Origin of the sequence: Pseudomonas sp. SC11, assembly GCF_047039205.1 — a bacterium.
Lineage (GTDB): Bacteria > Pseudomonadota > Gammaproteobacteria > Pseudomonadales > Pseudomonadaceae > Aquipseudomonas > Aquipseudomonas boreofloridensis.
In genome coordinates, this window is sequence record NZ_CP178183.1 from 5,011,473 (window position 1) to 5,068,008 (window position 56,536).

The window sequence follows — 56,536 nt, forward strand, 5'->3', positions numbered from 1 at the left end:
GGCGGCGCATTCTCCGGCAAGGACCCGTCCAAGGTCGACCGCTCCGCCGCCTACGCCGGCCGCTACGTGGCCAAGAACATCGTCGCCGCGGGCCTGGCCGAGCGTTGCGAGATCCAGGTGTCCTACGCCATCGGCGTGGCCCAGCCGACCTCCATTTCGATCAACACCTTCGGCACCGGCAAGGTCTCCGACGAGAAGATCGTGCAACTGGTGCGTGAGTGCTTCGACCTGCGTCCGTACGCCATCACCAAGATGCTCGACCTGCTCCACCCGATGTACCAGGAAACCGCCGCCTACGGTCACTTCGGCCGTGAGCCGCAGCAAAAGACCGTCGGCGACGACACCTTCACCACCTTCACCTGGGAACGCACCGACCGCGCTGCCGCCCTGCGCGACGCGGCCGGCCTGTAAGGCCATCTGGCGTCGAACCCGCAAGCCCCTGCCGAGCGATTGGCAGGGGCTTTTTCATACCTGATCGCACAAAACCGTAGGGACTTTCTCCCTCTTGAGGTCAATCAGGTCACCACGGTTTCCAAATGGGCAAAATCCGGGCAGGATTTCGTCTTTGTCGTCCCGCCCTGTAAAGAGGCCCTCGTTCATGAAATCAGTTTCCACGCTCGCCCTGCTGGCAGTCGTCGGCCTGGCCGCCGGCCCGCTGCAGGCGGCTCAACCCGATGCCGGCCTGACCGGCTGCGCCGCCAAACGCAGCGCCATCGAGCAGCAACTCAGCGAAGCCCGCGCGCACAACAACAGCGACCAGGCCGCCGGCCTGGAGAAAGCGCTGAGCGAAGTCACTGCCAACTGCACCGACAGCAGCCTGCGCAAGGAGCGTGAGCAGAAGGTGCTCGACGCTCGCCACGAGGTCAGCCAGCGCACCAAGGACCTGGACAAGGCCATGAAGAAGGGCGACCCGGAGAAGATCAACAAGCGCAAGGAAAAGCTCGCCGAATCGAAGAAGGAACTGCAGGAAGCGGTGGACGAACTCGAGCGCTGATGACCGAGTGGCGCGCCGGGCTCGCCGCGCGCGCTGCCGATCAGTGGTTGCGGAACTCCGTATGGCAGGCCTTGCACGCTGCCTCGACGCGGTCCATCGGCGCTTTCAGTGCCTCGGTGTTCAGCCGCTGGCCGGTGCTGGCGACGACCAGTTCGCCGGTCACGCCCTCAAGCTGGCGGGCCAGCGCCTCGAAGCGTGCCTGACGCTGCCACACCTCGGGCCGGGCACTGCTGTCGCCATCGTCGCGCACTGCCGGAAAGTGCTGCCAGGGCGCATGGGCCAAGGTATCGAGGCGCGCGGCGCCGGCCTCGAACTTCGCCGCATCGAACGGCAGGCGTCCGCGCAGCATGCCGCCCAGGTCTTCGCTGGTCTTGAGCATGTCCTTGAAGATCGCCTTGCGCTGGCCCAGCGGCGAGTTCGGGTCGACACGCTCGCAGGCGCACAGGGCCAGGGTGGCGAGCAGCACTACGGTCAATCGCTTGTACATCACGGTCTCTACGGCCAACGGAATCGGGCATGCAGTATCGCCGCCCATCGGACAAAGACCAATAGCCACACAAAAGACAAGGGCGAATATTCATCTTCGCCCCACACAGGACCGCACTTATGAAAACTGTTCTGCGTCCACTCGCCTGGGCGCTTCCGGCCCTGGCCCTGTTGGCCGGCTGCAACGGCGGCGACAGTGAAAAAGCCAAACCCGAGCCCCACGCCATCGCCACCTACAGCAGCGTCGAGTTCAAGGACCTGCCGGCCGTCAGCGACGCCGACCTGCTGGCCGGTTTCCAGGCCTGGCGCAATGGCTGCCAGAAACTCACCCGCGATCCCGTATGGGCCGCCACCTGCGACGCGGCGGTCTCGGTCCCGGCAGACCCGGCCCAGGTGCGCGGCTTCCTCCAGCAGAACCTGCAGGTCTATGGCCTGCGCTCGGCGCAGAACGATGCCAACGGCCTGATCACCGGTTACTACGAGCCGGTCTATCCAGGCAGCCTCACGCGCTCGGCCACGGCCAACGTGCCGGTCTACGGCCCGCCGGACGACATGATCGTCGTCGACCTGGCCAGCGTGTATCCGGAACTCAAGGGCAAGCGCCTGCGTGGCCGGGTCGAGGGACGCGTGCTCAAGCCCTACGACACCGCCGAAGTGATCTATCGCGACGGCGCCAAGGCGCCGGTACTGGCCTGGCTGACCGACCCGATGGACCTGCAGTTCCTACAGATCCAGGGCTCGGGCCGGGTACAACTGGAAGATGGCCGGCAACTGCGCCTGGGCTACGCCGACCAGAATGGCCATCCCTACCGGCCCATCGGGCGCTGGCTGGTGGAACAGGGGCAATTGAAGAAAGAAGACGTGACCATGGGCAGCATCCACGCCTGGGCCCAGGCCAATCCGCAACGCGTGCCGGAACTGCTGGCGAGCAACCCCAGCTATGTGTTCTTCGCCACCGGCCCCGACAGCAACGAAGGCCCACGCGGTTCGCTGAACGTCCCGCTGACGGCCGGTTACAGCGTGGCCATCGACCGCAAGGTAATTCCCCTGGGCAGCCTGCTGTGGCTCTCCACGACCCGCCCAGACGGCTCGCCCGTGGTACGCCCGGTAGGCGCCCAGGACACCGGTGGCGCGATTACCGGTGAAGTCCGCGCCGACCTGTTCTGGGGCACCGGCCCTGAAGCGGGCGAACTGGCGGGCAACATGAAGCAGCAGGGGCAGATCTGGATGCTCTGGCCCAAGGGTGCAGCATTGCCGGATGTGCCGAAGGTGCCCTGACGGAGGCGATCACCTCAGGGCCGCGCTGGGCCGCTTGGCGGCCCTGACGCGCTCGAGCCGAAAGCCCGGAATAGGCTCAGACCGACACCACGAAGAACGACACGATCAACGCCAGCCCGGCGAACCACACCAGCGAGCGCAACGCCGCCCAATCGGCCAGGTAACAGATGATGTAGAGCAACCGGCTGGTGATGTACATCACGGCCAGCACGTCCTGGGTCACCTGCTCGGCGTTGCCGACGACATCGGCCACCAGCACTGCCGCCGCGAAGGCGGGGAAGGCTTCGTAGCCGTTCTGCTGGGCGGCATGCGCCCTGCGCGGCAGCCCGGAGAGGGTATCGAGGAAGGCTCGCGGGTCGCGGTTGTCGCGCATGCCGAAACGGCCGCTGGCCACCTTGGCGATCAACGCGCACAGCGGCGGCAGGAACAGCGCGATAAGGATGCACCACAGGGCTACGGTCATATTCAGGCTCCTCGGTTCGGGAAAGTCGCAGCGCGATCGCCCGCCTGGGCGCCGGACACCGCTTGCCAACTGGGATCACGCCGTCCGGGAAAGGTTCTGCGGCCAGGCATTGCTCATCCCTGCGAGGCGGACGAAGCGTTCCATCCAGGAACGAAGCTGAGAATTCTGGTCATAAGGTGTGTCCCGATACGCGCATCAGGTCATCAAAGAACTGCACGGACCCTTCGGGTACGATTTGTAAGCCACTGTCACAGGATTCAGGATGCTTGAATTAGTCGCCGCGTTCATCTGCCTCACCACCCTCCTCACTTACGTCAACTACCGGTTCATCGGCCTGCCGCCCGCCATCGGCGTGATGGTCACGGCTCTGCTGTTCTCGCTGATTCTGCAAGGCCTGAGCCTGATCGGCTTTCCGGGTCTGGAGGAGCGCGTCGAGGGCCTGATGAACCAGATCGACTTCAACGACCTGCTGATGCACTGGATGCTGTCGTTCCTGCTGTTCGCCGGCGCCCTGCACGTGAATCTGGGCGACCTGCGCAGCTACCGCTGGCCGATCGGCCTGCTGGCGACCATCGGCGTGCTGATCGCCACCTTCGTGATCGGCTACCTGGCGCACTGGGTGTTCGCGATGTTCGGCTGGGACGTCCCGCTGATCTATTGCCTGCTGTTCGGCGCGCTGATCTCGCCGACCGACCCCATCGCCGTGCTCGGCGCACTGCGCACGGCCAACGCATCCAAACCCCTGAAGACCACCATCGTCGGTGAATCGCTGTTCAACGACGGCACGGCGGTGGTGGTGTTCACCGTGCTGCTGGGCATCATCCAGCTGGGCGAGACCCCGAGCGTGGCCGACACCGCCTTGCTGTTCGCCCGCGAAGCCATTGGCGGCGTGGTGTTCGGTGGCCTCATCGGCTACGCCACCTACCGCATGATCAAGGGCATCGAGCAGTACCAGGTGGAGGTCATGCTGACCCTGGCGCTGGTGATCGGCGGCTCGGCCATGTGCTACGAGCTGCACGTGTCGGCACCGATCGCGATGGTGGTGGCCGGTCTGATCATCGGCAACCTGGGGCGCAACCTGGCGATGAACGACATGACCCGCCGCTACATGGACGGTTTCTGGGAATTGATCGACGACATGCTCAACGCCCTGCTGTTCGCCCTGATCGGCCTGGAGCTGTTGCTGCTGCCGTTCAACTGGATGCACCTGGCCGCCGGTGGCGTGCTGGCAGTGGCGGTGCTGGCTTCGCGCCTGCTGACCGTGGCGCCGGCCATCCTGCTGCTGCGCCGCTGGCGCGAAGTGCCGCGCGGCACCGTGCGCGTGCTCACCTGGGGCGGTCTGCGCGGCGGTGTCTCGGTGGCCCTGGCGCTCTCGCTGCCGATGGGCGACGAACGCGACCTGCTGCTGTCGATCACCTACATCGTGGTGCTGTCGTCGATCCTGGTGCAGGGCTTGACCGTCGGCAAAGTGGTCCGCCGGGTCAGCGCCCAGCCCTGACCACGGCTCAGCGCGCTTCGCCGGCCCCCCGCGAAGCGCGCACTGCGCGTTATTGCTCGTCCGCGTCCGGGAATTGGTCGCCGATGTACTTGATGCGGGTCTGCCCATGGGGCGCCGGCAGGCCATCTTCGCCCAGGTTGACGAAGACCATGCGGTCCACGGTGAGGATGCTCTTGCGGGTGATCTTGTTGCGCACTTCGCACTTGAGGGTGATGGAGGTGCGGCCGAACTCGGTGGCGGTGATGCCCAGCTCGATGATCTCGCCCTGGCGCGAGGCGCTGACGAAGTTGATCTCGGAGATGTACTTGGTCACCACGCGCTGGTTGCCCAGTTGCACGATGGCGTAGATCGCGGCTTCCTCGTCGATCCAGCGCAGCAGGCTGCCACCGAACAGGGTGCCGTTGGGGTTGAGGTCTTCGGGCTTCACCCACTTGCGCGTGTGGAAATTCATGGCGACTCCTCGGATGCCTGACTGACGGACGACCATGATGGCAGAGCGGCCCACCGGCCTCCACCGGGCATCGACTATCGTCTCGATTAATCGACGGAAAGTCTTGGGTGTGTCACATCGGCGCGGCTATAATCTGCCCGTTTCCAAATGGCCACCCGCTGCGGTGGTCATCCCGCCACCCGTCCGAGGGGCGCTGCAGCAGGTCTTCCTGTCAGGCTCGGACGGGGCGTTGTCCGCTCCAGCGGACGCTCAACGCACAACGGCGCCCATTCGCACACTACGAATGGAGGCTCTTCATGAGCGCTGTAAACACGCCTGCTGGTTTTTCCGATTTCAAGGTCGCCGACATTTCCCTGGCCGACTGGGGCCGCAAGGAAGTCATCATCGCCGAGTCGGAAATGCCGGCGCTGATGGGCCTGCGCCGCAAGTATCAGGCTGAGCAACCGCTCAAGGGCGCACGCATCCTCGGCTGCATCCACATGACCATCCAGACCGCCGTGCTCATCGAGACCCTGGTCGCGCTGGGCGCCGAAGTGCGCTGGTCGTCCTGCAACATCTTCTCCACCCAGGACCAGGCCGCTGCCGCCATCGCCGCTGCGGGCATCCCGGTGTTCGCCTGGAAAGGCGAGACCGAGCAGGAATACGAGTGGTGCATCGAGCAGACCATCCTCAAGGACGGTCAGCCATGGGACGCCAACATGGTGCTGGACGACGGCGGTGACCTGACCGAAATCCTGCACAAGAAATACCCGGCCATGCTGGCCAAGATCCACGGCGTCACCGAAGAGACCACCACCGGCGTGCACCGCCTGCTGGACATGCTGGCCAAGGGCGAGCTGAAAGTCCCGGCGATCAACGTCAACGACTCGGTCACCAAGAGCAAGAACGACAACAAGTACGGCTGCCGTCACAGCCTGAACGACGCCATCAAGCGCGGCACCGACCACCTGCTGTCGGGTAAGCAGGCCCTGGTGATCGGCTACGGTGACGTGGGCAAGGGCTCGGCCCAGTCGCTGCGTCAGGAAGGCATGATCGTCAAGGTCACCGAAGTCGACCCGATCTGCGCCATGCAGGCGTGCATGGACGGCTTCGAAGTGGTCTCGCCATTCAAGGATGGTGTCAACACTGGCACCGAAGCCGGCATCAACAAAGACCTGCTGGGCCGCATCGACCTGATCGTCACCACCACCGGTAACGTCAACGTGTGCGACGCCAACATGCTCAAGGCCCTGAAGAAGCGCGCCGTGGTCTGCAACATCGGTCACTTCGACAACGAGATCGACACCGCCTTCATGCGCAAGAACTGGGCATGGGAAGAGGTCAAGCCTCAGGTGCACAAGATCCACCGCACCGGCGCCGGCACCTTCGATCCGCAGAACGACGACTACCTGATCCTGCTGGCCGAAGGCCGTCTGGTGAACCTGGGCAACGCCACCGGCCACCCGAGCCGGATCATGGACGGCTCGTTCGCCAACCAGGTGCTGGCGCAGATCTTCCTGTTCGAGCAGAAGTTCGCCGACCTGAGCGCCGAGAAGAAGGCCCAGCGCCTGACCGTCGAAGTGCTGCCCAAGAAGCTCGACGAAGAAGTGGCCCTGGAAATGGTCCGCGGCTTCGGCGGCGTGGTCACTCAACTGACGCCGCAGCAGGCCGAGTACATCGGCGTGACCGTCGAAGGTCCGTTCAAGCCGGACGCTTACCGCTACTAAGCGGCAAGCAAGGGCGGCGCGCGTGGTTGCCGCGTGAAGCTGCTGTGCTTGGATCTTGATCATGCTACGCCAGGTCGGCCATCACCGAACTGGCGTCTACTTGCAGCTTGAAGCTCGACGCTTGAAGCTGAGGAACCAGAGATGTCACAAGAACGCCGTTACAGCTTCGAGTTCTTCCCGACCAAGACCGACGCCGGCCATGAAAAGCTCATGGCCGTCGCCCGTCAATTGGCGACCTACAACCCCGACTTCTTTTCCTGCACCTACGGCGCCGGCGGCTCGACCCGAGACCGCACGCTCAACACCGTGCTGCAACTGGAAAGCGAAGTGAAGATTCCCGCCGCCCCGCACCTGTCGTGCGTCGGCGACACCAAGGCCGAGCTGCGCGCCCTGATCGCCGAGTACAAGGCGGCCGGGATCAAGCGCATCGTCGCCCTGCGCGGCGACCTGCCGTCCGGCATGGGCATGGCCAGCGGCGAACTGCGCCACGCCAGCGACCTGGTCGAGTTCATCCGTCAAGAGACCGGTGATCACTTCCACCTGGAAGTGGCTGCCTACCCCGAGATGCACCCGCAGGCGCGCAACTTCGAGGACGATCTGGCCAACTTCGTGCGCAAGGTCAAGGCCGGCGCCGACAGCGCCATTACCCAGTACTTCTTCAACGCCGACAGCTATTTCTATTTCGTCGAGCGCGCCCAGAAGTTGGGGGTGGACATCCCGATCGTGCCGGGCATCATGCCGATCACCAACTACAGCAAGCTGGCGCGCTTCTCCGACGCCTGCGGCGCCGAGATCCCGCGCTGGATTCGCAAGCAGTTGGAAGCCTATGCCGACGACAGCGCCAGCATCCAGGCCTTCGGCGAAGAGGTGATCACCGCCCTGTGCGACGAGTTGCTGCAAGGCGGCGCACCGGGGCTGCACTTCTATACCCTGAACCAGGCCGAGCCAAGCCTGGCGGTGTGGCAAAACCTCAAACTGCCGCGCTGAAATCCTAAGATAACGCCATCTTAAGAAAAGCTTAGAGCTCCCAACGTACAATGGGAGCTCTTTTCAACTCAGGGCCTGGCAGGTCTGCTCGATGTCACTTTCTAACGACGAAATCCCTCAACTGATCTATCTCGCCTTCGGGCCAACCACCTACCATCAGGAAGCCTGCTTCAGTATCGTCAGCGCCTTGGCCCATCTGCGCAACACTCCTGGCCAGGCACTGCAAATCCAGGTATTCACGGATGATCCTGCCCCCTACGCACTGCTTCCGGTCACCGTGCACGTGCTTGACGAACAGACCCGCCACCTCTGGAACCAGCCCCATGGCTACCATTTCCGTAGCAAACACGTGGCGCTTCGCCAAGTGTTGGACCATTACAAGAAAGCGGTTTTGATCGATACGGATACTTTTTTCCGAACCTCCCCAGCCGCGCTGATGCATCGGGTCGAGACAGGTACTTTGCTCTGCAACGCTTTCGGTGGCCGCTACGACCACAACACGCACTGCCCGCTGTATACCAAGCTTCACGGCCTGCTTCAGCAACGAGGCTTGGCCGATGACGGGATGCCACTGGTCAACTCCGGGGTAATCGGGCTGACAGCCCAGGACTCAGCCATTCTCGACCGTTCCATTGCCTTGATGGATGAATGCTACCCGCTGGCCCGCGAAGCTTATTCGCTCGAGGAGTTCTGCTTGGCAGTGGTCGCTGCCTCCACACTGAAGCTCAGCGAATGCACCGATGTCATCCATCATTACTGGAGCCACAAAAAGCAATTCCGCGCCAAGATCCAGGCCTGGCTGCACAAACACGGCGCCGACCCACTGAGCCATGCCGCATTGGCCGATATTCAGAACGTCAGCGACCAACTCCCACGCCCACCATTGCTGCACCGCCTTAGCTACAAGGTCATGAGCTTGACCTTGCCCAGCCAACAACGCCAATTCGCGCGTGAACTGCTGTATGGCAGCTACCCCTATGCCAACGAGTTTGATCGCGCCTGTGCGACGGCGTGGTGGGACAAGGCACGGGAGAATATGGATCAGCGACATGGCCACCTCGGTCCTGAGCAGTTGCGTCGGTGCCTGCGCCGGCCCGGCTTGCGCTTGACGCTGGGCTCACGTCGTAAAGAAGTCGAACAGCATTTGCTGGCCACCCACAAAGACTGAAGCCGTCCCTACTGGCCAGGCCAGTAGGGACCGCGTACTCTCGCCTGATGTCCGCTTTCAACCGTCTGGTCTGCTTACTGCTGCTCGCCTGCCTGAGCCCGTTGGCCAAGGCCGAACGTTTGCGCCTGGTCAGCGACGACTGGGCGCCGTACATCTATCGGCAGTATGGGCGACCCGCCGGGATCGATCACGAAGTGGTCAGCGAAGTGTTCAAACGCCTGGGTATCGAAGTCGATTGGCAATTCCTGCCCTGGAAGCGCTGCCTGGCGATGGTCGAGCAGGGCTTGGCCGACGGCATCATGGACACCTTTCACGTCGGCGAGCGCGAATCCTATCTGATCTACGCGTCAGAGCCGCTGTCGACGGTCGAGTTCGTGCTCTACCAAGCCAACGCCCGGCCGCATCCCGTACAGCGCCTGGACGACCTGGCAGGCCTCAGGATCGGCACCTCACCTGGCTACACCTATGGCAATGCGCTCGATGACAGCACCCGGCTGCACCGCGAAGACGCCCCCACCCATGAAGCCAACTTCGGCAAACTGATGCTCGGGCGTATCGATCTGCTCATTACCGATCGTCGTGCCGGCCGCTATCTGCGTCAGCAATTGGGCCTGCAGGACAGTGTCCGGGAGCTGCCGCTGGTGATCGAACGCCAGCCGCAATTCCTCGGATTGGCCCGCAAACCGGGCCGCGAAGCGTTGGCCAAGGCCTTCAGCGAAGAGCTGCAGCGGTTCAAGCAGGAACCGGCGTATGCCGCCCTCGCCGCCCGCTACACCCAGGCCGCCGAGGATTTTCTCGACACCGTTGAGCAGCACGATCGCAGCACGCCGCGCTAGCTCTGTTATACTCGGGCCTTCCCGCCCGGCTCACGCCCGGACGCTCGGCCTCGCAACAGGCATCTCGACCAGCAGCGACGCACCTCAGGTGCCCGCCCGCCGCCTCCCGGATGCGCAGTGTAAGCCCAGCTGGACCGGACGCGATCGCATCTCACCGATGCCCGTCGCGCCAGGCAGAACATCCCACAGGGCCCAGCCCACACGAGAACAGGATTGCCCATGTCCTTTGCTTCCCTCGGTCTCTCCGAGGCACTTGTCCGCGCTATCGAGGCTGCGGGCTACACCCAGCCCACCCCGGTGCAACAGCGGGCCATTCCCGCCGTGTTGCAAGGTCGCGACCTGATGGTCGCCGCGCAGACAGGTACTGGTAAAACCGGTGGCTTCGCCCTGCCGATCCTCGAGCGTCTGTTCCCGGATGGCCATCCCGACAAATCCCAGCGTCACGGCCCACGCCAACCGCGCGTGCTGGTCCTGACCCCGACCCGCGAACTGGCGGCGCAAGTCCACGACAGTTTCAAGCTCTACGCTCGCGACCTGCATTTCGTCAGCGCCTGCATCTTTGGCGGCGTCGGCATGAACCCGCAGGTCCAGGCCATGGCCAAGGGCGTCGATGTCCTGGTCGCCTGCCCGGGCCGCCTGCTCGACCTGGCCGGCCAAGGCAGCGTCGACCTGTCGAAGGTCGAAATCCTGGTGCTCGATGAAGCTGACCGCATGCTCGACATGGGCTTCATCCACGACGTCAAGAAGGTGCTGGCCCGGCTGCCGGCCAAGCGCCAGAACCTGCTGTTCTCGGCCACCTTCTCCAAAGACATCACCGACCTGGCCGACAAGCTGCTGCACAACCCCGAGCGCATCGAGGTCACGCCGCCGAACACCACCGTCGAGCGCATCGAGCAACGCGTCTATCGCCTGGCCGCCAGCCACAAGCGCGCGCTGCTGGCGCACCTGATCACCCTCGGTGCCTGGGAACAGGTGCTGGTGTTCACCCGTACCAAGCACGGCGCCAACCGTCTGGCCGAGTACCTGGAAAAGCACGGCCTGACCGCCGCCGCGATCCACGGCAACAAGAGCCAGAACGCCCGCACCAAGGCCCTGGCCGACTTCAAGGCCAATACCGTACGTGTGCTGGTCGCCACCGACATCGCCGCCCGCGGCCTGGACATCGATCAGCTGCCGCACGTGGTCAACTTCGAGCTGCCCAACGTCGAGGAAGACTACGTCCACCGTATTGGCCGTACCGGCCGCGCCGGTCGCTCCGGTGAAGCGATCTCGCTGGTCGCGCCGGACGAGGAAAAGCTGCTCAAGAGCATCGAGCGCGTCACTCGGCAGAAGATCGCCGATGGCGACCTGATGGGCTTCGATGCCTCGCAAGTCGAAGCCGAGAAGCCCGAAGTGCGCGAGCGCCAGCCGAACGCCGGTCGCGGCGGTCGCAATCAGCCGCGTGGCGAAGGCAGCAAGGACGGCAGCGGCGGCCGCAAGGACAAAGGCAAGGACAAAGGTCGGGCCAAGTCCCAGGCCGCCGAGAAGCCTGCCGACAAAGACGCCTCTGCCGACAAGTCGCAGTCCAGGAAGCAGGAGCCGCGCAAGCCGCGCGACAATCGCAAGCCTCGTCAACAGCAGGCCGGCCAGGGCCGGACCAGCGCGCCCAAGGCGCCTGCCGACCGCGACCCGGAAGAGTTCCTGGACGATGACGTAGACAACTTTGGTAACCGCGCCGACTACGTCAGCCCGTACCAGAACGGCAAGGGCCAGGGCCGCAATCGCCGTCCCGGCGGCGGTGGACAGGCGCAAGGCCAAGGCCAGCAGCGCGCAGGCTCCGGCCAGCCGCGCAGCAACAACGGCGGCGGTGCTCAGCGCCAAGGCGGTCAAGGTGGCGGTCAGGGCGCAGGCGACAAGCGTCCTCGCAACAACAACGGTGGCGCGCGTCGTGACGGTAATCCGGGACGTGGTCGTCGTGAAGACAGCGCACGCCAGGAACCGGCCGTGCGCAACCCGCGCGAATCGCAGTCGGCGCCTGTGATCATCCGCAAGGAATCCAAGCTCGACCGTTACCCGACGCCTGAGCAATTGGAAGACGTGCCGAGCCGCCCACGGGGCGAGCGTCCGGCACTGCTGACCCGCAAGGGCTGACAGCAAAAAAGAGGGGCCGCATTTGCGGCCCCTCTCTCGTTCGGCGGGAGAAACTTACTTCTGCTTCACACCTTCCAGCGTGATGTCCAGATCCAGCGTCTGGGACGTCGGGCCTGGGCCTTTGATGCCGAAGTCGTTCAGGTTCAGCGTGGTCTTGGCGTTGAAGCCCGCACGCTCGCCGCCCCACGGATCCTTGCCTTCGCCATTGAAGACGGCCTTGAAGGTGACCGACTTGGTCACGCCGTGCAGGGTCAGATCACCGGTCACATCGGCGGTCTTGTCACCGGTCGATTTCACCGCGGTGGAGACGAACTTGGCGTCCGGGTACTTCGCCACATCGAGGAAGTCGGCACTGGCAATGTGCTTGTCACGCTCGGCGTGGTTGGACCACAGGCTGGCGGTCTTCACATCGACGCTGATCTTGCTGGCTTCAGGCTTGGCTCTGTCCCAGCTGAAGGCACCGTCGAAGTCCTTGAACGTGCCGTGGATGAAGCTGTAGCCCAGATGGCTGATCTTCCAGTCGACGAAGGCGTGCTGGCCTTCCTTGTCGATCTTGTACTCAGCGGCCATGACCTGGCCAGCAGAGAGCAGAGCGGTACCGAGCGCCAGGGCGGCAAAAGTCTTCTTCAACATCCTTACTTCCTTCCTTTGCAATTGAGGTTGAGGGTCAAGCCTTGCGGCCCAGCATGCGAATGAGGGTCGCGTCACGGTCGATGAAATGGTGCTTCAGGGCGGCCAGGCCATGCAGACCGGCGAAAATCACCAGCCCCCAGGCCAGGTACAGGTGAATCACGCCAGCGGTGTCTGCCTGATCGGGCAGATTACTGACCAGCGCCGGCACGTCGAACAGACCGAAGACCGGGATGCCGACACCGTCGGCGGTGGAAATCAGGTAGCCGGCGGTCATCACCGCGAACAGCCCCAGATACAGCGCCAGGTGGCCTAACTTAGCCGCCACACGGGTGAATGGCCCGTGGTTGGCCGGTGCCGGTGGTGGCGGATTGAACAGACGCCAGAGCACGCGCAGCACCATCACCGCCAGCAGCACTAGGCCGATGCTCTTGTGCAGGTCAGGTGCGGCCTTGCGCCATGGATCATAGTAGTCGAGCCCGACCATCCACAGCCCCAGGCCGAACAGACCGAAGACGGCAAGCGCCACACTCCAGTGAAGAACGATGCTGACGGCGCCGTAGCGCGAAGCAGAATTGCGCAATTGCATGGTGGCGGAATCCCCGTGAGAGCTGTGCACACGATAACGCACTAAGTATCGAAATAAAGAAGAAAAAACCGCTTCATATTATCGATATAGTCGATTGATTATTCTGTAATCAGCCTATTAAGGAAACATTAACGCGAACGATTCAGCCCTCCCGAAGCCCCGACGAGCGTGTCTCGTCGGAGCCCCTGGACGACGTTGGAGTCAGTTGGCTTGGGTAGCGGTGTCAGCAGCCGGCTGCTTCTTCACCGGCTCGGTTTTGCTCGGCGCCTTCTTCTTCGCGGCCTCGGCCTTGCTGGGTTGCTTGGCGGCAGGCTTGTGGGCCGGCGCGTGCTTCACGGCGGCCTTGGCCGGTGCCGGCTTGGCGGCAGCGGGTTTGCTGGTTGCCTTGACCGGCTCCGGCTTCACCGCAGGCGCGGCAGCCGCAGCGGCCGGGGCAACGGGTTCGGCAGTCGGTGCTGGAGGAGCCGTCACAGCCGGCTCTGCGGCTTTGACGGCCGGTTGCGGCTGCGCGGCAGGCGCCTCGTCAGCACCGAACAGGCGCGAGAAGAAGCCCGGCTTTTCCTTGGCCGGCGCAGCCTCTGGCGCAGGTTTGGCGCTCGGTTCAGGCTTGGCAGCCGGCTTGTCGCCACCGCCGAACAGCCCCGAGAAGAAGCCTGGTTTTTCCTTCGCAGCCACAGCGCCAGCGGCCGCTGCTCCGGCTGCAGCCGCGACCGGCGCGGCCTTGGCTACCGGGTCGAACGACTTGCCCGCCGCCAGGTCCTCGACCTGACCTGCCGCACGCTGGCCGCTGCGCAGCGCGCCTTCCAACGTGCCCGGATACAGCGCGTCGGTGTGCTCACCGGCAAAGGTGACCCGCTGCATTGGACGTTCCCACAGACGCCAGTACTTGCTGATCTGCCCCGGGCCGTAGGCCAGGTAGGCGCCACCGGTGCCCGGGTCGGCGCTGTAGCGCTTGACCTCATAGCCGGTGAACGCGCCACGGGCCTGCGGATAGAAGGCGTGCAGGCGGATCAGCACCTGATCGACCATCTGCTTGTCGCCGAAGGCCTGCAGCAGGCGGGCGTTATCGCCGGACAGGTTGATCACCAGGTTCGCCCCGCCCTTGAGCGCCGGCTCGACCCACAGCATGCCGAGACCGGCGTTGCTGAAGATCTCGCCCGACATCCGCGCGCGGCTTTCCCACACCGGGTTCTTGAACTTGAGCAGCAACTGGTCGCGCCAGCCATAGTTGGTGCCCTTGAGCGCAGCCATGTGCTGGGCGTCCAGGCCTGGGGTCATCTGGATCTTCGCCAGCGCCCGCAGCGGCACGGCCAGCACCAGGTAGTCGGCCTGATAGCCGACGGCACCGACCTTCACCGTCACGCCGTCTTTGTCCTGGACGATGGCAGTGACCGGCGAATGGGTCTTGAGGGTCTTGAGCTGCTTGACGAAGGCCTGGGCCAGCACCGGGCTGCCGCCGGGCAAGCGCGCCGCACGCAGGTCACGATCGCCGACACCCCGGTACACCCGCGCCTGCTGGGCGAAGTACAGCAGCGACAGGCGCGAAGGCTCGTCGTAACGGGTGCGGATTTCCTGATTGATCAACTGACGCGCAGTGGCGGGCAGTTGCAGCTTGTCGAGCCAGGCCGACACGTTGATCTGGTCGAGGGCGAACAGCGTGCTGCTGGCCGCAGGATTGAGCGGGTCGTCGATGGAGCGGGCGAGGTCGTCGAGGGTCTTCTCGTAGCGCTTGATCGCGTCGGCCGTGGCGGGCTGCTTGATGGCCAGGTCGGCAGCGCTGAAATACTCGCCGTCGATCAGGTAGCCGGGGGTACGCACGAACTCCGGCGCCGGCAGCGTATCGAGCTTGAAGCGTTGCAGGTACTGATTGAGCACCGGCTGCGCCTTGTCGTTGCCGATCCACTCACTGGTCGCCAGCCCCGAGCGCCCGCCCATGCTGTCCTTGGCCTCGAGCAACGTTACCTGCCAGCCCTTGGCCTGCAGCTCGTAGGCGGCCGTCAGGCCCGCCATGCCGCCACCGACCACGATGGCCGAGGGCGTTTTGTCCTTCGCCAGCGCAGTCGCGCTGGATGCACCTATCAACACCAATGCGCACAGGCGCACCCAAGCAGCAGCCATGTCGGCGAACTCCGGATCAGAAGCGAAATGTAAGTAGGGAGGGATTCCCCGGGAGGCGCGTGAAGAATACGTCAGGAGCCCTCGGCGCCGCCAGCGCGGCGCTATGACGTGAGCCAGACCAGGGCGCCAGGCAATCCAAGGTTGTCGCCACAGGTGCCTTTGCTTAGGCTTACGCCGTCCCAGGGTCTGTCTGGAAAGCATCTGTAGCGGGGAGCACACGCGCATGCGAGCCCCGTTTCAACGCCGTATGGGCGAGTCGATCCGTTCAGACAGAGCCTAAATGCCCCCGCCAGGAGATTTGCCCATGGGCCTGAATCAACAGTGGATGCAGCGCGACCTCAAGGTCCTGTGGCACCCCTGCACCCAGATGAAAGACCACGAGCACCTGCCGCTGATACCGATTCGTCGCGGCGAAGGCGTGTGGCTGGAGGACTTCGAAGGCAAGCGCTACCTGGATGCGGTCAGCTCCTGGTGGGTCAATGTGTTCGGTCACGCCAACCCGCGCATCAACCAGCGCATCAAGGACCAGGTCGACCAGCTCGAGCACGTGATCCTCGCAGGCTTCAGCCACCAGCCAGTGATCGAGTTGTCCGAGCGCCTGGTGGCCATGACCCCAGCCGGCCTGGACCGGGTGTTCTACGCCGACAACGGCTCGTCGTGCATCGAAGTGGCGCTGAAGATGAGCTTCCACTACTGGCAGAACAAGGGTCAGCCGAACAAGAAGCGCTTCGTCACCCTGACCAACAGCTACCACGGCGAGACCATCGCCGCGATGTCGGTGGGCGATGTGCCGCTGTTCACCGAAACCTACAAGGCGCTGCTGCTCGACACCCTCAAGGTGCCCAGCCCGGACTGCTACCTGCGCCCGGAAGGCATGGGCTGGGAGGAGCACTCGCGCAACCTGTTCGCGGCGATGGAGCAGACCCTGGCCGAGCACCATGCCAGCGTCGCCGCGGTGATCGTCGAGCCGCTGATCCAGGGCGCCGGCGGCATGCGCATGTACCATCCGGTGTATCTGAAGCTGCTGCGCGAGGCCTGCGACCGCTACGGCGTGCACCTGATCCACGACGAAATCGCCGTGGGCTTCGGCCGCACCGGCACAATGTTCGCCTGCGAGCAGGCCGGCATCCGCCCGGACTTCCTCTGCCTGTCCAAGGCCCTGACCGGCGGCTACCTGCCGCTGGCCGCCTGCCTGACCACCGATGACGTGTACCAGGCGTTCTACGACGACTACCCGACCCTGCGCGCCTTCCTCCACTCGCACAGCTACACCGGCAACCCGCTGGCCTGCGCGGCGGCCTTGGCCACGCTGGACATCTTCGAACAGGACCAGGTGATCGAGGCCAACAAAGCGCTTTCGGCGCGCATGGCCAGCGCCACCGCGCACCTGGTCGATCACCCGCACGTGGCCGAGGTCCGTCAGACCGGCATGGCCCTGGCCATCGAGATGGTCAAGGACAAGGCCGGCAAGGTCGCCTACCGCTGGCAGGAGCGTCGCGGGCTGAAGGTGTTCGAGCACGCCCTGAGCCGTGGCGCCCTGCTGCGCCCGCTGGGCAGTGTGGTGTACTTCCTGCCGCCGTACGTGATCACCCCGGAGCAGATCGACTTCCTCGCCGAGGTGGCCAGCGAAGGCATCGATATCGCTACCCGTGATCGGGTCAGCGTGGCCGTGCCCGCTGATTTTCACCCGGACTTCCGCGATCCGGGCTAACCCCTCGAGCCCACCGCCAGACCCTGTCGGCACGGCAGTTCGCCGCGCCGACAGCGGATGATGCCCACGCCCCTTTCGAGCCAAACCATGAGACTGTCCCGCTTCTTCATCGACGCCCCCCTGAGCCTCGGCGAGCACGAACTCCCCGAAGCCCAGGCCCATTACATCGGTCGCGTGCTGCGCATGAGCACGGGTGACGCCGTGCAGTTGTTCGACGGCAGCGGCCAGGAGTACCTCGGCCAGTTGCTCGAAGTGGGCAAGAAATCCGTGCGGGTCGGCCTCGACCAAGCCCTGGCCGGTCAGCCGGACTCACCGCTGCACATCCACTTGGGTCAAGGCCTGTCGCGCGGCGAGCGCATGGACTGGGCGATCCAGAAGGCCACCGAGCTGGGCGTCAACGCCATCACCCCGATCGTCAGCGAGCGCTGCGAAGTGCGCCTGAAGGACGAGCGCGCCGACAAGCGCCTGGCCCACTGGCGGCAAGTGGCGATCAGCGCCTGCGAGCAATGTGGCCGCTCCAGCCTGCCGACGATCCATGCACCGGTGACCCTGGCCGAGTGGCTGAAAGCGACCGACGCCGACCTGAAGCTGGTGCTGCACCCGGTGGCCGAGCCGCTGGTCAGCCATGCCAAACCCGCACGCCTGGCCTTTTTGATCGGTCCCGAGGGCGGCCTGAGCGAGGTGGAAGTGGAGCAGGCCAACGCCGCCGGCTTCCAGGCTGCCCGCCTCGGCCCGCGCGTGCTGCGCACCGAAACTGCGCCGGTGGTGGCGCTGTCGGTGGCACAGCAGCTGTGGGGCGACTTCTAAAGCCGCTCAGGCCACGTAGAGCGACACCGCGACGAAGTGCATCAGGCTGCCGGCGATGACGAACAGGTGCCAGATGCCGTGCCAGTGACGGAAGCGGCTGTCGAAGGCGAAGAAAATGATGCCGACGGTGTACAACACGCCGCCGGCCGCCAGCCAGGTGAAGCCAGCGGTACCCAACTGACGCAGCAAGGGATCGACCGCCACCAGCACGATCCAGCCCATGACCGCGTAGATGATGATCGACAGGATGCGCGCCTCGGAACGCGGCTTGATCTCCTGCAGCATGCCGATCAGCGCCAGCCCCCAGACCACCCCGAACAAGCTCCAGCCCCACGGCCCGCGCAGGCTGACCAGGCAGAACGGCGTGTAGCTGCCGGCAATCAGCAAATAGATCGACAGATGATCGAGCTTGCGCATGATCACCTTCGTCCGCCCACGGGTGCTGTGGTAGAGCGTGGAGATGCTGTAGAGCAACAGCAGGGTGAAACCGTAGATCGAAAAGCTGACGATCTTCCACGGGTCGCCCTGCAACCCCGCGATGACCACCAGCCAAATGGCACCGACCGCCGCCAGCAAGGCACCGAACAGGTGAGTCCAAGCATTGAAGCGTTCACCGTAATACATGCAGACAGAGACCTTTTGAAAAAGACGGGGTTCCGGTCTGAAGACCATGCCGCCAGATCACGGGCAACCCGCGACCAGACCGGTAAAACGACAACTCTACCCCGCCCCAGGTTGCAGATCGGCGTCACGCACCAGGCGCTCCAGCGCCGCGAGGTCGGGAACGTGGGCCACTTGCTCGCCCACCTGCACCGCCGCCAGCTCGAACGGCCCCAGGGGCACGTCCACATAGTTGAGCTGGCTGTCGAGCTTGCACGAGCGAGGAATGCCCTGCAGCAGCAGCGCCAGGTAGCGCAGGCCGGTATCGCCCAGGGCGTTGAGCACCACGATGCGCGCCCGCTCGCCGCACGGGGTCTGCCCGCCGCAGGCGGCCTCGAAGCCGATCAGCGGCAGGCGCTGCTGGCGCCAGTCGAGCCAGCCCATGTGCCAGTTCAACGCGAAGCGCTCGCACACCCAGGCACGCTCGCCGATCAGTTCGGCCACGGCGACGTTGGGCAGCACCAGAGTGCGGTCGCCCAAAGGCAGCAACAGCCCGGTCAGGCTGCTGCGCTGGCCGGCGATATGTTCAAGCATGGGGCTGGCTCCAGTGGGCGATGCTTTGCAGCAGGAGCGACTCCTGATACGGCTTGCCGAGGTACTCGTTGACGCCAATGGCCATGGCCCGCTCACGGTGCTTCTGGCCGGTGCGCGAGGTGATCATGATGATCGGCAGCGCGCTCAGACGGCTGTCGCGGCGGATCCGCGTGGCCACCTCGAAACCGTCCATGCGCGGCATTTCGATGTCCAGCAACAGCACGTCGGGACGGTGCTGCTCCAGCAGCGCCATGGCATCGACGCCGTCCTTGGCGGTCAGCACGCTCATGCCGTGCCGCTCGAGCAGGCGACTGGTGACCTTGCGCACGGTCACCGAGTCGTCCACCACCATCACCAGCAACTGACGTCGCGGCGCCGGGCCCAGCAGCGGGCGTCGCCCGCCCTCGCCCAGCGGCAGCCGCGCCAGACGGCGTTGCTGGCCGCGCAGTTGCCCGAGCACGTCGAGAATCAGCACTACCCGGCCATCGCCCAGCAAGGTCGCGCCCGACAACCCCGGCACCGCAGCGAACTGCGGCCCCAGGCTCTTGACCACGATTTCGCGGCTGGGTGACAGGCCATCGGCCTGGATCGCGAACGACTGCTCCTGGGCATGCACCAGCAGCACCGGCAACGGCACGCGCTGCCCCAACAGTCGCGGACGCGCGACCGCCTGGAGCAGCTCACCGAGATAGCGCAGGGCATAGTCCTGGCCACCGTAGCGGTAGCGCGGCGGGTCCTGCTGGTAGCAGGCTTCGAGCTCGGCGGGCGGCACCCGCACGATACCTTCGATGGTGTTGAGCGGGATCGCGTACTGCTCCTCGCCCAGGTGCACCATCAGCGCCCGATTCAGCGACACCGTGAACGGCAGACGGATCTGGAAGCGCGCGCCCTTGCCGGCACTGGACTCGATGCTCATCGAGCCGCCGAGCTGCTTGACCTCTTCATGCACCACGTCCATGCCCAGGCCGCGACCGGAAATCTGGGTGATCTTCTCGGCGGTGGAAAAACCAGGGCGCAGGATGAACTGCAAAATCTCGTGATCGCTCAACTGCGCCTGTGGCGCCAGCAGGCCGCGCTTGATGGCTTTGTTGCGCACCGCCTCCAGCGGCACACCGGCGCCATCGTCGCTCATCTCGATGACGATGTCGGCGCCTTCGTGGAGCAGGTCCAGGTGAATGGTGCCCTGCTCCGGCTTGCCGGCCGCCAGGCGCACCTCGCGCGGCTCCAGGCCATGGTCCACGGCGTTGCGCAGCATGTGCTCCAGCGGCGCAACCATGCGTTCGAGCACGCTGCGATCGAGCTCGCCCTCGGCATTGCCGACCACCAGTTCCACCTGCTTGCCCAGCTCGCTGGCCACTTGTCGCACCACGCGCTGCAAGCGCGGCACCAGACGCTCGAAGGGCACCATCAGGGTGGCGGTCAGGCCCTCCTGCAACTGGCTGTTGATCCGTGCCTGCTGCTGCAACAGGCCCTGCGCTTCCTGGGTCTTGAGCGCCAGGGTTTCCTTCAGGTCGAGCAGGTCGGAGGCCGACTCGAACAGGGCCTGGGACAACTGCTGCAACTGCGAGTGACGGTCCATCTCCAGCGGGTCGAAGTCATCGTAGACATCGCCCTCGGCCTGCCAGCGACCGGCCATGCGCCCCTGGGTCTCGGTGTCCAGGCGCAGCAGTTGGTCGCGCATGCGCTCCAACGTGGTTTCCATTTCGCTCAAGGCGAACTGCGCATCGTTGACCTGCTGCTCGATACGCCCGCGAATGATCGCGTGCTCGCTGGCCAGGTTGCCGAGGTCGTCGAGCAGTTCGGCATCGACCTTGACCAGGTCTGCAGGCGTGCGCTCCGGTGCCAGTGCCGGCGCCTCGGCAGGTTCGGCCTGAACCGTCGCCTGGCCCGCTGCGCTGTCGGTGAGGGCAGCGCTGGAGAAGTTGCGGATGTAGTCGATCAGCGCGGTCGCCGCATGCAGCGGTTGGCCCAAACGCACGGCATCGATCATTTGCGCCACACGGTCGTGGCAGTTCTGCAACAGGCTGAACAAGGCCGGGGTCGGCGGTAGGCGACCGGCGGCGAGCAGTTCGTAGAGAAACTCGAGCTCGTGGGCCAGATCGCCGATGGCGGCGATCTGCACCATGCGCGCGCCGCCCTTGAGGGTGTGCAGGTCGCGCAGCAGGTTCTCCGCTTCGGCGCGATTGCGCGGGTCGGCCTGCCAACGGGCCAACGCGGCGGCGGCGCTCTCGACGATGTCGGAGCTTTCCTCGAGGAAAACCTCCAGCAGTTCCTTGTCGGCCGGTGCCTGTTCGTCATCGACCGGCGCGTCCAGGGGCAACTGCGACGGCGGGGCATGGCGAAACTCGCGCAGTTCTCCCAGCAGCGCCACCGCCGAGGCCGGCAGTTGGCCCTGGCGCAGGTCGTCGAGCATCTGCGCCAACGCCGCATGGCTGCGCTGCAGCAACTCTGCCAGCGTGCTGTCGGCGCGCAGGCGGCGGTCGACCAGGCCCTCGTAGACCCGTGCCAGCTCCTGGGCCAGCACTTCGACCGGGCCGATCGCCGCCAGTTGCGCGCCGCCGCGCAGGGTCTGCACGTCCTGCTGCAGGGCCGACAGCGCCGAGACGCCCTCCGGCGCCTGCTGCCAGCGCTGCAGGGCCTGCTGGGCGCTGTCGAGGAGGTCGCTGGCTTCGTCGAGGAACAGTTGCACCACCGCCGGTTCCGGCAGGTCCACGGCTACCGCCAGCGGCGTCACGCCGTCGGCACCGACCACACCGCTGGCGGCCGGGTCGAGCGCACCGTCGAGCAGCGCGCGCAAGGCATGCTGGCAGTCGTCGGCTGGCGTGATGTCCTGCCCGGCAGCGATCTCGTCGAACATGTCGAGCAGCCGCTCATGGGCCTGGCGCGCCTGGACGAAAAAGCGCGCATCGGCCACCAGACGTCCCTCCGCCACGGCCCCATATACGTCGAGCAAAGCTTCGCAGAGCGCGTCCACCTGCCAGAAATCGGCCAGGTGGGCGGCGTGGCCCAGGGTGGTCAATTCGTCCAGCAAGGTCTCCAGCGCCTGGCCCTCGCGAGGGTGCTCCTGCCAGCGCGACAGCAGCGATTCGGCATCGAGCAGGCTGTCCATGCCTTGGGCCAGGAAGCTGGCGATGATCTGCGGGTCGCGGCGCACGCGGCGCGCGTGCGCCGGCTCGTGCTGCAATGCAGCCAGGCGCGCATCCACCGCCTCGCCGACCTGTTCGATCAGGGCGGCGGCGCCGGGGATGGCCGCCAGTGGCGCACTGTCGAGCTGCGCCAGGCCCTGCCGGAACAGCGTGCCAGCCGCAGTCAGCGCGTCCAGATCGCTTACCTGCACCGGCAATTGATGCACTTTGTACTCGCGCGCCAGACGGTCGAAGGCAGTGGCCAACTCGGCGATGGGCATCACCCCGGCCATGGCCGCGCTGCCTTTGAGCGTGTGCAGGGCACGTTGCAGGTCATCGGTGACCGCTGCATCCTGACCCTGGGCCGCGAGCAGAAACGCGTCGAGGCTGGCCAAGTGGCCCTGGGCTTCGTTGCGGAAGATCTCCAGCAACTGCGGGTCGAGCCCTTCGACGTTGCTGGGCGGCGGCTTGTCGCGCACCGCCAGGGCATGCAAGTGATCGCCCAGCCGCTCAAGCTCCGCCAGGCGTGGCGGCTGACCGACGGCGAAATCGGCGAGCAGGTCGGGTAAATGCACGAAGGCTTGCTGCAAGGCCACCAGGCCCTCGCCGCCCAGCGCGACGCGCCCTTCGAGGGCGCGATTGAGCAAATGTTCGGCCGCCCAGGCCAGTTCGGCCACGGCCCGCGCCTCGACCATCCGCCCGCTGCCCTTGAGCGTGTGCAGGGCGCGGCGCAGGGCGATCAACGCCTCGCGCGGGTGATCGTCGGCGCGCCAGCGCAACCACTGGCGCTCGATTTCCGGCAGCAGCTCGCCGGCTTCTTCGAGGAACACCTCGCGCAGGGTCTCGTCAACGCCGTCCTGTGCGGCGGGCAGTTCACCCGCCTCGGTCTCGCCGCTGCCGCGCAGCCCCAGCGAGGCCAGGCGGGTGCCGGCCAGGTCGAGAAAATGCCCGGCATCGGCCAGCGGGTCCGCCACTTGCCATTGCAGGTAACACTCCAGCGCACTCAGGGCCTCGGCCAGCGGTGTGAGCTGCGCCTCGGGCGGCACCTGTTCCAGCGGCAGCAGCGCGTCCTGCACATGGGCCGCGCACAGGCCGAACAACTCGGACGCGTTCGCCAACATGAGCATGGCCAGCGCGCCGCGTACTTGCTGCAACAGGCCCGGCAACGGTAACAGGCGCTGACGCGACCAGTCGCACTCCAGGCAGTCGCTCAGCAAGTCCTTGGCCTGTTGCAGCACCGACAGCGATTCTTCGAACACCCGCTGGCGGATTTCGCCCAGCTCGGCGCCGGGCATGCCGCCTTCCAAACCTTCGGCCAGGCCGCCGACCATACCGTTGAGCGTCGCCTCGACGTACAGCAAGGCGCCGGCCACGTCCATCAGCAGCGCATCGCTGACCGCCTTCTCACCCTCGACCAGCGCCTGCAACGCCAGCACCTGATCGATGATCACCCGACGTGGCTGCTGGAAGCCGAGCACCGCCAGGGTGTCGGCCACGTGCCGCAGCGGCGCCAGCAAGCGTTGCAGCGGCTCGCGCGGGGCTTGGCCACCGGCCATGAACGGGTCGAGGCGCTCCTTGATGCGCACCAGGTCGTCGCACAGGGCGGTGATCACCGAGCGCAGGGCATCGCGCCCCTGACCGGCCTGCAACTGGTCGCGCCAACTGCCCAGCGACAGGTCGAGATTGGCCAGATCACTGGCCCCGGCCAGGCGCTGCGCGGCCTCGCCCATCAGGCTGTCCTGGGCCAGTGCCTCGGCGCCGCGGCACAGGCGCAACTGGTTGAGCAGCGGCAGCACCACCAGCGGCAGGTCGTGGCGCGCGCCGCGCAGGCGCTCGAGGTAGGACGGCAGTTGCTCCAGGCCACGGAACAGCGCGCCGAGGCAGTCGCCGCGCGGGCTGACCTGGCCGTCGAGCAGCGCCCGCCCGAGCTGTTCGAGCTCTTCGGCCAGGCGCGCGGCACCCTTGAGTTCGAGCAGCGCCAGGCAGCCATGGACCTGGTGCAGGTTGTCCACCATCGGCGCCAGGTGGGCAGGCTCGCCCGGTTCGCTGGCGAAGCGTTCGAGGGCCTGGCGGGCCTGGGCCAGGCATCCGGCGATGGCCGGTTTGCTCCAGTTCAGGGCGACGGTGTCGTGGCGTGCGGGGTTCATGGGGGTGATGGCCATTGACGGCGCCTCAGCTCGGCTCGGCCGGCGGCGGCAGGGTGAACCCCGAGACCGAGCGACGCATCTCGCTGGCCATCTTCGCCAGGTGGCGGATGCTGTCGGCGGTGGCGCCGGAGCCGTGGGAAGTCTGTGCGGTGATCTGCTGGATCACCGCCATGGTGTGGGAAATCTGTCCGGCCGACGAGGTCTGCAACTGCGCCGCATCGGAAATGCTGTGGATCAGGTCGGCCAGGGTCTGCGACACGCCTTCGATCTCGGCCAGGGCCACGCCGGCGTCCTGGGCCAGGCGCGCGCCGCGCACCACTTCGGCGGTGGTCTGCTCCATGGAGATCACCGCTTCGTTGGTGTCGGCCTGGATGGTGCGCACCAACGCCTCGATCTGCCGGGTGGCCGACGACGAGCGCTCGGCCAGGCGCTGGACTTCATCGGCGACCACCGCGAAACCGCGACCGGCCTCGCCCGCCAGCGACGCCTGGATCGCAGCGTTGAGGGCCAGGATGTTGGTCTGCTCGGCAATGTCGTCGATCAGGCTGACGATATCGCCGATCTCCTGGGACGACTCGCCCAGGCGCTTGATGCGCTTGGCGGTGTCCTGGATCTGCTCGCGGATGTTGTCCATGCCGTCGATGGTGTTGTGCACCACTTCGTTGCCTTTGTTGGCGATGGCCACCGAGCGCTCGGCCACCTTGGCCGACTCGTAGGCGTGGGCCGACACGCGGTCGATCGACTCGACCATGTCGCCCACCGCCAGCGACGCCTCGCTGATCTGATCGGCCTGGTGCTCCGAGGCCTTGGCCAACTGGCGCGCGGTGTTCTGGGTATCCTGCACGGCGGCGGCGACCTGCTCGGCACTGTGGTTGATGGTCGCCACCAGGTCGCGCAACTGGTCCACCGAATAGTTGATGGAATCGGCGATGGCCCCGGTGAAGTCTTCGGTGACCGAGACATTCACGGTCAGGTCGCCGTCGGCCAGTTCTTCGATCTCGTCGAGCAGGCGCATGATCGCCTGCTGGTTGCGTTCGTTCTTCTGCGCCGTGTCGCGCAACTGGCGATTGGTGGCGCGCACCATCACCAGGCCGATGAGGATGATCGAGGTCAGCGCCAGCAGGCCCAGCACGTAGCCGCCCACGGTATCCAGGGTGCGTCCGGCCAGGTTCTCGAAGCCGGTGGCCAGGTGCGAAGCTTCGTCGAGCAAGGTCTGCGACAGGCTGAAGATGTTGCTCGCCGCTTCGCGCACGCGCTGCAGCTCTGGGGAGGTTTCGAGGATTTCGTCCACCGAACCGGAGACGAACTGGAACAGCTCGGCGATTTCGGCCAGGCGCGCACGGGCGTCGGGGTCTTCGACGCGGGTCACCTGGATCGCGGCATTGCCGTCGAGCATGCCCTGCAGCACCTGGCCGAAGCGGCTGGCATCGCGGCCGAAGGTGTCGGCGGCCTGCACCGCCGCCTCGTCGCCGCCAAGCACGGTGTTGACCGAGCCGAGAATCCGCTCGGCCAGCAGCAACTGGCGCTGGGCCACGGCCACCTGACTGGCCGGTGCGCCGCTTTGCAGCAGGATTTCCACCACTTTCTCGTACTCGACCTGCAACTGCGGCACGGTCTCGGCCAGGGTCGCCGCCACTTGATGCAACGACAGCACGGTCTGTTCGCTGGCCAGGATGGTGTCGGTGTTGCGGCGCAGGTTTTCCCAGTCCTGGCGCACCGCGTCCATCTCGTCGCGCACAGTGGCCGGCGCCGGTGGCAGCCCGGTGGTCTTGTCGCCCTCGCGCAGGTACTTCCAGCGCCGCTCGAAGTCGTTGCGTGCATCGGACAGCAGACGGAAGGCCAAGGCCTTGCCCGCCGCCGCTTCGGTGGCGTTCTTGGCGATGCGCTGGGACAGCACGCGCAGCTCGCCGGCATGACCGATGTACTGCTTGTCGTGGCTGGACTGGGTGTTGAGGTAGGCGAAGTTGGCGAACAGCAGCACGATCGACAGGATCAGCACCACGAACAGCACGGTGATCTGCGCGGTGCTGCGCGGACGCTGGGCCACCGCTTCCGGAACGACGGTCGGGGTGGGCTTGCTGGGGATCGAAGGGTTCACTGTCGCAGGGGCCTCACAACGCCACATCGAGAAAGCCTGGCGCCTGGGCCAGGGCGAAAGGGCTGAAGATCGCCCAGTTGTGCTCGCGGGGGAAATGCCCCTGTACGAACGGCGCCGCCGCGCGAATCAGCGGCTGCGGCGGCGACAGCGCAAGGCTGTCGAGGGCGAAATGCTGCAGGCCGACCACTTCGTCGACCAGCAGACCGACGAACAGGTCGTCGTGGTCCAGCACCAGCACCCGCCGCTGCTTGCCCGCCGCTGCCGGGCCGAGGCCAAGAAAGGCCGACAGGTCCATCACCGGCAGCAATCTGCCGCGCAGGTTGGCCACCCCGCGCACCCAGGGCTGCACGCCCGGCACGCGGCTGCTGCGCGGCTCGCGCAGCACTTCGGCGATTTCCCCCATGGGCGCGACGAACCACTGCCCGGCGATGCGAAAACCGATGCCGCTCCAGTGCTGCAGGCGCGTGTCCTGCGGCGGCTGGTCGGCCACCAGCAGGCGGCAGCGGCGGTCGATGTCCAGCAGCAGCTCGAACGCGGTCAGCGACGCGCCCTGGGGGCGGGTGGTCAAGTGCCCAGCACTTCGGCCAGCTTGGCGATCAGCGCGTGTTCTTCCACGGGTTTGGTGAGGAAGTCGCGCGCGCCTTGGCGCGTGGCCCAGATGCGGTCGGTGTCCTGGTCCTTGGTGGTGACCATGATCACCGGAATGGCGCAGGTCTCGGGGTCTTTGCTCAACTGCCGGGTGGCCTGGAAGCCGTTCATGCCCGGCATGACGATGTCCATGAGCACCGCGTCGGGTTTTTCCTGGCGCGCCAGGGCCACGCCGTCTGCACCGGTTTCGGCCTTGAGCACCTCGTAGCCGTGCTGTTGCAGCCATCCGGTGAGTTTTTGCATCTCTGTCTGCGAGTCGTCGACGATCAGAACTCGGGCCATGCGGTTTCCCCATCAGAAACATGAAGACCGCGCCGACGCGGCGCGGTCAGGGTGCGTGGTGTGCATGTTCGGCGAATCCGGGCACATGCACGCGGATCGCTTCGAGCAATTCTTCCTTGGTGAACGGCTTGGTCAGGAACTGGTCGGAGCCGACCACCCGCCCGCGGGCCTTGTCGAACAAGCCATCGCGCGAGGACAGCAACACCACCGGGGTGTCCTTGAACAGCGCGTTGTGCTTGATGATCGCGCAGGTCTGGTAGCCGTCCAGGCGCGGCATCAGCACATCGACGAAGATGATCCGCGGCGCATGATCGACGATCTTGGCCAGGGCATCGAAACCGTCGCTGGCGGTGATCACCTCGCAACCCACCTCCCCTAGCAGCGTCTGGGCGGTCCGGCGGATGGTGCGCGAGTCGTCGATCACCATCACCTTCAGAGGTTGTTCCATAGACGTCTACCCGTGCGCAGGTGAGTGCAGACGCGCAAGCCACAGCAGAAGCGCAGACCGAGCCGATCCGCGTCCATTCGCCGCTTGCCGCTACACGCTCGAAGCTGCTTTTTTAACACAGTCCGCAGGGCCATTGCATCTGCCTACCCCTTGACCCGCCGCGTTTGCGGCGCCACCCTGAGCCACTTTTCTTTCGTGCCATCGCGGCCGTCGGTCGCCAAGAGGATTTACCCCATGAGCGTTCGCCTCGGGATTGTCATGGACCCCATCGCGTCCATTTCCTATAAGAAGGACAGTTCGCTGGCCATGCTGCTGGCGGCGCAGGCGCGCGGCTGGAGCCTGTTCTACATGGAGCAGCGCGACCTGTACCAGGGCACCGGGCAGGCGCGCGCGCGCATGCGCCCGCTGAAGGTGTTCGCCGATACCACGCGCTGGTTCGAGCTGGGCGAGGAACAGGACAGCGCGCTGGGCGAGCTGGACGTGATCCTGATGCGCAAGGATCCGCCGTTCGACATGGAGTTCGTCTACAGCACCTACCTGCTGGAGCAGGCCGAGCGCGACGGCGTGTTGATCGTCAACAAGCCGCAGAGCCTGCGCGACTGCAACGAGAAGCTGTTCGCCACGCAGTTCCCGCAGTGCATGGCGCCGACGCTGGTCAGCCGCCGCGCCGACATCCTGCGCGAGTTCGCCGCCACCCACGGCGACGTGATCCTCAAGCCGCTCGACGGCATGGGCGGGGCGTCGGTGTTCCGCCATCGCCAGGGTGACCCGAACCTGTCGGTGATCCTGGAAACCCTGACCCAGCACGGCCACCAGCAGATCATGGCGCAGGCCTACCTGCCGCAGATCGTCGATGGCGACAAGCGTATCCTGATGATCGACGGCGAGCCGGTGCCCTACTGCCTGGCGCGCATCCCGGCCAGCGGCGAAACCCGTGGCAACCTGGCCGCAGGCGGTCGCGGCGAAGCCCGTCCGCTGACCGAGCGCGACCGCTGGATCGCCGCCCAGGTCGGTCCGACCCTGCGCGAAAAAGGCTTGCTGTTCGTGGGCCTGGACGTGATCGGCGACTCGCTGACCGAAATCAACGTCACCAGCCCGACCTGCATCCGCGAAATCGACGCGGCCTACAACACCGACATCGGCGGCCAACTGATGGACGCCATCGAGCGCCAGCTGAGCGCTCAGCGCTAAGCTGGCGCTCAGCGGCAAGCGGTAAGCTACAAGCGGCAAGAAAAAGCGCGATCCAGCGCCGAATCGCCTCTACTTGCCGCTTGAAACTTGAAGCTTGAAGCTGCTTCTCTGGGACACAAGATGACATCGCCCGCCGATATTCCCGCCGACCTGCTGCCACCGCGCGTACGCCCGGTGGATCGGCTCGGCTTTACCTTGTTCCTGGCGGCGTTGGTGCACCTGGCGTTGATCCTCGGCGTGAGCTTCAACGTCATCAAGCCCGCCGAAATTCGCCAGACCATGGACATCACCCTGGCCACCTTCAAGAGCGAGAAAGCGCCCGAGAAGGCCGATTTCCAGGCACAGGACAACCAGCAAGGCAGCGGCACACTGGACAAGAAGGCGGTGCCCACCACCACCGAGGTGGCGCCGTTCCAGGACAGCAAGGTCAACACAATCACCCCGCCGCCGGCCGCCCGCGTGGAAACGCCGCCGCCCCCGGCCAAAACCGCAGTGACCACCAAGGCGAGCAAGCCGCAGAAGGCCGAGACCGCGCCCAAGGAGAGCAAGCCGCAACCTAAACCGGCGCAGGCGGCGCCGACCTTCGACAGCTCGCAGCTGTCGAGCCAGATCGCCAGCCTGGAAGCCGAGCTGTCCAACGAGCAGCAGTTGTACGCCAAGCGCCCGCGCATCCATCGCCTGAACGCCGCCTCGACCATGCGCGACAAAGGCGCCTGGTACAAAGAGGAATGGCGCAAGAAAGTCGAGCGCATCGGCAACCTCAACTACCCGGAGGAAGCCCGCCGTCAGCAGCTATACGGCAGCCTGCGCCTGCTGGTGTCGATCAACCGCGATGGCTCGCTGTACGAGGTCCTGGTGCTCGAATCGTCCGGCCAGAAGCTGCTCGACCAGGCCGCCCAGCGCATCGTGCGCCTGGCCGCACCGTTCGCACCGTTCACCGGCGACCTGGCCGAGTACGACCGCCTGGAGATCATCCGCACCTGGCGCTTCGCCCGTGGCGACCGGCTGTCGAGCAACTGACCGGTACGGACACCGCACGGCCAGCTTGTCAGCCTCGCCACCTGACGCCACACTACCCCTCATGAAAACCCTCGCCCCCAGCTACCTCAAGCACCAGTTCCTGATCGCCATGCCGCACATGGCCGATCCGAACTTTGCCCAGACCCTCACCTACATCGTCGAGCACAATGCCAACGGTGCCATGGGGCTGGTGGTCAACCGCCCGCAGGATCTGTACCTGGCCGACATCCTCGAGCAACTGCGCCCGGACGAGGAGCCCGCACCCAGCACCCTGCAGATCCCCATCTACCAGGGCGGCCCGGTGCAAACCGACCGCGGCTTCGTGCTGCACAGCCCGGAATGCAGCTACCAGGCCACCGTCGAGCTGCAAGGTGTGTCGCTGTCCACCTCGCAGGACGTGCTGTTCGCCATCGCCGAAGGCGTCGGGCCGAAACAGAGCCTGATCACCCTGGGCTACGCCGGTTGGGAAGCCGGACAGCTGGAGGCAGAGCTGGCCGACAACGCCTGGCTCAACTGCCCGTTCGACGCCAACATCCTATTCGGCATGGCCTGCGAACAACGCCTGCAAGCGGCCGCGCAAAGCCTGGGCATCAACCTCGCCCTGCTGACCAGCCAGGCAGGACACGCCTGATGGCCGAGCTGCGCCTGCTGCTGGGCTTCGACTACGGCACCCGCCAGATCGGCGTCGCCGTCGGCCAGGTCATCACCGGTCAGGCCCGCGAGCTGTGCACGCTCAAGGCGCAGAACGGCGTGCCGGACTGGAACCAGGTGGAAAAGCTGATCAAGGAATGGAAACCCGATGCCATCGTCGTTGGCCTGCCGCTGAACATGGACGGCACGCCGAGCGAAATGAGCGAGCGTGCGGAGAAATTCGCCCGCCGCCTCAACGGGCGCTACAACCTGCCGGTACACACCCACGACGAACGCCTGACCACCTTCGAAGCCAAGGGCGAGCAAATGGCCCGCGGCGGGCCACGTGGCAGCTACCGCGACAACCCGGTCGACGCCATCGCCGCGGCACTGCTGCTGCAAGGCTGGCTGGAGGCCAATACCTGACCATCCGCTTTGCCGCCGGCCTTGCTGGCGCCCCAAGGAGCACGCAATGAGCCTACCCGATCCCGCCGCACTGATCCGGCAGATGGCCGTCGATCTTCGCGCCCACCTGGCGCGCCGCGCCATCGCCGAGCCCCGTTTCATCGGTATCCGCACCGGTGGCGTGTGGGTTGCCCAGGCCCTGCAAGAGGCACTCGACGACCACAGCCCGCTGGGCACCCTCGACGTGTCGTTCTACCGCGACGATTTCAGCCAGAACGGCCTGCACCCGCAAGTGCGCCCCTCCGAGCTGCCGTTCGAGATCGAAGGCCAGCACCTGGTGCTGGTCGATGACGTGCTGATGAGCGGTCGCACCATCCGCGCGGCGCTCAACGAGCTGTTCGACTACGGCCGCCCGGCCAGCGTGACCCTGGTGTGCCTGCTCGACCTGGACGCCGGCGAGTTGCCGATCCGCCCCAACGTACTGGGCGCGACGCTGTCCCTGGCAGCCCATGAGCGGGTAAAATTGACCGGTCCCGCGCCGCTCGCGCTCGAGCGCCAGGACCTCGCCTCCGCATCCGCCCTTTAAGAGTCCCCCGCGATGACGCCATTCGACGCCAAGCGCCCGCTGCAGCTCAACGACCAGGGCCAGCTACGCCATTTCCTCTCGCTCGACGGTTTGCCCCGCGAACTGCTCACCGAAATCCTCGACACCGCCGACTCCTTCCTCGAAGTCGGCGCCCGCGCCGTGAAGAAAGTCCCGCTGCTGCGCGGCAAGACCGTGTGCAACGTGTTCTTCGAGAACTCCACACGGACCCGCACCACCTTCGAACTGGCCGCCCAGCGCCTGTCGGCCGACGTCATCAGCCTGAACGTGTCCACCTCGTCCACCAGCAAGGGCGAAACCCTGTTCGACACCCTGCGCAACCTCGAAGCCATGGCCGCCGACATGTTCGTCGTGCGCCATTCGGACTCAGGCGCCGCGCACTTCATCGCCGAGCACGTCTGCCCGGAGGTGGCCGTGATCAACGGTGGTGACGGCCGCCATGCGCACCCCACCCAGGGCATGCTCGACATGCTCACCATCCGTCGCCACAAAGGCAGCTTCGAGAACCTGTCGGTGGCCATCGTCGGCGACATCCTGCATTCGCGCGTAGCCCGCTCCGACATGCTCGCGCTCAAGGCCCTGGGTTGCCCGGACATCCGCGTGATCGGGCCGAAGACCCTGATCCCGATCGGCATCGAGCAGTACGGGGTGAAGGTCTACACCGACCTGGCCGAGGGGCTCAAGGACGTCGACGTGGTGATCATGCTGCGCCTGCAACGCGAACGCATGGCCGGCGGCCTGCTGCCCAGCGAAGGCGAGTTCTACCGCCTGTTCGGCCTGACCACCGCGCGCCTGGCCAAGGCCAAGCCGGACGCCATCGTCATGCACCCAGGCCCGATCAACCGCGGCGTGGAAATCGAATCGGCGGTGGCCGACGGCAAGCATTCGGTGATTCTCAACCAGGTCACCTACGGCATCGCCGTACGCATGGCCGTGCTGTCGATGGCCATGAGCGGCCAGAACGCGCAACGTCAACTCGACCAGGAGAACGCCCTGTGACCATCAGCATCATCGGCGCACGGGTCATCGATCCCAGCAGCGGCCTGGACCAGGTCAGCGACCTGCACCTCGAAGGCGGGCGGATCGTCGCCATCGGCGCAGCCCCGGCCGGCTTCAGCGCCCGCCGCACGCTCCAGGCCGAGGGCCTGGTGGCCGCGCCCGGCCTGGTCGACCTCGACGTCGCCCTGCGCGAGCCAGGCTTCAGCCGCAAGGGCAACATCGCCAGCGAAACCCGCGCGGCAGTGGCCGGCGGCGTCACCAGCCTGTGCTGCCCACCGCAGACCAAACCCGTGCTCGACACCTCGGCAGTGGCCGAGCTGATCCTCGACCGCGCCCGTGACGCGGGCAACAGCAAGGTCTACCCGATTGGCGCACTCACCAAAGGCCTGGACGGCGAGCAACTGGCCGAACTGGTGGCCTTGCGCGACACCGGCTGCGTGGCCTTCGGCAACGGCCTCAAGGAAATCCCCAACAACCGCACCCTGGCCCGGGCCCTGGAGTATGCCGCCACCTTCGACCTGACCGTGGTGTTCCATTCCCAGGACCGCGACCTGTCGGCCGGCGGCCTGGCCCACGAAGGCGCCATGGCGAGCTTCCTCGGCCTGCCAGGCATTCCCGAAAGCGCCGAGACCGTGGCCCTGGCGCGTAACCTGCTGCTGGTCGAGCAGAGCGGTGTACGCGCGCACTTCACCCAGATCACCAGCGCCCGTGGCGCGCGCCTGATCGCCCAGGCCCAGCAGTTGGGGCTGCCGGTCACCGCCGATGTGGCGCTGTACCAGTTGATCCTCACCGACGACGCCCTGCGCGACTTCTCCAGCCTCTACCACGTGCAACCACCGCTGCGCACCGCCGCCGACCGCGATGGCCTGCGCGAAGCGGTGAAGTCCGGGGTGATCCAGGCCATTTCCAGCCATCACCAGCCCCATGAGCGTGATGCCAAGCTGGCGCCGTTCGGCGCTACTGAACCTGGCATCAGCAGCGTCGAACTGCTGCTGCCGCTGGCCATGACCCTGGTGGAAGACGGCCTGCTCGACCTGCCGACCCTGCTGGCACGCCTGTCCAGCGGCCCGGCCCAGGCCCTGCGCCTGCCAGCCGGCGAGCTGAAGGTGGGTGCCGCCGCCGACCTGGTGCTGTTCGACCCCAACGCCTCGACGGTCGCTGGCGAACACTGGTTCTCGCGGGGCGAGAACTGCCCGTTCATCGGCCACTGCCTGCCGGGCGCGGTACGCTACACCCTGGTCGACGGGCGGGTGTGCCACGAGGCCTGAGCCCGCCCGATCGCAGTTGAATCGCGGCGATTCGCCGCCGCGATTCAACCGTGAACAGGCCCGCCCGCCTGTTCCGGCCAGGTACGACCATTCATCCGCACCGGTTGAAATTCTTCCCCCCATCCCCATATGAGTCTGCAACAGGCATTTTCGCCCCGCTGCGTGGAGACTCTCTCTTGACCACCATCGTTTCAGTCCGCCGTAACGGCAAAGTCGTCATGGGCGGCGACGGCCAGGTATCCCTGGGCAACACCGTGATGAAAGGCAACGCCAAGAAAGTCCGGCGCCTGTACAACGGCGAGGTCATCGCAGGCTTTGCCGGCGCTACCGCCGACGCCTTCACCCTGTTCGAGCGTTTCGAGTCGCAACTGCAGAAGCATTCCGGCCATCTGGTGCGCGCTGCCGTCGAGCTGGCCAAGGAATGGCGTACCGACCGCACCTTGAGCCGCCTGGAGGCCATGCTGGCCGTGGCCAACAAGGACGCCTCGCTGGTCATCACCGGTAACGGCGACGTGGTCGAACCCGAAGACGGCCTGATCGCCATGGGTTCCGGCGGCGCCTACGCCCAGGCCGCTGCACGCGCCCTGCTGAACAAAACCGACCTCTCGGCCCGCGAAATCGCCGAGACCGCGTTGAACATCGCCGGCGACATCTGCGTGTTCACCAACCACAACCTGACCATCGAGGAGCAGGACCTGGCCGAGTGATCAGCTGTTCTGTTGTCCCGCGCGCTGCGGGACTTTTTCCCACGCTGATCCACTCCATCCGAGGCCCCAATTCATCATGTCCATGACCCCCCGCGAGATCGTCCACGAACTCAACCGCCACATCATCGGCCAGGACGACGCCAAGCGCGCCGTGGCCATCGCCCTGCGCAACCGCTGGCGGCGCATGCAACTGCCGCTGGAACTGCGCGCCGAAGTCACGCCCAAGAACATCCTCATGATCGGCCCCACGGGTGTGGGCAAGACCGAAATCGCCCGGCGCCTGGCCAAGCTGGCCAACGCGCCGTTCATCAAGGTCGAAGCGACCAAGTTCACCGAAGTGGGCTATGTTGGCCGTGACGTCGAGTCGATCATCCGCGACCTGGCCGATGCGGCCCTGAAAATGCTGCGCGAGCAGGAAATCGTCCGCGTGCGCCACCGCGCCGAAGACGCCGCCGAAGACCGCATCCTCGACGCCCTGCTGCCGCAGGCTCGGGTCAGCAGCTTCAGCGAGGAAGCCCAGCAGTCGAGCAGCGACTCCAACACCCGCCAACTGTTCCGCAAGCGCCTGCGCCAGGGCGAGCTGGACGACAAGGAAATCGACATCGAGGTCGCCGACGCAGTGGGCGTGGAAATCGCCGCGCCGCCCGGCATGGAAGAGATGACCAACCAGTTGCAGAGCCTGTTCGCCAACATGGGCAAGGGCAAGCGCAAGAGCCGCAAGCTCAAGGTCAAGGAAGCGCTGAAGATGGTCCGTGACGAGGAAGCCAGCCGCCTGGTCAACGAGGAAGAGCTCAAGGCCAAGGCCCTGGAAGCGGTAGAGCAGCATGGCATCGTGTTCATCGACGAGATCGACAAGGTGGCCAAGCGCGGCAACGTCGGCGGCGCCGATGTGTCCCGCGAAGGCGTGCAGCGCGACCTGCTGCCGCTGATCGAGGGCTGCACCGTGAACACCAAGCTGGGCATGGTCAAGACCGACCACATCCTGTTCATCGCCTCCGGCGCCTTCCACCTGAGCAAGCCGAGCGACCTGGTGCCTGAGCTGCAGGGCCGTCTGCCGATCCGCGTCGAACTCAAGGCCCTGACCCCGCAGGACTTCGAGCGCATCCTCACCGAGCCGCATGCATCGCTGACCGAGCAGTACCGCGAGTTGCTCAAGACCGAAGGCCTGAACATCACCTTCGCCGAAGACGGCATCAAGCGCCTGGCCGAGATCGCCTACCAGGTCAACGAAAAGACCGAAAACATCGGCGCCCGCCGCCTGCACACGCTGCTCGAGCGCCTGCTCGAAGAGCTGTCGTTCAGCGCCGGCGACCTGGCCAGCGGCCACGACGAAACCCCGGTCAACATCGACGCCACCTACGTCAACGGCCACCTGGGCGAACTGGCACAGAACGAAGACCTCTCCCGTTACATCCTTTAAGCTGCAAGCGATAAGCTGCAAGCGACAAGCTCATGTGTGTCGCTTGCAGCAGCGCTTTTCTTCAGATACATCCGCGATAGCTTGAATCTCACCTCTTGTAGCTTGTAGCTTGCAGCTTGTAGCTTAAAAAAGAGATGTGTCATGGCCCGCCTTCCTACCGCCATCAACCTGCACAAAGCCTCGAAAACCCTTTCGCTTACGTACTCGCCTGGCGAGGTCTATCACCTGCCTGCCGAGTTTCTGCGCGTGCACTCGCCCTCGGCCGAGGTGCAGGGGCACGGTAATCCCATCCTGCAGTTCGGCAAGATCGACGTCGGGCTCAGTGGCCTGGAGCCTGCCGGGCAGTACGCGCTCAAGCTCACCTTCGATGACGGCCACGACAGCGGGCTGTTCACCTGGGAGTACCTGGAACAACTGTGCTTGCGCCAGACGCAGTTGTGGGCCGAATACCTCGACGAACTGCACAAGGCCGGCAAATCGCGTGATCCGGCCGTGTCTGCGGTCAAGCTGATGCTCTAGGTCAAGGCTCGACATCGTTGGAACGCGCTTTCTAACGATTTCTGCTTGAATGCCTCATGGACAGCCAATGACTGGCCTGTCTTGCGCATTACATGAAACTCGGGTAACCAAGGGGTCTGGCAAGTTTCAGCACCTGCTCGTCATCACTGGTCACCCGAGTGGGGGTACCGGGCGGTCGCCTGCGAGCCCGCCACAGGCAGTCGGTATTCGTCTCGAGACAACGGAGCGTCGTAGATGAGTAACAAGAACAACGATGAACTGCAGAAGCAGGCCTCGGAAAGCACGCTGGGGCTCAATCCGGTCATTGGCATCCGCCGCAAGGACCTGCTCAGCTCGGCGCGCACCGTGTTGCGCCAGGCCGTGCGCCAACCGCTGCACAGCGCCAAGCACGTCGCCCATTTCGCACTGGAACTGAAGAACGTGGTGCTGGGCAATTCGCAGTTGCTACCGGCCAGCGACGACCGCCGCTTCAGCGACCCGACCTGGAGCCAGAACCCACTGTACCGCCGCTACCTGCAGACCTACCTGGCCTGGCGCAAGGAGCTCAACGACTGGATCGCCGACAGCGACCTGTCGCCCCAGGACATCAGCCGAGGCCAGTTCGTCATCAACCTGATGACCGAGGCCATGGCGCCCACCAACACCTTAGCCAACCCGCAGGCCGTCAAGCGCTTCTTCGAGACCGGCGGCAAGAGCCTGCTCGACGGCATGGCCAACCTGGCCAAGGACATGGTCAACAATGGCGGCATGCCCAGCCAGGTGAACATGGCGGCCTTCGAAGTGGGGCGCAACATCGCCACCAGCGAGGGCGCGGTGGTGTTTCGCAACGACGTGCTGGAGCTGATCCAGTACCGGCCGATCACCGAGCAGGTGCACAGCCGCCCGCTCCTCGTGGTGCCTCCGCAGATCAACAAGTTCTACGTGTTCGACCTCAGCCCGGAGAAGAGCCTGGCGCGTTTCTGCCTGCGCTCCAACCAGCAGACCTTCATCATCAGTTGGCGCAACCCGACCAAGGCCCAGCGCGAGTGGGGGCTGTCTACCTACATCGAAGCACTCAAGGAAGCGGTCGACGCGGTGCTGGCGATCACCGGCAGCAAGGACTTGAACATGCTCGGCGCCTGCTCCGGCGGCATCACCTGTACTGCATTGCTGGGCCACTACGCGGCACTGGGCGAAACCAAGGTGAAGGGGCTGACGCTGCTGGTGAGCGTGCTCGACACCACGGTCGATACCCAGGTGGCGCTGTTCGTCGATGAAACCACGCTGGAGGCGGCCAAGCGCCATTCCTACCAGGCCGGGGTGCTCGAAGGCAGCGACATGGCCAAGGTGTTCGCCTGGATGCGCCCCAACGACCTGATCTGGAACTATTGGGTCAACAATTACCTGCTGGGCAACGAGCCACCGGTGTTCGACATCCTGTTCTGGAACAACGACACCACGCGCCTGCCCGCCGCCTTCCACGGCGACCTGATCGAGATGTTCAAGAACAACCCGCTGACCCGCCCCGGCGGCCTGGAGGTCTGTGGCACCGCCATCGACCTCAAGCAGGTGCAGTGCGACATCTACGCCGTCGCCGGCACCGCCGACCACATCACCCCGTGGCAGTCGTGCTACCGCTCGGCGCACCTGTTCGGCGGCCACATCGAGTTCGTGCTGTCCAACAGCGGCCACATCCAGAGCATCCTCAATCCGCCAGGCAACCCCAAGGCGCGCTTCCAGACCGGCGAAGACCGTCCCGACGACCCGCTGGCCTGGCAGGAAAACGCCATCAAGCATGCCGACTCCTGGTGGCTGCATTGGCAGAAATGGCTGGGCGAGCGCGCCGGCGATCTCAAGAAAGCGCCTACACGCCTGGGCAATCGTGCCTACAGCCCGGGGGAGGCCGCCCCCGGCACCTACGTTCACGAACGTTGAGCTCCGCCGCGCTCCCGCCCTTGGCAGGACACGGCGTTTCATCCACCTCAGAGTCAGGCGCATGTCGCAACCCTACGTGTTCAGGACCGTCGAGCTGGACGACCAGTCGATCCGCACCGCGGTCCGCCCCGGCAAGCCGCACCTCACGCCGTTGCTGATCTTCAACGGCATCGGCGCCAACCTGGAGCTGGTGTTCCCGTTCATCGAGGCGCTGGACCCGGACCTGGAAGTGATCGCCTTCGACGTGCCCGGTGTCGGTGGCTCCTCGACGCCACGCCATCCCTACCGCTTCCCCGGCCTGGCCAAGCTCACCGCGCGCATGCTCGACTACCTGGACTACGGCCAGGTCAATGTCATCGGGGTGTCCTGGGGCGGGGCGCTGGCCCAGCAGTTCGCCCACGACTATCCCGAACGCTGCCGCAAGCTGGTGCTGGCCGCCACCGCCGCCGGCGCCTTCATGGTGCCCGGCAAGCCCAAGGTACTGTGGATGATGGCCAGCCCCCGGCGCTACGTGCAGCCTTCCCATGTGATCCGCATCGCGCCGATGATCTACGGCGGGGCCTTCCGCCGCGACCCGGACCTGGCGCTACACCATGCCTCGAAGGTGCGCTCCGGCGGCAAGACCGGCTACTACTGGCAACTGTTCGCGGGGCTTGGCTGGACCAGCATCCACTGGCTGCACAAGATCCATCAGCCCACCCTGGTACTGGCCGGTGACGACGACCCCCTGATTCCGTTGATCAACATGCGCCTGCTGGCCTGGCGCATTCCCAACGCCCAATTGCACGTCATCGATGACGGCCACCTGTTCCTGATCACCCGGGCCGAAGCGGTGGCGCCGATCATCATGAAATTCCTCCAGCAGGAACGCCAGCGCGCGGTCATGCACCCACAGCCGGCAGCGCCGGGCAACGGCAAGCGCTAGATGGCCATCAAGACCCGCGAACGCATCCTCGCCTGCGCCCTGGACCTGTTCAACCAGCACGGCGAACCGAACGTCTCGACCCTGCAGATCGCCACCGAACTGGGCATCAGCCCCGGCAACCTGTACTACCACTTCCACGGCAAGGAGCCGCTGGTGCTGGGCCTGCTGGAGCGCTTCGAAGACGAGCTGATGCCGCTGCTCGAACCGCCGCTGGACGCGCGACTGCAGGCCGAGGACTACGGCCTGTTCCTGCACCTGATCGTCGAGCACATGGCGCGCTACCGCTTCCTGTTCCAGGACTTGTCCAACCTGGCGGGCCGCTTGCCCAAGCTGGCGCGCGGCATGCGCCGCCTGATCGACGCACTCAAGCGCACGCTGGCGGCGCTGCTGGCCAGCCTCCAGGCCCAGGGGCTGGTGCTCAGCGACACCCAGGCACTGGGGCTGCTGGTGGAGCAGATCACCCTGACGTTGCTGTTTTCGCTGGATTATCAACGGGTGCTGGGGCACCTGGGCGAGGAAGCCGTGGTGGTGTACCAGGCAATGATGCTGGTGGCGCCGCACCTGGCGGAGCCGGCACGGAGCGCGGTGCAGCGCTTGGCGGGGAAGTACCTGCCCAGATGAGCCCGGCGCCAGGCGACCGCGCGGACATCGCGGTCGCCTGGGCGGACGATCAGGCCTGGGTCGAGGAGCTGGACGCGGCGGGCGTGTCGCTGCTGGAGGCCGACGCGGCGGTTGGGGTCGCTGTCGATTTGGCCGGTGCCTTTTTCGCAGCAGGCTTCCTGGCAGCGGCTGGCTTGGCGGCGGGTTTCGCGGCGGGCTTGGCAGCCGCTTTGCTGGCCGCCGGTTTCTGCGCAGCCGCTTTGCTCGCCGGCTTGGCCGCTGGGGTTTTCGCCGCAGGTTTGGCCGCCGCCTTGGTCAGCGGCTTGGCCGCGCTCTTGCTGGCCGTCGCCTTGGAGGCCGAAGCGGTCGAGGTGCCCGTCAGCTTCTCGATCTGCTGGGTGAGGTGCTCGACCTGCTGGTGCAGGGCCTTGATCTCATTGCGGCTCGGCACGCCAAGACGCGAGATCGCGCCGTTGAGGCGCTTGTCGAAGGCTTCTTCGAGTTCGCTCCACTTGCCCAAGGCACGGTCCTTGACGTCCGATACGCGCGAGGTCGTAGCCGACTTGGCCGCGCCAGCCTCTTTCTTGGCCTGTTTCTCGGCCTTCTCGCCATCCTTGACCAGCGAATCGAACAGCTTGGCGCCGTCCTGGTCGATCTTCGAGTAGATCCCCAGGCCCGCCAGCCAGATCTTGCGCGAGTACTTCTCGACCCCGCCGATCCACGAACTGCCTGCTTTCTCGGTGTTTTTCTTGCCAGCCATCCTGCTCTCCTCATGGTATGCGCGACAGGCTCGAGCAACCCGGTGAGCTGTTCGAGCGTGATGGACACTGCATCAACGTCAGGTTTAGACGCTAAGCCGACGCGATTCAAGGTCAAATCGTGCACGTGGACAGCGTATTGAAAGCGCTGCTGCGCACGTGTCAGTCACCCTCACAAGGCTAGAGAAAAAAACTAGAAAACGCCTCCTAAACCGACCATGCGATTGGCGGACAGCGCTGACGCTGTCCAGCTTCGCAGCGGCAAATACACCTATCAGAAATGCCAGTTGCCCGAATCTGTAATGGCGCTTCAAATCGAAATACATTTACCCCGGAGCATCCGCCATGACCACCAGCACGCATAAAGGAACTGTTAATTTCCAAAGCTATATCGAAAGCGGCGTAGATCCAAGAACGCGGACTTTTTCGGCAAACATCTTACTGGGGACATTGGTGGACCCGCGCTATGACATCCGTCTTTGCTATTCACCACTCAACCAAAAGGACTTGGGTCTAGGAAAGGGGTGGCGGGTGCCTGCAACGGTGTACAACAAAAAAACCAGGCTCTTGTCTTTATCGGACGGGCGCATCTTCGAACTGGATGAAAAGCTTAATGTGCAGGGCAGCACAGGTGACATAATAGTAGAAGAAGAGGTGAAATTCGGCTATCGAGTCACCTACAGGAATACCGATATTATCGAATTCCTTTCCATGGGAGAGACCGACCTCTGCCCTTGCACGTACCGTTATAACACCCTAGGAAAAGGCGTTAAACTCGACTGGGAAGTCGACAAAAAATCCAAGCAAGCGAAGTTGAAAAGCATCACTTCCGAAAGCGCGCCCGAGGAAAAACTACTGACAATTGAGTACAACAAAGCCTCTACCGATATAACGCTATGGCCTGGCCAGCCCGAGCAAAAGATGTACACCCTTAACGTCTACCTCGACCAACTCTCTACACTCATTAACCAAAGCATGAACCCACCATTGGTGTGGCAGTTTTCCTATGAAAAGGTTCGCCGTGAAGCTTCTCTCGATTATGAGGCTGCCCTACGCTCAATTCAAAAACCCTCAGGGCACTGGGAGCTCGCCTCGCACAATGGAGTAGGCGAGGTCGTTGATCACAGAACGGCTGAAAGCGTTACAAACTACTCGAACGGGCCATTAGACCACACACAACGATTCGTTATCGCAATACAAGTATCATACGGTGACGAACTCAGAAAACGCACCCTCTACGACTTTAATAATACAGGAACGCTGGCCTCACGAAATGAGTATCTTTTCCTGGAAGACAAAGACTATGATTCAGCTGTAAAAAGTTTACTTGATGACTATTCAACCGATGCCGATACACTGCCCAAAGCACTTCCTCAGCAGCACGACAGAGCCGAAGCCGAGCGACCCATCAGAGGCATCTTAGGCGCAATATCATATTTCAGTTCAGTGACCCCTCCCTCCAGGCCTAACTCCAAGACAATCAACTATACGTACGATAGATTTTTCTCTACTACCAGTGAAGTTACGCTCTACGCGTCCACTGAACTTTACCAACGAACATGGAAATACGATGAGTACGGCCGGCTCACTGAGTCGAAAGAAAACCAAACTAAAACACAACTCATCTATGCCAATAACGATGCGAAAAGCAAATTCGTATTCTATGCAAAACACACCCCAGACACTTCAAATGAAAAAACGTTTACTGAATACCACTATGTCCCTACCACCCAACACGTCGAATGCACAAATAAAAAATCCCCCTTCAAATCTCAAGTCACTTTGCTACCGGAGGCACTGATCATCAGCCGCTGCCAGGCTGGCATTCTTGAACATCAATCGGTAGACCGCGTAGAAAGCTATTACACCGACTGCAACGATATAAGCTATTTACAGATCGCAGAAACCACATCCTTTAACAGCACGTATGCGGCGGGACAACTCGAAGAACCGGACATCAACGACTTTAGTTATGGAGCACGAGTATTAGAGCTATGCAACCTATCCAAGCCATCTCAAAAAACAAATGAAGCAGCTTCCGAGGACTCGATATCGCCCGCACCTCAGTTCAGAGAAAATATCAAGTACGCCTATTCAAAAAACTCTGCTGGACACATTGAGCGATCGGCCACGCTCACGACTCGAGACGGTTCAACAACCCTCTCAACTGATACTGTTTCTAGCCGCACGGGTTTGATCTTACAAGAGCAGGACGTCACAGGAAATGTGTCCTGCTATGAATGGGATGCGTTAGGCCGCCTAGTCAAAACCGTCAATAACCCCGGAAGTGAATTTGAAACGACCGAGACACATGAGCACGGTTTGAAGCTACCGAGCACATTGAAATTCATGGCCGGGAAAACCCCTGGAAACGATGTTAGTGGCTATATCTTGCACACCGACACGAGCGGCACCAAAACGCTGTCTCTTTACAACTCTAGCAACCAGGAAATCGAAGTTTGGGAATGCAGCTCGGCTGTCAAAAACGAATGGCACTGCCTGCAGGAAAAAAGCTATAGGGCTAACGGTGTTCATACGGCAATCGATTATGATTACTCAGGTCCAGCCCCGACCAAACGAACTTCTCTAAGCCGCTACGTAACTTCATATGCTCGCCTTGACGTAGAACAGGATTCCCAAGGCGGCCTGAGCACGACGTCTTATATATATACGAGCATCATTGAAATAGACCGCATGGTCGTGAAAATCTACTTTGATAATTCCGCCGTTGCAGAGGGGGCGCAAGAAGCACTCTCGCAAGGAAATCTGCATGAACCTATAGAGTTCACCTACACCAGAGCCACTGGCGTGGTAGACAAGATGAGTGTGCCTTTCGACTGTGTAGCCGGCATGCCCTTCGGAGTATGCGAGACGCAGGTGCTGGACAAACGTGGCAATGTCATCAAGGTACTGCGCTCGGCCCTGTCGGTTCCCAAAGGCGGTAAAAGACAGCTTACCCTAGGCAAGCCGACTGTCGCCAGTCAGACCTTTACTGCTGACCGGCGTACCTCGGTCACCGATGAGCACGGCCACACCACTAAATTCGCTTATGATGTATTCGGACGCCATGTCAGCACTACCCATGCCGATGGCAGCCTGTTGTCCAAGTATTATCCTGCGCACACCAGTAAAGCGCTGATCGGGCAAATTGAATTGTCGCACGACGACTCAGGCTATGACTGCGTGCTTGGCGAACAGCGCTTCGACGGGCTTGAGCGTCTTACCGCTAGCATCAGCACGAGCACAAGGGTCTTTACGTACACCGGTAATCGAATGGAACCGGACACTGAAGTTTCAGCGCGCGGCACGTTGACTTACGAAAGCATTCCGGAACTGGGCAGCGCGGTGAAGTCCATAAAAGGCGAAGGACTGCACCACCAGTTCGAATACATGAAAAGCACAGGCCTGCTGCATCGTTTTCGAGATCAGAGCGGACTCGCGGTCGATCTTGGATACGGCGCGTTGAATAATCTGAACACTGAAACCGTAAAGTGGAATGACAAGACGCAGACTTCGCAATCCTGGAACTTCAGCCCAAACGGTAAACCGACTCATTTCACAGACATTGCCGGAGTCAAGCAGACGCGTAAATACGATGCCCGAGGCAATGTAATCGAGATCGATGATCAAGACATTAAATCAACCGCTGTTTATGGAAGCTTCAATCGAATTAAATTGCAGACCATCGAAAGTAAGAAAGACGCGACAAAGCTGATCATCGAATACTCGTACAATGCTCTCGGCGAAGAAATCGAGCGTCTGATCAAGCCCAGCGGCAAAAAAAAGGCCGTGAAGGTCCTTCAGTCGTACCATAAGAATCATCAACTGGCCGAGCGTACGCTCATGTCAGGTGGCGACGTCCTGCGCAAAGAAAATTTCACTTACGACGTGCGCAATATGCTGAGCGAATACACATGCACCGGAACCGAACTAACACGCGATGCATACGGTAAGTCGATCACCAAGCTTGAGCTCCTCCATGATCCCCTGGGGAATGTCCTCTTCTGCACCAGCCACTTTGGAAAAGAGTCCGACACCGCCACCTTCTATTACGACAATCCTGATGTGCCTTGCCAACTGACCAAAGTGACGCACACACATGCCGACTATCCAGCCGTTGTATCGCTGGAATACGATGCCAACGGGTGCATGACCAAGAATGAAAAAGGCCAATCCCTTACCTACGATGCATTGAATCGACTGACCAGTGTGAAAGACGGTAAAGATACGTACTTCTATCACTACGACCCTCAGGGTCGATTGCGCTCACGGCGCAAACTTACCCAACGGACGGAATGGTATTACGATCCGAGCTTATCGGTACCGAGAAGGGTCAGCGAACGCCAAGGCAAAAAAACAATGAGGCTCAGCAGGCTTGCCAACCATCTGTGCGCCATTATGCATTCCGATTCGGACAAACCTCTCCTCATCGGTGCTGATCGTCTGGGTACGCCACTGATTACACTCGATGGCAGTGCAGACCCCAACATCATCAAATGTTCCCCCTTCGGTATCTCCGATGCTCCCCTGAGCGCGGGGTGGAACGGTGAACTGTACGATGAGGTCAGCGGCGTTTATCACTTGGGTGAGCGCCAGTACAGCCCTACCTTGATGCGCTTCACTACACCCGATAGTTGGAGTCCTTTCGACTCTGGAGGGTACAACGCCTATGCGTATCTGGATCCGATCAACTGCCCCGACCCGGATGGCCACATCTCCACATGGGGGTGGATAGCGATTGCATTTGCCGTGGTGTTTGCCATTGTCCTCGGCGTTCTCACCATGGGCGCTGGTTTTGCCGCAATTGCCGCCGGAGGCATGTCGCTGGCAGCAGGAATGATGGTTGCAGGCGGCGCGTTGCTGGTCGCCTCTGGAGCAGTGGCCATAGCTGCCGAAGTGGTGAGAGATAACGACGCAGGCACTGCTAAGACGCTTGACTGGGTGGCGTTCGGGCTAGGCATCGCGGGCAGCGTGCTGACACTCGGTGCAGGCTTTGTCAGGGGTGCCGCACAAACCTCGATGCGTGGCGTGCGCAGCGCAGCACCGCGAATAGGCAGGATGAGCAGATATGCCGTGCGGGAAACCACGATGGACATCCCAATGGTGCAGTTGAATGAGGTCCTGGGCCCTGGAGGACGGGCAATGCAGGCTGAGTTCATCAATGGCTCCGTATATGGATTCAGCACCGCATCGAACATGGTTAGCGGGGTGCAGACAGTCGGCAGTACAGTGGTATTGGAACTGGTCGCTCGGCTGACCTCCACAGCGCCGTTCCGCCTTGTGGGAATGACCATGGGCATGGAAGCGTTACTGGGTCTGGGTATCGCTGCCAGGCACCATCATGACGAACATGCCTGACGGTTGAGGAGTCAGTGGCACATATCCCCGGTCCGTAGCGATACGCAACGCTACGGATCGTGGACCGAGGCTCACACCAAGCTCTTGTCCAACGCCCGCTCGATCTCGCCTTTGATGGTCCCGCTCATCATCGACAGCATCATGCCCAGCTTCAGATCGACGCGGATGCTGTCCTCGCCGATGTGCACGCTGCCCTTGGCGCCGCTGCGCGCCACATCGACGCGGTCGCCGTCCCAGGTGGCTTTCAGGTCGTACTCGCGCGACAGTCGCTCGACCAGGGCCTCGGCCTTGGCGCGGGCGGCTTCGCGGCCGAGGGAATGTTTGCGTTCGACGCTGATCTGAGTCATGCGGGGTATCCAGGCAATGAAGACATAATCGGCATTATGCCCGCGCCCGCCAGAGGGTACACCCCGCCAAGACAAATCCGCCCGTTCACCCTAGAATGGCGGTACTTTTTCCCGGTGAAGCGATATGAACGACCAGCGCAAAGGCGACTCCGCCGAACCCACCACTCATTTCGGCTATCAGGACGTACCTGAAAGCCAGAAAGCCAAGAAGGTCGCCGAGGTCTTCCACTCCGTGGCCGCCAAATACGACCTGATGAACGACGTGCTCTCCGGCGGCATGCACCGCCTGTGGAAGCGCTTCACCATCGAGCTGTCCGGCGTACGTCCCGGCAATCGCGTACTCGACATCGCCGGCGGCACGGGCGACCTGGCCGCCAAGTTCTCGCGCCTGGTCGGCCCCACCGGCCAGGTGGTGCTGGCCGACATCAACGAATCGATGCTCAAGGTCGGTCGCGACCGCCTGCTCGACCGTGGCGTGGCCGGCAACATCGAGTTCGTCCAGGCCGACGCCGAGAAGCTGCCCTTCCCCGACAACCACTTCGACTGCGTGACCATCGCCTTCGGCCTGCGCAACGTCACCCACAAGGACGACGCCATCCGCTCGATGCTGCGCGTGCTCAAGCCGGGCGGTCGCCTGCTGGTGCTGGAGTTCTCCAAGCCCACCAACAAGCTCATGTCCAAGGCCTACGACGCCTATTCGTTCGCCTTCATGCCGCTGGCCGGCAAGCTGATCACCAACGACTCGGAAAGCTACCGTTACCTGGCCGAATCGATCCGCATGCACCCCGACCAGGAAACCCTCAAGAGCATGATGGTCGCCGCCGGCTTCGACCGCGTCACCTACCACAACATGACCAGCGGCATCGTCGCCGTGCACCGCGGGATCAAGCCCTGATGCTCATGGCCGGCCTGCTCGCCAGCGTCGAGCACGGGCTCAACCGCGTGCTGCGCCTGGACAGCACGGCGCTGCCGCGCCTGAGCGCGCTCGAAGGCAAGGTGATCGCCATCGACTGTCGCCAGCCGGCCCTGCAACTGTTCATCCTGCCTGACGAGCAAGGCCTGATGCTGGCCGCGCATTGGGAAGGCGACGTGCACTGCACCTTGCGCGCCCCCGCCGCCAGCCTCGCCCAGTTGGCGCTGGCCAAGGACAAGACCGCCGTGCTGCACAGCCCACAGGTGCAACTGCATGGCGACAGCGCCGTGCTGCTGGACCTGGTCGGTGTGCTCCAGGACCTGGAACTGGACTGGGAATACGAGCTGGCGCGCTGGCTGGGCCCGGTGCCCACCGCGCTGCTCGCAGGTCATGTGCGCCAACGCGCGCAGTGGACGCGCCAGGGCCTGGCGCGCTTCGGCCAGAACCTGTCCGAATACCTGGCCGAGGAATCGCGCACCCTGGTCGGCCAGCGCGAAGCCGAGGCCGCGTTCAGCGAGCTCGACGCGCTGAAAGTCGACATCGAACGTCTCGAGGCGCGTATCCGCCGCCTTTCCCTCCCCCCTGATTCCAGCGATAACGCATGAAGCTGCTCGCCGTCCGCCGTCTGTTGCGCATCCAGCGCGTCGTGATCCGCTACCGCCTCGATGACCTGCTGTTCGACCTGCCCCTGCCCTGGTGGCTGCTGAGCCTGCGCCTGCTGCTGCCCTGGCGCTGGCTGCCGCGCAAGCGCAGCGCGCTCAGCCGTGGCGCGCGGGTGCGCCTGGCCTTGCAGGATCTCGGCCCGATCTTCATCAAGTTCGGCCAACTGCTGTCCACCCGCCGCGATCTGCTGCCGGCCGACGTCGCCGATGAGCTGATGCTGCTGCAGGACCGCGTGCCGCCGTTCGACCCGCAGCAGGCCGTGGCGCTGATCGAAGCGCAACTGGGGGCCAAGGTCGGTGAAGTGTTCAGCCGCTTCGACGTCGAGCCGCTGGCGTCCGCCTCGGTGGCCCAGGTGCATGCCGCACGCCTCAAGAGCGGCGAGGAAGTGGTGGTCAAGGTGGTGCGCCCCGGCCTGAAGCCGATCATCGCCCAGGACCTGGCGTGGCTGTTCCTGATCGCCAAGGGCGCCGAACGGCTCTCGGCCGACGCGCGCCGCCTGCACCCGGTGGAGGTGGTCGGCGATTACGAGAAGACCATCTACGACGAGCTCGACCTGCTGCGCGAGGCGGCCAACGCCAGCCAACTGCGGCGCAACTTCGAAGGCTCCGAGTTGATGTACGTGCCGCAGGTCTACTGGGACTTCTGCCGCCCGAAAGTGCTGGTGATGGAGCGCATCTACGGCGTGCCGGTGACCGACATGGCCACCCTCGCCGACCAGCGCACCGACATGAAGGCGCTGGCCGAGCGCGGTGTCGAGGTGTTCTTCACCCAGGTGTTCCGCGACAGCTTCTTCCACGCCGACATGCACCCGGGCAACATCTTCGTCAGCACGGTCAAGCCGTGGAGCCCGCAGTACATCGCCATCGACTGCGGTATCGTCGGCAGCCTCACCGACGAGGACCAGGACTACCTGGCGCGCAACCTGATCGCCTTCTTCAAGCGCGATTACCGCCGCGTGGCACAGCTGCACATCGACTCGGGCTGGGTGCCGGCCACGACCAAGGTCAACGAGTTCGAGGCGGCGATTCGCACCGTGTGCGAGCCGATCTTCGAAAAACCGTTAAAGGATATTTCCTTCGGCCAGGTGCTGATGCGCCTGTTCCAGACCGCACGGCGCTTCAACATGGAAGTGCAGCCGCAACTGGTGTTGCTGCAAAAAACCCTGCTCAACATCGAAGGCCTGGGCCGCCAGTTGTACCCGGAGCTGGACCTGTGGAGCACTGCCAAACCGTACCTGGAACGCTGGATGCGCGAGCGCATGAGCCCCAAGGCGGTGCTGGGCAACCTCTACAGCCAGGCCGAGCAACTGCCGCACTTGGCCGACATGACCCGCGATGTGCTCGAACGCCTGTCGCAGCCGCACCTGCACAATGCGCATCTGCCCGAGCGCCAAGCGCCCGCTGACCGCTGGGCGCTGCGCCTGCTCGGTGCCGGTCTGCTGACCGGCGGCGCGACCCTCGCCGCTGGCGCTGCCAGCCTCAGCGCACCCGCCGCCTGGCCGGCCTGGCTGATGCTCGCCGCCGGGCTGTACCTGATCGTGCGCCGATAGCCAGCCGCGCGGCTGGCTGGCACACTAGCGGCAATCGGCCCGGTACGGGAGCGGGCCTGAGTTGGAGTCGACGATGAAAGACTGGCTGGACGAGATCAAGTGGAACAGCGATGGCCTGGTACCGGCGATCGCACAGGACCACAAGACCGGGCGCGTACTGATGATGGCCTGGATGAACCGTGAATCGCTCGCCCTCACCGTCGCCGAGCATCGCGCCATCTACTGGTCGCGCTCGCGTGGCAAGCTGTGGCGCAAGGGCGAAGAGTCCGGCCATGTGCAGACGCTGCATGAGCTGCGCCTGGACTGCGATGCCGACGTGGTCATCCTGATGGTCGAGCAACTGGGCCATATCGCCTGCCATACCGGTCGTGAAAGCTGCTTCTATCGCGTCTTCGAAGACGGCCAATGGAAAACCGTCGATCCGGTGCTCAAAGACCCGGACGCCATCTACCACGCAGGGCACTGAACATGAGCGACACCCTTGACCGCCTCGCCGAGGTGCTGGAACAGCGCAAGCAGGCGGCACCCGACAGCTCCTACGTGGCCAGCCTGTACCACAAGGGCTTGAACAAGATTCTGGAGAAGCTCGGCGAGGAATCGATCGAGACCATCATCGCCGCCAAGGACGCTGCCGTGAGCAACGATTGCAGCGATGTCATCTACGAGACCGCAGACCTGTGGTTCCATAGCCTGGTGATGCTCAGCGCACTGGGCCAGCATCCGCAGGCGGTGCTGGACGAACTGGACCGCCGCTTCGGGCTGTCCGGGCACGACGAGAAAGCCGCGCGACAACCGTCGGCCTGACGTTCACCGCCCCCGCAGCGTCGCTTGGCCGACACACATTTTCAGGAGTACGAACATGGGTATTTTTGACTGGAAACACTGGATCGTCCTGCTGGTCGTTGTGGTGCTGGTGTTCGGCACCAAGAAGCTGAAGAACTTCGGCAGCGACCTGGGCGAATCGATCAAGGGCTTTCGCAAGGCCATGAACGAGGAGGAGCACAAGCCGGCCGAGCCGACACCTCCACCCGTTCAGCCCGTGCAACCGACCGTCCAGCCCACCCAGCAGCCGCACAGCACCGCGCCGCTGACCACGCCACACACCCTCGAGGGCCAGGCTCAGCCGGTCCAAGAGCCGCAGCGCAAAGACTGACCCCATGTTCGGTATCAGCTTCAGCGAGCTGTTGCTCGTCGGCCTGGTCGCCCTGCTGGTGCTCGGCCCCGAGCGCCTGCCGGGTGCCGCGCGCACCGCAGGCCTGTGGATCGGGCGGCTCAAGCGCAGCTTCAACAGCATCAAGATGGAGGTCGAGCGCGAAATCGGTGCCGACGACATCCGCCGCCAGTTGCACAACGAGCACATCCTGCGTATGGAAGAAGAAGCCAAGCGCATTCTCGACCCGTACAAGGCACCGGCAGCGCCCACCGTGGACACGCCGCCGACCGGCACCCCACCGGTCGCCCCGACCGATGCCCCCGCCGCGCCAGCGGTGCCCACCCACCCTGAGCCGCCGCAGCCCCCCAAAGCCCCATGAGCCAGATCCCGGACCACGACCAGCCGATGCCGCTGGTTTCGCACCTGACCGAACTGCGCACGCGCCTGCTGCGCTGCGTCGCGGTCATCTTCCTGATCTTCGCCGGGCTGTTCTCCTTCGCCCAGCAGATCTACACCCTGGTCTCGGCGCCGCTGCGCGAACATTTGCCGGCCAACGCGACGATGATCGCCACCGACGTGGCCTCGCCGTTCCTCACGCCGTTCAAGCTGACCATGATCGTCTCGCTGTTCCTGGCCATTCCGTTCATCCTCCAGCAGATCTGGGGCTTCATCGCGCCTGGGCTGTATCGCCATGAAAAGCGCATCGCCATCCCGCTGCTGATCTCCAGCATCATCCTGTTCTACGCCGGCATGGCCTTCGCTTACTTCCTGGTGTTCCCGCTGATCTTCGGCTTCTTCGCCAGCGCCACCCCCGAAGGCGTGTCGATGATGACCGACATTGCCAGCTACCTCGATTTCGTCATGACCCTGTTCTTCGCCTTCGGCGTGGCCTTCGAAATCCCGGTGGCGGTGGTGCTGCTGGTGTGGATCGGCGTGGTCGACGTGAAGTACCTGAAGAAAATCCGCCCCTACGTGATCATCGGCTGCTTCGTGGTCGGCATGATCCTCACCCCGCCGGACATCTTCTCCCAGACCTTGCTGGCCGTGCCCATGTGGCTGCTGTTCGAGATCGGCGTGCTGTGCGGCGGCCTGATCCGCAAGCGCGGCCAAGAGGCCGACGAGGCGGCAAACGATTCCGACGACCAGCCACCTGCGACCCAGCCGTGAACCTGCTGCTGCTCGAGGAGGCCGACTTCGTCGCGGCCGACCGTGTGGTACTGGCCGACCGGCGCTTCACCCACATGCAGGACATCCATCGCGTCGCGGTGGGTGACCGCCTGCGCGTCGGTCGCATCGGCGGCCTCATGGGCCAGGCCGAAGTGCTCAGCCTGGCCGCTCACCAGGCCGAGTTGCGCGTCAACTTCGACCAGCCGCCACCGGCCAAACTGCCGTTGACCCTGGTGCTGGCGGTGCCCCGGCCGAAAATGCTGCGGCGGCTGTTCCAGACCATCGCCACCCTCGGCGTGCCTCGGCTGATCCTGGTCAACAGCTACAAGGTCGAGAAAAGCTTCTGGCAGACTCCCTTCCTGCACCCCGATAGCATCCGCGAGAACCTGATCCTGGGTCTGGAACAGGCACGCGACACGGTGCTGCCGGAGGTGATCATCGAAAAGCGCTTCAAGCCCTTCGTCGAAGACCGCCTGCCGGCCATCGCCGCCGATACCCTGGGCTTGGTGGGGCATCCGGGACCGTACCCAGCCTGCCCGCGGGCGGTGGACAGGCCGGTGACGCTGGCCATCGGCCCCGAAGGCGGCTGGATTCCCTATGAAGTGGACCTGTTGGCCGAGGCCGGACTGGCACCGGTGCAACTCGGCGAGCGCATCCTGCGCGTGGAAACCGCCGTTACCGCGCTACTATCGCGAATTTTCTGACCGATCGATCAGAAATAAAGAGTCAAGTTTCTCCCCCACTGGCCGATGGGCTAGACAATGCCCATAACAAATCCAGGCATCGCCGCGTGTCCAGGGGGAGGACGTCATGTTCGCAAAGGTTGCCCAATCACTGGGAAACATCAGTGTCAGCCGCAAGCTTGCGGTCGGTTTCGGTCTGGTGCTGTTGCTGACACTGGCCATCGCTGCCACCGGCTGGCGAGGCATGGACAGCATCACCAGCCGCGGCGACAAGCTCGGCAACATCTCGGTCATTCTGGCCAACGCCCAGGACCTGCGTATCGCCCGCCAGCGCTTCGAGCGTGAGCGCGACGAGGCATCGGCAGGCCAACTGCAGCAGGCCATCGACCAGCTCGCCGCGCAGGTCGAGAAAATGACCGGACAAATCGAGCAGCCTGAGGACCACCAGCGCCTGGAGCAGCAGCGCAAGGCGCTGGAAGCGTACCGCCAGGCCCTGGCCGACCTGACCCAGGCCGAACAGCGCCGCCAGGCTGCCCGCGGGGTGCTCGGCGACAGCGCCGACAAAGCCGCCGCACTCATTGCCCAGGTCCAGCAGCGTCTGCTGCAAGGCGGCGATATCAATCAGTACCAGTCCATCGTGCAGGCCAGCACGCTGCTGCAGCAGGCGCGCTTCCAGGTGCGCGGCTACACCTACAGCGGCAAGGCGGAATTCCAGCAAACCGCCCTGCAGGCCATCGACCAGTCGGTGACGGTGCTCAAGGCCCTGCCCACCCAGGTTCCGGCAGAATACGCCAGCAGCCTCGACGATGCGGCGACGGCCATGGCCGCCTACCGCGATGCCGTCGAGCAGGTCGGGGTGGCGCAGGACGCCGCCAATCAGGCCTTGCAGCGCATGGTCAGCCAGGACCGGCTGATCAACGACCTGGGCCAGCAGATGACCGCCTCGCAAACCCAGGTGCGCGACAGCGGCGCCCGCCAGGCCAAGACCTTGCTCGGCGGTGCCACTGCCCTGGCGCTGCTGTTGGGCATGCTCGCTGCGCTGGCCATCACCCGGCAGATCGTCGCGCCGTTGCGCCAGACCCTCTCGACGGCGCAACGCGTGGCCAGTGGCGACCTCAGCCTGGATGCACCGGTGCAGCGCCGCGACGAACTCGGACAGTTGCAGGCCAGCATGCAGCGCATGACCCAGAGCCTGCGCGAGCTGATCGGCGGCATCGGTGACGGTGTCACGCAGATCGCCAGCGCCGCCGAGGAGCTCTCGGCGGTCACCGAGCAGACCAGTGCGGGGGTCAACAATCAGAAGGTGGAGACCGACCAGGTGGCCACCGCCATGAACGAGATGACCGCCACCGTGCAGGACGTGGCGCGCAATGCCGAGCAGGCCTCGGAAGCGGCGCTGATGGCTGACCAGCAAGCCCGCGAGGGCGATCGGGTGGTCGCCGAGGCCATCGCCCAGATCGAGCGCCTGGCCGCCGAGGTGGGGCACTCCAGCGAGGCCATGACCCAGTTGCGCGGCGAAAGCGACAAGATCGGTAGCGTGCTGGACGTGATCAAGGCCGTGGCCCAGCAGACCAACTTGCTGGCGCTCAACGCCGCCATCGAAGCGGCCCGCGCCGGGGAAGCCGGTCGCGGGTTCGCCGTGGTCGCCGACGAGGTCCGCAGCCTGGCCCAGCGCACCCAGCAGTCCACCGAAGAAATCGAAGAACTGATCGCCAGGCTGCAGAGCGGTACCCAGCGGGCGTCCAGCGTCATGGACGGCAGCCGTGCACTGACCGACAGCAGCGTCGAACTGACCCGTCGCGCGGGCAGTTCACTGGCGACCATCACCCGCACCGTGTCGTCGATCCAGTCGATGAACCAACAGATCGCCACGGCCGCCGAGCAGCAGAGCGCGGTGGCCGAAGAGATCAACCGCAGCGTGATGAACGTGCGCGACATTTCCGACCAGACCTCGGCGGCCAGCGAAGAAACCGCCAGTTCCAGCGTCGAGTTGGCACGCCTGGGCACCCATTTGCAGAGCCTGGTCGCGCGCTTCCGCTTGTGAAGCGCCACGCCCAAGGAATCTTCACTCCCATGTAGAGGACGTTTCCCACAGCATTTACAGGTCGAGTCCCACGAGGTCCGTGCCGATGTCCAGAAGAGCCATACTGGCAACTTACCAGCATGGCCTTTCTCTCAATTGGACGGAGACTCGCCATGTTCGGACCCTTCACTCGCCGCCTGGACAACCTCAGTGTCCGGCTCAAGCTCACCCTCGGTTTCGCCGTGGTCCTGCTACTCACACTCGCCACCACGGTCACCGGTTGGCGGGCCCTGGACGGCGCCATCAACCGCTCGCAGCAGCTCAGCGAGATCGTGCGCATCAACGACCTGACCAAGGACCTGCGCGCTGAGCGCATCACCTTCCGCGTGCTGTCCGATGACGCCAGCAAGGCCCGCATCGAGCAGATCCTCGAACAGTTGCAGGGCATGCTCACCCTGCTCCAGCAGCGCAGCAGCGTCGAAGACTCACGCCAATTGCTCACCGAAAGCCTGCAACAGTTGCAGCGCCTGCGGCAGAACTTCAGCGAGCTGCTGGGGGTGGTGCTCAACCGCGCCGAGTTGCGCAGCACCATGCAGGCCCGGGTGCGCACCCTGGCTGAAGCCATCGACGAGGTGCAGACCCAGGCCCTGCTCAAGCTGCCGGCCGACGGTCAGCAGAACGGGCTGCTCGGGGTCATGGATACGCTCACCCGCCAGGTCGACAGCGCCGAGCAGCAGAGCCTGGTGCCGGCCTATACTTTTTCGCCGGTGGAAGACTTCGCCAAGGTCGGCGACCAGGCGCTGGACGCCGCGCAGGTCAGCTTGGAGCAGATGCTTACGGCATTGGCGCCCCTGGGCCTGCCGGCCGATCTGATGGGGCGGCCCAAGCTGGCCCTGGCGCAGTACCGGGCCAGCCTGGAGCAGTACCGCCAGGTGGCGATCCGTGCCGAGCGTCTGCAGAACAGCATGGAGAGCATCGGTAACCAACTGCGCGCGACCAGCGTGACCCTGGCCGAGCACAAGGTCGAGCAGCGTGACCGCGAGGCCCTGGCCGCCCACTCGCTGCTCACCAGCGTCGCGTTGCTGGCATTGTTGGTGGGCGTGCTGGCGGCCTGGCTGATCACCCGGCAGATCACCCTGCCCTTGCGCCAGACCCTGGCCCAGGCCGCGCGCATCGCCCGTGGCGACCTCAGCCTGGTGCACAGCGTGGCGCGTCGCGACGAGATGGGCCAGTTGCAGACCAGCATGCAGGAGATGACCCTGAGCCTGCGCCAGTTGATCGGCGGCATCGACCAGAGCGTGGGCCATCTGTCACAGGCGGCTACGCAACTGGCCGGTGCCAGCGCCGACACCCTGGAGCGCATTACCCAGCAGCGCGAGGAAACCGACCAGGTGGCCACGGCGATGAACCAGATGAGCGCCACGGTGCAGGAGGTGGCACAGAACGCCGAGCATGCCTCGCTGGCCGCCACCGACGCCGACCACCAGGCGCAGATGGGCGACCAGGTGGTGGGCGAGGCCATCGCCCGCATCGAGCAGTTGGCGATGCAGATGGACCGCTGCCTGAGTTCGATGCAGCACCTGGCCGGGGAAAGCCAGCGCATCGGCAGCATTCTCGATGTGATCAAGTCCGTGTCCGAGCAGACCAACCTGCTGGCGCTCAACGCCGCCATCGAAGCGGCGCGCGCCGGTGAGGCCGGACGCGGTTTCGCCGTGGTCGCCGACGAAGTGCGCGGCCTGGCCCAGCGCACGCAGCAGTCCACTGAGGAAATCGAGCACCTGATCGAAAGCCTGCACCAAGGCACCGACGAAGTGACGTCGTTGCTCGACAGCAGCCGCACCCTCACCGAGCAGAGCGTCGAACTCAGCCGCCGCGCAGGCGACGCGCTGAGCCAGATTACCCGCACGGTGTCGAATATCCAGGGCA

General features: G+C 64.4%; 51 protein-coding genes, 1 pseudogene and 1 riboswitch (2 of these 53 only partly in view). Of the genes and pseudogenes, 37 read left to right on the forward strand and 15 right to left on the reverse strand.

Going from position 1 to position 56,536, the window contains the following annotated elements:
• Positions 1-411, forward strand: the 3' end of a protein-coding gene (metK, locus tag ACK2SD_RS22330; RefSeq protein WP_029614541.1) for a methionine adenosyltransferase. It extends 780 nt beyond the left edge of the window; only the last 411 of its 1,191 coding nucleotides appear in the window; its start codon lies beyond the left edge, outside the window; it ends in the stop codon at positions 409-411.
• Positions 412-598: 187 nt separating this feature from the next.
• Positions 599-994, forward strand: coding sequence for a DUF1090 domain-containing protein (locus tag ACK2SD_RS22335; protein ID WP_029614542.1), 396 nt, complete (start codon positions 599-601; stop codon positions 992-994).
• Between the two features lie 40 nt (positions 995-1,034).
• Here the strand turns inward: ACK2SD_RS22335 and ACK2SD_RS22340 are convergent, their stop codons facing one another.
• Positions 1,035-1,481 (reverse strand): c-type cytochrome, encoded by a 447-nt coding sequence (locus tag ACK2SD_RS22340; RefSeq protein WP_412460872.1) that lies wholly within the window; start codon positions 1,479-1,481, stop codon positions 1,035-1,037.
• 119 nt (positions 1,482-1,600) lie between these two features.
• On the opposite strand from ACK2SD_RS22340, the gene ACK2SD_RS22345 reads away from it, so the two are divergent.
• The gene (locus tag ACK2SD_RS22345; protein ID WP_412460873.1) at positions 1,601-2,758 is read left to right on the forward strand and encodes a murein transglycosylase A; all 1,158 of its coding nucleotides are present in this window, start codon (positions 1,601-1,603) and stop codon (positions 2,756-2,758) included.
• Positions 2,759-2,834: 76 nt separating this feature from the next.
• Here the strand turns inward: ACK2SD_RS22345 and ACK2SD_RS22350 are convergent, their stop codons facing one another.
• A complete protein-coding gene (locus tag ACK2SD_RS22350; RefSeq protein WP_039582763.1) occupies positions 2,835-3,221 on the reverse strand; it encodes an MAPEG family protein in 387 nt (128 codons plus the stop codon).
• 262 nt (positions 3,222-3,483) lie between these two features.
• On the opposite strand from ACK2SD_RS22350, the gene ACK2SD_RS22355 reads away from it, so the two are divergent.
• Complete coding sequence (locus ACK2SD_RS22355) at positions 3,484-4,719, forward strand: cation:proton antiporter (protein ID WP_412460874.1); 1,236 nt, start codon at positions 3,484-3,486, stop codon at positions 4,717-4,719.
• Positions 4,720-4,768: 49 nt separating this feature from the next.
• Here ACK2SD_RS22355 and ACK2SD_RS22360 read toward each other — a convergent pair whose 3' ends face one another.
• Positions 4,769-5,170: an acyl-CoA thioesterase gene (locus ACK2SD_RS22360; protein ID WP_029614545.1), complete on the reverse strand. Its 402-nt coding sequence runs from the start codon at positions 5,168-5,170 to the stop codon at positions 4,769-4,771.
• 179 nt (positions 5,171-5,349) lie between these two features.
• A riboswitch (S-adenosyl-L-homocysteine riboswitch) is annotated at positions 5,350-5,445 on the forward strand.
• A 21-nt stretch (positions 5,446-5,466) separates the two neighbouring features.
• Between ACK2SD_RS22360 and ahcY the strand changes: the two genes are divergently transcribed.
• The 5 genes from ahcY to ACK2SD_RS22385 all read left to right on the forward strand — a co-directional run bounded on the left by ahcY (position 5,467) and on the right by ACK2SD_RS22385 (position 11,997).
• On the forward strand, positions 5,467-6,876 hold the full coding sequence (gene ahcY, locus ACK2SD_RS22365) for an adenosylhomocysteinase (protein WP_342649895.1): 1,410 nt from the start codon (positions 5,467-5,469) through the stop codon (positions 6,874-6,876).
• Positions 6,877-7,017: 141 nt separating this feature from the next.
• A complete protein-coding gene (gene metF, locus ACK2SD_RS22370; RefSeq protein ID WP_039582760.1) occupies positions 7,018-7,863 on the forward strand; it encodes a methylenetetrahydrofolate reductase [NAD(P)H] in 846 nt (281 codons plus the stop codon).
• Positions 7,864-7,954: 91 nt separating this feature from the next.
• Positions 7,955-9,031 (forward strand): hypothetical protein, encoded by a 1,077-nt coding sequence (locus tag ACK2SD_RS22375; protein ID WP_412460875.1) that lies wholly within the window; start codon positions 7,955-7,957, stop codon positions 9,029-9,031.
• A gap of 47 nt (positions 9,032-9,078) precedes the next feature.
• Positions 9,079-9,867, forward strand: a complete 789-nt coding sequence (locus tag ACK2SD_RS22380) for a substrate-binding periplasmic protein (protein ID WP_412460876.1) — start codon at positions 9,079-9,081, stop codon at positions 9,865-9,867.
• A gap of 219 nt (positions 9,868-10,086) precedes the next feature.
• Complete coding sequence (locus ACK2SD_RS22385; protein WP_412460877.1) at positions 10,087-11,997, forward strand: DEAD/DEAH box helicase; 1,911 nt, start codon at positions 10,087-10,089, stop codon at positions 11,995-11,997.
• Between the two features lie 54 nt (positions 11,998-12,051).
• Here the strand turns inward: ACK2SD_RS22385 and ACK2SD_RS22390 are convergent, their stop codons facing one another.
• The 3 genes from ACK2SD_RS22390 to ACK2SD_RS22400 all read right to left on the reverse strand — a co-directional run bounded on the left by ACK2SD_RS22390 (position 12,052) and on the right by ACK2SD_RS22400 (position 15,334).
• Positions 12,052-12,630, reverse strand: a complete 579-nt coding sequence (locus tag ACK2SD_RS22390) for a YceI family protein (protein WP_412460878.1) — start codon at positions 12,628-12,630, stop codon at positions 12,052-12,054.
• 34 nt (positions 12,631-12,664) lie between these two features.
• A complete protein-coding gene (locus ACK2SD_RS22395; RefSeq protein ID WP_412460879.1) occupies positions 12,665-13,216 on the reverse strand; it encodes a cytochrome b in 552 nt (183 codons plus the stop codon).
• 201 nt (positions 13,217-13,417) lie between these two features.
• Positions 13,418-15,334 (reverse strand): flavin monoamine oxidase family protein, encoded by a 1,917-nt coding sequence (locus ACK2SD_RS22400; RefSeq protein ID WP_412460880.1) that lies wholly within the window; start codon positions 15,332-15,334, stop codon positions 13,418-13,420.
• Positions 15,335-15,638: 304 nt separating this feature from the next.
• Here ACK2SD_RS22400 and ACK2SD_RS22405 point away from each other — a divergent pair, with 304 nt between their 5' ends.
• Positions 15,639-17,045, forward strand: a complete 1,407-nt coding sequence (locus ACK2SD_RS22405) for an adenosylmethionine--8-amino-7-oxononanoate transaminase (RefSeq protein WP_412460881.1) — start codon at positions 15,639-15,641, stop codon at positions 17,043-17,045.
• A gap of 87 nt (positions 17,046-17,132) precedes the next feature.
• Positions 17,133-17,852, forward strand: coding sequence for a 16S rRNA (uracil(1498)-N(3))-methyltransferase (locus ACK2SD_RS22410; RefSeq protein ID WP_412460882.1), 720 nt, complete (start codon positions 17,133-17,135; stop codon positions 17,850-17,852).
• Positions 17,853-17,858: 6 nt separating this feature from the next.
• Here ACK2SD_RS22410 and trhA read toward each other — a convergent pair whose 3' ends face one another.
• From trhA to ACK2SD_RS22445, 7 genes are all read right to left on the reverse strand, one after another.
• The gene (gene trhA, locus ACK2SD_RS22415) at positions 17,859-18,476 is read right to left on the reverse strand and encodes a PAQR family membrane homeostasis protein TrhA (RefSeq protein WP_029614549.1); all 618 of its coding nucleotides are present in this window, start codon (positions 18,474-18,476) and stop codon (positions 17,859-17,861) included.
• Between the two features lie 96 nt (positions 18,477-18,572).
• Positions 18,573-19,046, reverse strand: a complete 474-nt coding sequence (locus tag ACK2SD_RS22420; RefSeq protein WP_039582751.1) for a chemotaxis protein CheW — start codon at positions 19,044-19,046, stop codon at positions 18,573-18,575.
• Positions 19,039-24,333 (reverse strand): Hpt domain-containing protein, encoded by a 5,295-nt coding sequence (locus ACK2SD_RS22425; protein WP_412460883.1) that lies wholly within the window; start codon positions 24,331-24,333, stop codon positions 19,039-19,041. The genes ACK2SD_RS22420 and ACK2SD_RS22425 overlap by 8 nt, the downstream gene beginning before the upstream one ends.
• A gap of 10 nt (positions 24,334-24,343) precedes the next feature.
• A complete protein-coding gene (locus ACK2SD_RS22430) occupies positions 24,344-26,365 on the reverse strand; it encodes a methyl-accepting chemotaxis protein (protein WP_116890006.1) in 2,022 nt (673 codons plus the stop codon).
• Positions 26,366-26,429: 64 nt separating this feature from the next.
• Complete coding sequence (locus ACK2SD_RS22435) at positions 26,430-26,984, reverse strand: chemotaxis protein CheW (protein ID WP_039582750.1); 555 nt, start codon at positions 26,982-26,984, stop codon at positions 26,430-26,432.
• Entirely contained in the window at positions 26,981-27,346 is a 366-nt protein-coding gene (gene pilH / locus ACK2SD_RS22440; RefSeq protein ID WP_029614258.1) for a twitching motility response regulator PilH, read from the reverse strand. Before pilH ends, ACK2SD_RS22435 begins: the two co-directional genes overlap by 4 nt.
• A gap of 46 nt (positions 27,347-27,392) precedes the next feature.
• Positions 27,393-27,794: a response regulator gene (locus ACK2SD_RS22445; protein ID WP_029614259.1), complete on the reverse strand. Its 402-nt coding sequence runs from the start codon at positions 27,792-27,794 to the stop codon at positions 27,393-27,395.
• Positions 27,795-28,028: 234 nt separating this feature from the next.
• Between ACK2SD_RS22445 and gshB the strand changes: the two genes are divergently transcribed.
• From gshB to ACK2SD_RS22510, 13 genes are all read left to right on the forward strand, one after another.
• Complete coding sequence (gene gshB, locus ACK2SD_RS22450; protein ID WP_412460884.1) at positions 28,029-28,985, forward strand: glutathione synthase; 957 nt, start codon at positions 28,029-28,031, stop codon at positions 28,983-28,985.
• Between the two features lie 120 nt (positions 28,986-29,105).
• Positions 29,106-30,005 (forward strand): energy transducer TonB, encoded by a 900-nt coding sequence (locus ACK2SD_RS22455; RefSeq protein ID WP_342649906.1) that lies wholly within the window; start codon positions 29,106-29,108, stop codon positions 30,003-30,005.
• 61 nt (positions 30,006-30,066) lie between these two features.
• Positions 30,067-30,636, forward strand: coding sequence for a YqgE/AlgH family protein (locus tag ACK2SD_RS22460; RefSeq protein WP_039582746.1), 570 nt, complete (start codon positions 30,067-30,069; stop codon positions 30,634-30,636).
• Positions 30,636-31,061, forward strand: a complete 426-nt coding sequence (ruvX, locus tag ACK2SD_RS22465) for a Holliday junction resolvase RuvX (RefSeq protein WP_116887414.1) — start codon at positions 30,636-30,638, stop codon at positions 31,059-31,061. Before ACK2SD_RS22460 ends, ruvX begins: the two co-directional genes overlap by 1 nt.
• Positions 31,062-31,107: 46 nt before the next feature.
• On the forward strand, positions 31,108-31,626 hold the full coding sequence (gene pyrR / locus ACK2SD_RS22470) for a bifunctional pyr operon transcriptional regulator/uracil phosphoribosyltransferase PyrR (protein WP_039582744.1): 519 nt from the start codon (positions 31,108-31,110) through the stop codon (positions 31,624-31,626).
• A 12-nt stretch (positions 31,627-31,638) separates the two neighbouring features.
• Positions 31,639-32,643: an aspartate carbamoyltransferase catalytic subunit gene (locus ACK2SD_RS22475; protein ID WP_029614263.1), complete on the forward strand. Its 1,005-nt coding sequence runs from the start codon at positions 31,639-31,641 to the stop codon at positions 32,641-32,643.
• Positions 32,640-33,911 carry a dihydroorotase gene (locus tag ACK2SD_RS22480; protein WP_039582743.1) on the forward strand — a complete coding sequence of 424 codons (1,272 nt, stop codon included), beginning with the start codon at positions 32,640-32,642 and terminating at the stop codon, positions 33,909-33,911. The genes ACK2SD_RS22475 and ACK2SD_RS22480 overlap by 4 nt, the downstream gene beginning before the upstream one ends.
• Positions 33,912-34,087: 176 nt before the next feature.
• On the forward strand, positions 34,088-34,618 hold the full coding sequence (gene hslV / locus ACK2SD_RS22485; RefSeq protein WP_412460885.1) for an ATP-dependent protease subunit HslV: 531 nt from the start codon (positions 34,088-34,090) through the stop codon (positions 34,616-34,618).
• 76 nt (positions 34,619-34,694) lie between these two features.
• On the forward strand, positions 34,695-36,038 hold the full coding sequence (gene hslU, locus ACK2SD_RS22490; RefSeq protein ID WP_412460886.1) for an ATP-dependent protease ATPase subunit HslU: 1,344 nt from the start codon (positions 34,695-34,697) through the stop codon (positions 36,036-36,038).
• A gap of 141 nt (positions 36,039-36,179) precedes the next feature.
• Positions 36,180-36,557: a DUF971 domain-containing protein gene (locus ACK2SD_RS22495; protein ID WP_295486628.1), complete on the forward strand. Its 378-nt coding sequence runs from the start codon at positions 36,180-36,182 to the stop codon at positions 36,555-36,557.
• 234 nt (positions 36,558-36,791) lie between these two features.
• Positions 36,792-38,471, forward strand: a complete 1,680-nt coding sequence (gene phaC / locus ACK2SD_RS22500) for a class II poly(R)-hydroxyalkanoic acid synthase (RefSeq protein ID WP_039582735.1) — start codon at positions 36,792-36,794, stop codon at positions 38,469-38,471.
• Positions 38,472-38,532: 61 nt separating this feature from the next.
• Positions 38,533-39,396: a poly(3-hydroxyalkanoate) depolymerase gene (phaZ, locus tag ACK2SD_RS22505; protein WP_412460887.1), complete on the forward strand. Its 864-nt coding sequence runs from the start codon at positions 38,533-38,535 to the stop codon at positions 39,394-39,396.
• A 6-nt stretch (positions 39,397-39,402) separates the two neighbouring features.
• Positions 39,403-40,017 carry a TetR/AcrR family transcriptional regulator gene (locus ACK2SD_RS22510; protein WP_029614268.1) on the forward strand — a complete coding sequence of 205 codons (615 nt, stop codon included), beginning with the start codon at positions 39,403-39,405 and terminating at the stop codon, positions 40,015-40,017.
• A 49-nt stretch (positions 40,018-40,066) separates the two neighbouring features.
• On the opposite strand, the gene ACK2SD_RS22515 is transcribed toward ACK2SD_RS22510, so the two are convergent.
• Positions 40,067-40,756: a phasin family protein gene (locus tag ACK2SD_RS22515; RefSeq protein WP_412460888.1), complete on the reverse strand. Its 690-nt coding sequence runs from the start codon at positions 40,754-40,756 to the stop codon at positions 40,067-40,069.
• A gap of 343 nt (positions 40,757-41,099) precedes the next feature.
• Here ACK2SD_RS22515 and ACK2SD_RS22520 point away from each other — a divergent pair, with 343 nt between their 5' ends.
• Entirely contained in the window at positions 41,100-46,112 is a 5,013-nt protein-coding gene (locus ACK2SD_RS22520; RefSeq protein WP_412460889.1) for an RHS repeat domain-containing protein, read from the forward strand.
• Between the two features lie 71 nt (positions 46,113-46,183).
• Here the strand turns inward: ACK2SD_RS22520 and ACK2SD_RS22525 are convergent, their stop codons facing one another.
• A complete protein-coding gene (locus ACK2SD_RS22525; RefSeq protein ID WP_039582732.1) occupies positions 46,184-46,459 on the reverse strand; it encodes a polyhydroxyalkanoic acid system family protein in 276 nt (91 codons plus the stop codon).
• Positions 46,460-46,583: 124 nt separating this feature from the next.
• Between ACK2SD_RS22525 and ubiE the strand changes: the two genes are divergently transcribed.
• The 12 genes and pseudogenes from ubiE to ACK2SD_RS22585 all read left to right on the forward strand — a co-directional run.
• Positions 46,584-47,354, forward strand: coding sequence for a bifunctional demethylmenaquinone methyltransferase/2-methoxy-6-polyprenyl-1,4-benzoquinol methylase UbiE (ubiE, locus tag ACK2SD_RS22530; protein WP_039582730.1), 771 nt, complete (start codon positions 46,584-46,586; stop codon positions 47,352-47,354).
• Complete coding sequence (locus ACK2SD_RS22535) at positions 47,354-47,977, forward strand: SCP2 domain-containing protein (RefSeq protein ID WP_039582728.1); 624 nt, start codon at positions 47,354-47,356, stop codon at positions 47,975-47,977. The genes ubiE and ACK2SD_RS22535 overlap by 1 nt, the downstream gene beginning before the upstream one ends.
• Positions 47,974-49,584, forward strand: coding sequence for a ubiquinone biosynthesis regulatory protein kinase UbiB (gene ubiB, locus ACK2SD_RS22540; RefSeq protein ID WP_295486611.1), 1,611 nt, complete (start codon positions 47,974-47,976; stop codon positions 49,582-49,584). The genes ACK2SD_RS22535 and ubiB overlap by 4 nt, the downstream gene beginning before the upstream one ends.
• Before the next feature lie 73 nt (positions 49,585-49,657).
• A complete protein-coding gene (gene hisI, locus ACK2SD_RS22545; protein WP_029614270.1) occupies positions 49,658-50,050 on the forward strand; it encodes a phosphoribosyl-AMP cyclohydrolase in 393 nt (130 codons plus the stop codon).
• A 2-nt stretch (positions 50,051-50,052) separates the two neighbouring features.
• Complete coding sequence (locus ACK2SD_RS22550) at positions 50,053-50,388, forward strand: phosphoribosyl-ATP diphosphatase (protein WP_029614271.1); 336 nt, start codon at positions 50,053-50,055, stop codon at positions 50,386-50,388.
• A gap of 55 nt (positions 50,389-50,443) precedes the next feature.
• A complete protein-coding gene (locus ACK2SD_RS22555; RefSeq protein ID WP_029614272.1) occupies positions 50,444-50,737 on the forward strand; it encodes a twin-arginine translocase TatA/TatE family subunit in 294 nt (97 codons plus the stop codon).
• Positions 50,738-50,741: 4 nt separating this feature from the next.
• The gene (gene tatB, locus ACK2SD_RS22560; RefSeq protein ID WP_039582724.1) at positions 50,742-51,116 is read left to right on the forward strand and encodes a Sec-independent protein translocase protein TatB; all 375 of its coding nucleotides are present in this window, start codon (positions 50,742-50,744) and stop codon (positions 51,114-51,116) included.
• Positions 51,113-51,904 (forward strand): twin-arginine translocase subunit TatC, encoded by a 792-nt coding sequence (gene tatC / locus ACK2SD_RS22565; RefSeq protein ID WP_295486600.1) that lies wholly within the window; start codon positions 51,113-51,115, stop codon positions 51,902-51,904. Before tatB ends, tatC begins: the two co-directional genes overlap by 4 nt.
• Positions 51,901-52,608: a 16S rRNA (uracil(1498)-N(3))-methyltransferase gene (locus ACK2SD_RS22570; RefSeq protein WP_412460890.1), complete on the forward strand. Its 708-nt coding sequence runs from the start codon at positions 51,901-51,903 to the stop codon at positions 52,606-52,608. Before tatC ends, ACK2SD_RS22570 begins: the two co-directional genes overlap by 4 nt.
• Positions 52,609-52,831: 223 nt before the next feature.
• Positions 52,832-53,728: pseudogene (locus tag ACK2SD_RS22575) on the forward strand (methyl-accepting chemotaxis protein); the annotation flags it as partial.
• A 198-nt stretch (positions 53,729-53,926) separates the two neighbouring features.
• Complete coding sequence (locus ACK2SD_RS22580; RefSeq protein WP_412462355.1) at positions 53,927-54,631, forward strand: methyl-accepting chemotaxis protein; 705 nt, start codon at positions 53,927-53,929, stop codon at positions 54,629-54,631.
• A gap of 152 nt (positions 54,632-54,783) precedes the next feature.
• A protein-coding gene (locus ACK2SD_RS22585) for a methyl-accepting chemotaxis protein (protein WP_412460891.1) crosses the window boundary here: on the forward strand, positions 54,784-56,536 show its 5' portion. The gene runs 191 nt beyond the window's last position; the window shows 1,753 of its 1,944 coding nt (coding positions 1-1,753); the start codon lies at positions 54,784-54,786; the stop codon falls past the right edge of the window.

Excerpts from the sequence above, each read along its gene's own strand:
- ACK2SD_RS22335 (WP_029614542.1), top strand. The coding sequence starts at position 599 with ATGAAATCAGTTTCCACGCTCGCCCTGCTGGCAGTCGTCGGCCTGGCC.
- ACK2SD_RS22340 (WP_412460872.1), bottom strand. The coding sequence starts at position 1,481 with ATGTACAAGCGATTGACCGTAGTGCTGCTCGCCACCCTGGCCCTGTGC.
- ACK2SD_RS22345 (WP_412460873.1), top strand. The coding sequence starts at position 1,601 with ATGAAAACTGTTCTGCGTCCACTCGCCTGGGCGCTTCCGGCCCTGGCC.
- ACK2SD_RS22350 (WP_039582763.1), bottom strand. The coding sequence starts at position 3,221 with ATGACCGTAGCCCTGTGGTGCATCCTTATCGCGCTGTTCCTGCCGCCG.
- ACK2SD_RS22355 (WP_412460874.1), top strand. The coding sequence starts at position 3,484 with ATGCTTGAATTAGTCGCCGCGTTCATCTGCCTCACCACCCTCCTCACT.
- ACK2SD_RS22360 (WP_029614545.1), bottom strand. The coding sequence starts at position 5,170 with ATGAATTTCCACACGCGCAAGTGGGTGAAGCCCGAAGACCTCAACCCC.
- ahcY (WP_342649895.1), top strand. The coding sequence starts at position 5,467 with ATGAGCGCTGTAAACACGCCTGCTGGTTTTTCCGATTTCAAGGTCGCC.
- metF (WP_039582760.1), top strand. The coding sequence starts at position 7,018 with ATGTCACAAGAACGCCGTTACAGCTTCGAGTTCTTCCCGACCAAGACC.
- ACK2SD_RS22375 (WP_412460875.1), top strand. The coding sequence starts at position 7,955 with ATGTCACTTTCTAACGACGAAATCCCTCAACTGATCTATCTCGCCTTC.
- ACK2SD_RS22380 (WP_412460876.1), top strand. The coding sequence starts at position 9,079 with ATGTCCGCTTTCAACCGTCTGGTCTGCTTACTGCTGCTCGCCTGCCTG.
- ACK2SD_RS22385 (WP_412460877.1), top strand. The coding sequence starts at position 10,087 with ATGTCCTTTGCTTCCCTCGGTCTCTCCGAGGCACTTGTCCGCGCTATC.
- ACK2SD_RS22390 (WP_412460878.1), bottom strand. The coding sequence starts at position 12,630 with ATGTTGAAGAAGACTTTTGCCGCCCTGGCGCTCGGTACCGCTCTGCTC.
- ACK2SD_RS22395 (WP_412460879.1), bottom strand. The coding sequence starts at position 13,216 with ATGCAATTGCGCAATTCTGCTTCGCGCTACGGCGCCGTCAGCATCGTT.
- ACK2SD_RS22400 (WP_412460880.1), bottom strand. The coding sequence starts at position 15,334 with ATGGCTGCTGCTTGGGTGCGCCTGTGCGCATTGGTGTTGATAGGTGCA.
- ACK2SD_RS22405 (WP_412460881.1), top strand. The coding sequence starts at position 15,639 with ATGGGCCTGAATCAACAGTGGATGCAGCGCGACCTCAAGGTCCTGTGG.
- ACK2SD_RS22410 (WP_412460882.1), top strand. The coding sequence starts at position 17,133 with ATGAGACTGTCCCGCTTCTTCATCGACGCCCCCCTGAGCCTCGGCGAG.
- trhA (WP_029614549.1), bottom strand. The coding sequence starts at position 18,476 with ATGTATTACGGTGAACGCTTCAATGCTTGGACTCACCTGTTCGGTGCC.
- ACK2SD_RS22420 (WP_039582751.1), bottom strand. The coding sequence starts at position 19,046 with ATGCTTGAACATATCGCCGGCCAGCGCAGCAGCCTGACCGGGCTGTTG.
- ACK2SD_RS22425 (WP_412460883.1), bottom strand. The coding sequence starts at position 24,333 with ATGGCCATCACCCCCATGAACCCCGCACGCCACGACACCGTCGCCCTG.
- pilH (WP_029614258.1), bottom strand. The coding sequence starts at position 27,346 with ATGGCCCGAGTTCTGATCGTCGACGACTCGCAGACAGAGATGCAAAAA.
- ACK2SD_RS22445 (WP_029614259.1), bottom strand. The coding sequence starts at position 27,794 with ATGGAACAACCTCTGAAGGTGATGGTGATCGACGACTCGCGCACCATC.
- gshB (WP_412460884.1), top strand. The coding sequence starts at position 28,029 with ATGAGCGTTCGCCTCGGGATTGTCATGGACCCCATCGCGTCCATTTCC.
- ACK2SD_RS22455 (WP_342649906.1), top strand. The coding sequence starts at position 29,106 with ATGACATCGCCCGCCGATATTCCCGCCGACCTGCTGCCACCGCGCGTA.
- ACK2SD_RS22460 (WP_039582746.1), top strand. The coding sequence starts at position 30,067 with ATGAAAACCCTCGCCCCCAGCTACCTCAAGCACCAGTTCCTGATCGCC.
- ruvX (WP_116887414.1), top strand. The coding sequence starts at position 30,636 with ATGGCCGAGCTGCGCCTGCTGCTGGGCTTCGACTACGGCACCCGCCAG.
- pyrR (WP_039582744.1), top strand. The coding sequence starts at position 31,108 with ATGAGCCTACCCGATCCCGCCGCACTGATCCGGCAGATGGCCGTCGAT.
- ACK2SD_RS22475 (WP_029614263.1), top strand. The coding sequence starts at position 31,639 with ATGACGCCATTCGACGCCAAGCGCCCGCTGCAGCTCAACGACCAGGGC.
- hslU (WP_412460886.1), top strand. The coding sequence starts at position 34,695 with ATGTCCATGACCCCCCGCGAGATCGTCCACGAACTCAACCGCCACATC.
- ACK2SD_RS22495 (WP_295486628.1), top strand. The coding sequence starts at position 36,180 with ATGGCCCGCCTTCCTACCGCCATCAACCTGCACAAAGCCTCGAAAACC.
- phaC (WP_039582735.1), top strand. The coding sequence starts at position 36,792 with ATGAGTAACAAGAACAACGATGAACTGCAGAAGCAGGCCTCGGAAAGC.
- phaZ (WP_412460887.1), top strand. The coding sequence starts at position 38,533 with ATGTCGCAACCCTACGTGTTCAGGACCGTCGAGCTGGACGACCAGTCG.
- ACK2SD_RS22515 (WP_412460888.1), bottom strand. The coding sequence starts at position 40,756 with ATGGCTGGCAAGAAAAACACCGAGAAAGCAGGCAGTTCGTGGATCGGC.
- ACK2SD_RS22520 (WP_412460889.1), top strand. The coding sequence starts at position 41,100 with ATGACCACCAGCACGCATAAAGGAACTGTTAATTTCCAAAGCTATATC.
- ACK2SD_RS22525 (WP_039582732.1), bottom strand. The coding sequence starts at position 46,459 with ATGACTCAGATCAGCGTCGAACGCAAACATTCCCTCGGCCGCGAAGCC.
- ubiE (WP_039582730.1), top strand. The coding sequence starts at position 46,584 with ATGAACGACCAGCGCAAAGGCGACTCCGCCGAACCCACCACTCATTTC.
- ACK2SD_RS22535 (WP_039582728.1), top strand. The coding sequence starts at position 47,354 with ATGCTCATGGCCGGCCTGCTCGCCAGCGTCGAGCACGGGCTCAACCGC.
- ubiB (WP_295486611.1), top strand. The coding sequence starts at position 47,974 with ATGAAGCTGCTCGCCGTCCGCCGTCTGTTGCGCATCCAGCGCGTCGTG.
- hisI (WP_029614270.1), top strand. The coding sequence starts at position 49,658 with ATGAAAGACTGGCTGGACGAGATCAAGTGGAACAGCGATGGCCTGGTA.
- ACK2SD_RS22550 (WP_029614271.1), top strand. The coding sequence starts at position 50,053 with ATGAGCGACACCCTTGACCGCCTCGCCGAGGTGCTGGAACAGCGCAAG.
- ACK2SD_RS22555 (WP_029614272.1), top strand. The coding sequence starts at position 50,444 with ATGGGTATTTTTGACTGGAAACACTGGATCGTCCTGCTGGTCGTTGTG.
- tatB (WP_039582724.1), top strand. The coding sequence starts at position 50,742 with ATGTTCGGTATCAGCTTCAGCGAGCTGTTGCTCGTCGGCCTGGTCGCC.
- tatC (WP_295486600.1), top strand. The coding sequence starts at position 51,113 with ATGAGCCAGATCCCGGACCACGACCAGCCGATGCCGCTGGTTTCGCAC.
- ACK2SD_RS22580 (WP_412462355.1), top strand. The coding sequence starts at position 53,927 with ATGACCGCCACCGTGCAGGACGTGGCGCGCAATGCCGAGCAGGCCTCG.